The 57,671-nt window shown below is 39.4% G+C and carries 51 protein-coding genes, 4 tRNA genes and 1 pseudogene (1 of these 56 running past the window's edge); 29 read left to right on the top strand and 27 right to left on the bottom strand.

Annotated features, from left to right (window positions below):
• Both J8L71_RS17635 and J8L71_RS17630 read left to right on the top strand, forming a co-directional pair.
• A protein-coding gene (locus J8L71_RS17635; protein WP_211001676.1) for an MHYT domain-containing protein crosses the window boundary here: on the top strand, positions 1-1,173 show its end. It extends 2,148 nt beyond the left edge of the window; 1,173 of the gene's 3,321 nt are visible here — the last part of the coding sequence; the start codon falls outside the window, past its left edge; it ends in the stop codon at positions 1,171-1,173.
• 17 nt (positions 1,174-1,190) lie between these two features.
• Positions 1,191-2,186: a two-component system response regulator gene (locus tag J8L71_RS17630; RefSeq protein WP_211001675.1), complete on the top strand. Its 996-nt coding sequence runs from the start codon at positions 1,191-1,193 to the stop codon at positions 2,184-2,186.
• Here J8L71_RS17630 and J8L71_RS17625 read toward each other — a convergent pair.
• Both J8L71_RS17625 and J8L71_RS17620 read right to left on the bottom strand, forming a co-directional pair.
• Positions 2,183-2,614 (bottom strand): VOC family protein, encoded by a 432-nt coding sequence (locus J8L71_RS17625; protein ID WP_211001674.1) that lies wholly within the window; start codon positions 2,612-2,614, stop codon positions 2,183-2,185. The two genes, J8L71_RS17630 and J8L71_RS17625, sit on opposite strands and share 4 nt — an antisense overlap.
• A gap of 1 nt (position 2,615) precedes the next feature.
• Positions 2,616-3,272, bottom strand: a complete 657-nt coding sequence (locus J8L71_RS17620; protein ID WP_211001680.1) for an HD domain-containing protein — start codon at positions 3,270-3,272, stop codon at positions 2,616-2,618.
• Positions 3,273-3,411: 139 nt separating this feature from the next.
• Here J8L71_RS17620 and J8L71_RS17615 point away from each other — a divergent pair, with 139 nt between their 5' ends.
• Entirely contained in the window at positions 3,412-4,602 is a 1,191-nt protein-coding gene (locus J8L71_RS17615) for a class I SAM-dependent methyltransferase (RefSeq protein ID WP_211001673.1), read from the top strand.
• Between the two features lie 83 nt (positions 4,603-4,685).
• Here the strand turns inward: J8L71_RS17615 and J8L71_RS17610 are convergent, their stop codons facing one another.
• From J8L71_RS17610 to J8L71_RS17560, 11 genes are all read right to left on the bottom strand, one after another.
• Positions 4,686-4,982, bottom strand: a complete 297-nt coding sequence (locus J8L71_RS17610) for a PilZ domain-containing protein (protein ID WP_211001672.1) — start codon at positions 4,980-4,982, stop codon at positions 4,686-4,688.
• A 9-nt stretch (positions 4,983-4,991) separates the two neighbouring features.
• The gene (locus tag J8L71_RS17605) at positions 4,992-5,372 is read right to left on the bottom strand and encodes a response regulator (protein ID WP_211001671.1); all 381 of its coding nucleotides are present in this window, start codon (positions 5,370-5,372) and stop codon (positions 4,992-4,994) included.
• A gap of 75 nt (positions 5,373-5,447) precedes the next feature.
• Positions 5,448-9,335 carry an ATP-dependent RNA helicase HrpA gene (gene hrpA, locus J8L71_RS17600; protein WP_211001670.1) on the bottom strand — a complete coding sequence of 1,296 codons (3,888 nt, stop codon included), beginning with the start codon at positions 9,333-9,335 and terminating at the stop codon, positions 5,448-5,450.
• Positions 9,336-9,431: 96 nt separating this feature from the next.
• A complete protein-coding gene (locus J8L71_RS17595) occupies positions 9,432-10,466 on the bottom strand; it encodes an isoaspartyl peptidase/L-asparaginase (RefSeq protein WP_211001669.1) in 1,035 nt (344 codons plus the stop codon).
• A 127-nt stretch (positions 10,467-10,593) separates the two neighbouring features.
• Positions 10,594-11,298 carry a SapC family protein gene (locus J8L71_RS17590; protein ID WP_211001668.1) on the bottom strand — a complete coding sequence of 235 codons (705 nt, stop codon included), beginning with the start codon at positions 11,296-11,298 and terminating at the stop codon, positions 10,594-10,596.
• 336 nt (positions 11,299-11,634) lie between these two features.
• A complete protein-coding gene (gene pgl / locus J8L71_RS17585) occupies positions 11,635-12,345 on the bottom strand; it encodes a 6-phosphogluconolactonase (RefSeq protein WP_211001667.1) in 711 nt (236 codons plus the stop codon).
• A 2-nt stretch (positions 12,346-12,347) separates the two neighbouring features.
• Positions 12,348-13,820: a glucose-6-phosphate dehydrogenase gene (gene zwf / locus J8L71_RS17580; protein ID WP_211001666.1), complete on the bottom strand. Its 1,473-nt coding sequence runs from the start codon at positions 13,818-13,820 to the stop codon at positions 12,348-12,350.
• A 264-nt stretch (positions 13,821-14,084) separates the two neighbouring features.
• The gene (gene pgi / locus J8L71_RS17575) at positions 14,085-15,731 is read right to left on the bottom strand and encodes a glucose-6-phosphate isomerase (RefSeq protein ID WP_211001665.1); all 1,647 of its coding nucleotides are present in this window, start codon (positions 15,729-15,731) and stop codon (positions 14,085-14,087) included.
• Positions 15,732-16,085: 354 nt separating this feature from the next.
• Positions 16,086-18,341 carry an aminotransferase class V-fold PLP-dependent enzyme gene (locus J8L71_RS17570; RefSeq protein WP_211001664.1) on the bottom strand — a complete coding sequence of 752 codons (2,256 nt, stop codon included), beginning with the start codon at positions 18,339-18,341 and terminating at the stop codon, positions 16,086-16,088.
• 136 nt (positions 18,342-18,477) lie between these two features.
• Complete coding sequence (locus J8L71_RS17565) at positions 18,478-19,554, bottom strand: AI-2E family transporter (RefSeq protein ID WP_211001663.1); 1,077 nt, start codon at positions 19,552-19,554, stop codon at positions 18,478-18,480.
• A complete protein-coding gene (locus J8L71_RS17560) occupies positions 19,547-19,765 on the bottom strand; it encodes a sulfurtransferase TusA family protein (protein WP_211001662.1) in 219 nt (72 codons plus the stop codon). Before J8L71_RS17560 ends, J8L71_RS17565 begins: the two co-directional genes overlap by 8 nt.
• Before the next feature lie 146 nt (positions 19,766-19,911).
• Here J8L71_RS17560 and J8L71_RS17555 point away from each other — a divergent pair, with 146 nt between their 5' ends.
• The 5 genes from J8L71_RS17555 to J8L71_RS17535 are packed head-to-tail and all read left to right on the top strand — an operon-like array spanning position 19,912 to position 23,431.
• Positions 19,912-20,577 carry a hypothetical protein gene (locus J8L71_RS17555; RefSeq protein WP_211001661.1) on the top strand — a complete coding sequence of 222 codons (666 nt, stop codon included), beginning with the start codon at positions 19,912-19,914 and terminating at the stop codon, positions 20,575-20,577.
• 1 nt (position 20,578) lies between these two features.
• Positions 20,579-22,036, top strand: coding sequence for a M48 family metalloprotease (locus J8L71_RS17550; protein WP_211001660.1), 1,458 nt, complete (start codon positions 20,579-20,581; stop codon positions 22,034-22,036).
• A 53-nt stretch (positions 22,037-22,089) separates the two neighbouring features.
• Complete coding sequence (gene arsC, locus J8L71_RS17545) at positions 22,090-22,437, top strand: arsenate reductase (glutaredoxin) (RefSeq protein WP_211001659.1); 348 nt, start codon at positions 22,090-22,092, stop codon at positions 22,435-22,437.
• Complete coding sequence (gene wrbA, locus J8L71_RS17540; RefSeq protein WP_211001658.1) at positions 22,437-22,991, top strand: NAD(P)H:quinone oxidoreductase; 555 nt, start codon at positions 22,437-22,439, stop codon at positions 22,989-22,991. The genes arsC and wrbA overlap by 1 nt, the downstream gene beginning before the upstream one ends.
• Positions 22,988-23,431, top strand: a complete 444-nt coding sequence (locus tag J8L71_RS17535) for a DUF2069 domain-containing protein (protein ID WP_211001657.1) — start codon at positions 22,988-22,990, stop codon at positions 23,429-23,431. The genes wrbA and J8L71_RS17535 overlap by 4 nt, the downstream gene beginning before the upstream one ends.
• Positions 23,432-23,693: 262 nt before the next feature.
• Here the strand turns inward: J8L71_RS17535 and J8L71_RS17530 are convergent, their stop codons facing one another.
• Positions 23,694-25,031 carry an ankyrin repeat domain-containing protein gene (locus tag J8L71_RS17530; RefSeq protein WP_211001656.1) on the bottom strand — a complete coding sequence of 446 codons (1,338 nt, stop codon included), beginning with the start codon at positions 25,029-25,031 and terminating at the stop codon, positions 23,694-23,696.
• 230 nt (positions 25,032-25,261) lie between these two features.
• Positions 25,262-25,855, bottom strand: coding sequence for an ABC transporter substrate-binding protein (locus J8L71_RS17525; protein ID WP_211001655.1), 594 nt, complete (start codon positions 25,853-25,855; stop codon positions 25,262-25,264).
• A gap of 241 nt (positions 25,856-26,096) precedes the next feature.
• On the opposite strand from J8L71_RS17525, the gene J8L71_RS17520 reads away from it, so the two are divergent.
• Positions 26,097-26,633: an acyloxyacyl hydrolase gene (locus J8L71_RS17520; RefSeq protein WP_211001654.1), complete on the top strand. Its 537-nt coding sequence runs from the start codon at positions 26,097-26,099 to the stop codon at positions 26,631-26,633.
• 129 nt (positions 26,634-26,762) lie between these two features.
• Here J8L71_RS17520 and J8L71_RS17515 read toward each other — a convergent pair whose 3' ends face one another.
• Both J8L71_RS17515 and bamC read right to left on the bottom strand, forming a co-directional pair.
• The gene (locus tag J8L71_RS17515) at positions 26,763-28,133 is read right to left on the bottom strand and encodes a YjiH family protein (RefSeq protein ID WP_211001653.1); all 1,371 of its coding nucleotides are present in this window, start codon (positions 28,131-28,133) and stop codon (positions 26,763-26,765) included.
• Between the two features lie 67 nt (positions 28,134-28,200).
• A complete protein-coding gene (gene bamC / locus J8L71_RS17510; RefSeq protein WP_211001652.1) occupies positions 28,201-29,262 on the bottom strand; it encodes an outer membrane protein assembly factor BamC in 1,062 nt (353 codons plus the stop codon).
• 359 nt (positions 29,263-29,621) lie between these two features.
• On the opposite strand from bamC, the gene J8L71_RS17505 reads away from it, so the two are divergent.
• Together J8L71_RS17505 and bcp (J8L71_RS17500) are read left to right on the top strand one after the other, a co-directional pair.
• Complete coding sequence (locus tag J8L71_RS17505; RefSeq protein ID WP_058548128.1) at positions 29,622-30,158, top strand: ACT domain-containing protein; 537 nt, start codon at positions 29,622-29,624, stop codon at positions 30,156-30,158.
• A 10-nt stretch (positions 30,159-30,168) separates the two neighbouring features.
• On the top strand, positions 30,169-30,648 hold the full coding sequence (gene bcp, locus J8L71_RS17500) for a thioredoxin-dependent thiol peroxidase (RefSeq protein ID WP_211001651.1): 480 nt from the start codon (positions 30,169-30,171) through the stop codon (positions 30,646-30,648).
• Between the two features lie 223 nt (positions 30,649-30,871).
• Here bcp (J8L71_RS17500) and J8L71_RS17495 read toward each other — a convergent pair whose 3' ends face one another.
• Positions 30,872-31,393, bottom strand: a complete 522-nt coding sequence (locus J8L71_RS17495; protein WP_211001650.1) for a GNAT family N-acetyltransferase — start codon at positions 31,391-31,393, stop codon at positions 30,872-30,874.
• 621 nt (positions 31,394-32,014) lie between these two features.
• On the opposite strand from J8L71_RS17495, the gene J8L71_RS17490 reads away from it, so the two are divergent.
• The 4 genes and pseudogenes from J8L71_RS17490 (at position 32,015) to J8L71_RS17475 (ending at position 36,103) form a co-directional block, all read left to right on the top strand.
• On the top strand, positions 32,015-33,913 hold the full coding sequence (locus J8L71_RS17490) for a hypothetical protein (protein WP_211001649.1): 1,899 nt from the start codon (positions 32,015-32,017) through the stop codon (positions 33,911-33,913).
• Positions 33,914-34,017: 104 nt separating this feature from the next.
• Positions 34,018-34,502: pseudogene (gene bcp / locus J8L71_RS17485) on the top strand (thioredoxin-dependent thiol peroxidase).
• 193 nt (positions 34,503-34,695) lie between these two features.
• On the top strand, positions 34,696-35,067 hold the full coding sequence (locus J8L71_RS17480; RefSeq protein ID WP_211001648.1) for a hypothetical protein: 372 nt from the start codon (positions 34,696-34,698) through the stop codon (positions 35,065-35,067).
• A 163-nt stretch (positions 35,068-35,230) separates the two neighbouring features.
• Positions 35,231-36,103 carry a hypothetical protein gene (locus tag J8L71_RS17475; RefSeq protein WP_211001647.1) on the top strand — a complete coding sequence of 291 codons (873 nt, stop codon included), beginning with the start codon at positions 35,231-35,233 and terminating at the stop codon, positions 36,101-36,103.
• Between the two features lie 252 nt (positions 36,104-36,355).
• On the opposite strand, the gene queE is transcribed toward J8L71_RS17475, so the two are convergent.
• On the bottom strand, positions 36,356-37,021 hold the full coding sequence (queE, locus tag J8L71_RS17470; RefSeq protein WP_211001678.1) for a 7-carboxy-7-deazaguanine synthase QueE: 666 nt from the start codon (positions 37,019-37,021) through the stop codon (positions 36,356-36,358).
• Positions 37,022-37,165: 144 nt separating this feature from the next.
• Here queE and queC point away from each other — a divergent pair, with 144 nt between their 5' ends.
• The gene (gene queC / locus J8L71_RS17465; RefSeq protein ID WP_058548123.1) at positions 37,166-37,822 is read left to right on the top strand and encodes a 7-cyano-7-deazaguanine synthase QueC; all 657 of its coding nucleotides are present in this window, start codon (positions 37,166-37,168) and stop codon (positions 37,820-37,822) included.
• Between the two features lie 77 nt (positions 37,823-37,899).
• On the opposite strand, the gene J8L71_RS17460 is transcribed toward queC, so the two are convergent.
• Positions 37,900-38,349, bottom strand: a complete 450-nt coding sequence (locus tag J8L71_RS17460; RefSeq protein WP_211001646.1) for an isoprenylcysteine carboxylmethyltransferase family protein — start codon at positions 38,347-38,349, stop codon at positions 37,900-37,902.
• A 344-nt stretch (positions 38,350-38,693) separates the two neighbouring features.
• Between J8L71_RS17460 and J8L71_RS17455 the strand changes: the two genes are divergently transcribed.
• Positions 38,694-38,936 carry a hypothetical protein gene (locus J8L71_RS17455; RefSeq protein ID WP_211001645.1) on the top strand — a complete coding sequence of 81 codons (243 nt, stop codon included), beginning with the start codon at positions 38,694-38,696 and terminating at the stop codon, positions 38,934-38,936.
• Here J8L71_RS17455 and J8L71_RS17450 read toward each other — a convergent pair.
• From J8L71_RS17450 to J8L71_RS17430, 5 genes are all read right to left on the bottom strand, one after another.
• The gene (locus J8L71_RS17450) at positions 38,933-39,949 is read right to left on the bottom strand and encodes a hypothetical protein (protein ID WP_211001644.1); all 1,017 of its coding nucleotides are present in this window, start codon (positions 39,947-39,949) and stop codon (positions 38,933-38,935) included. The genes J8L71_RS17455 and J8L71_RS17450 overlap by 4 nt on opposite strands.
• A 101-nt stretch (positions 39,950-40,050) precedes the next feature.
• Complete coding sequence (locus J8L71_RS17445) at positions 40,051-40,731, bottom strand: tRNA (adenine(22)-N(1))-methyltransferase TrmK (protein ID WP_211001643.1); 681 nt, start codon at positions 40,729-40,731, stop codon at positions 40,051-40,053.
• Complete coding sequence (locus J8L71_RS17440; protein ID WP_211001642.1) at positions 40,732-41,670, bottom strand: class I SAM-dependent methyltransferase; 939 nt, start codon at positions 41,668-41,670, stop codon at positions 40,732-40,734.
• Between the two features lie 2 nt (positions 41,671-41,672).
• Positions 41,673-43,667, bottom strand: coding sequence for an excinuclease ABC subunit UvrB (gene uvrB, locus J8L71_RS17435; protein ID WP_211001641.1), 1,995 nt, complete (start codon positions 43,665-43,667; stop codon positions 41,673-41,675).
• Complete coding sequence (locus tag J8L71_RS17430; protein WP_211001640.1) at positions 43,664-45,043, bottom strand: MATE family efflux transporter; 1,380 nt, start codon at positions 45,041-45,043, stop codon at positions 43,664-43,666. Before J8L71_RS17430 ends, uvrB begins: the two co-directional genes overlap by 4 nt.
• A 1,065-nt stretch (positions 45,044-46,108) precedes the next feature.
• Between J8L71_RS17430 and J8L71_RS17425 the strand changes: the two genes are divergently transcribed.
• The 12 genes from J8L71_RS17425 (at position 46,109) to nth (ending at position 55,713) form a co-directional block, all read left to right on the top strand.
• Positions 46,109-46,185: transfer RNA gene (locus J8L71_RS17425), tRNA-Asn, on the top strand.
• A gap of 21 nt (positions 46,186-46,206) precedes the next feature.
• Positions 46,207-46,283, top strand: a tRNA-Asn gene (locus J8L71_RS17420).
• A gap of 21 nt (positions 46,284-46,304) precedes the next feature.
• Positions 46,305-46,381 (top strand) — tRNA-Asn (locus tag J8L71_RS17415).
• A 27-nt stretch (positions 46,382-46,408) separates the two neighbouring features.
• Positions 46,409-46,485: transfer RNA gene (locus tag J8L71_RS17410), tRNA-Asn, on the top strand.
• Between the two features lie 149 nt (positions 46,486-46,634).
• On the top strand, positions 46,635-48,578 hold the full coding sequence (locus J8L71_RS17405; protein ID WP_211001639.1) for a GGDEF domain-containing protein: 1,944 nt from the start codon (positions 46,635-46,637) through the stop codon (positions 48,576-48,578).
• 206 nt (positions 48,579-48,784) lie between these two features.
• Positions 48,785-49,366, top strand: a complete 582-nt coding sequence (gene rsxA, locus J8L71_RS17400; RefSeq protein WP_008134172.1) for an electron transport complex subunit RsxA — start codon at positions 48,785-48,787, stop codon at positions 49,364-49,366.
• A gap of 1 nt (position 49,367) precedes the next feature.
• Positions 49,368-49,922, top strand: a complete 555-nt coding sequence (rsxB, locus tag J8L71_RS17395; RefSeq protein WP_211001638.1) for an electron transport complex subunit RsxB — start codon at positions 49,368-49,370, stop codon at positions 49,920-49,922.
• Positions 49,923-49,930: 8 nt separating this feature from the next.
• Entirely contained in the window at positions 49,931-52,645 is a 2,715-nt protein-coding gene (rsxC, locus tag J8L71_RS17390; protein WP_211001637.1) for an electron transport complex subunit RsxC, read from the top strand.
• Positions 52,642-53,700 (top strand): electron transport complex subunit RsxD, encoded by a 1,059-nt coding sequence (gene rsxD, locus J8L71_RS17385; protein ID WP_211001636.1) that lies wholly within the window; start codon positions 52,642-52,644, stop codon positions 53,698-53,700. The genes rsxC and rsxD overlap by 4 nt, the downstream gene beginning before the upstream one ends.
• A complete protein-coding gene (gene rsxG / locus J8L71_RS17380; protein ID WP_211001635.1) occupies positions 53,697-54,338 on the top strand; it encodes an electron transport complex subunit RsxG in 642 nt (213 codons plus the stop codon). Before rsxD ends, rsxG begins: the two co-directional genes overlap by 4 nt.
• A complete protein-coding gene (locus J8L71_RS17375) occupies positions 54,335-55,033 on the top strand; it encodes an electron transport complex subunit E (protein WP_058548109.1) in 699 nt (232 codons plus the stop codon). The genes rsxG and J8L71_RS17375 overlap by 4 nt, the downstream gene beginning before the upstream one ends.
• Before the next feature lie 47 nt (positions 55,034-55,080).
• On the top strand, positions 55,081-55,713 hold the full coding sequence (nth, locus tag J8L71_RS17370) for an endonuclease III (protein WP_211001634.1): 633 nt from the start codon (positions 55,081-55,083) through the stop codon (positions 55,711-55,713).
• Positions 55,714-55,878: 165 nt separating this feature from the next.
• On the opposite strand, the gene J8L71_RS17365 is transcribed toward nth, so the two are convergent.
• Positions 55,879-56,430 (bottom strand): hypothetical protein, encoded by a 552-nt coding sequence (locus J8L71_RS17365; RefSeq protein WP_247655359.1) that lies wholly within the window; start codon positions 56,428-56,430, stop codon positions 55,879-55,881.
• Positions 56,427-56,936 carry a sigma-70 family RNA polymerase sigma factor gene (locus J8L71_RS17360; RefSeq protein WP_211001633.1) on the bottom strand — a complete coding sequence of 170 codons (510 nt, stop codon included), beginning with the start codon at positions 56,934-56,936 and terminating at the stop codon, positions 56,427-56,429. The genes J8L71_RS17365 and J8L71_RS17360 overlap by 4 nt, the downstream gene beginning before the upstream one ends.
• Positions 56,937-57,671 lie beyond the last annotated feature (735 nt).

Genomic DNA, 57,671 nt, shown 5'->3' with positions numbered 1-57,671 from the left:
ACAACAAGAAGATTTGGTGGTACAGGCCTTGGTACAACAATAAGTAAACAACTAGTCGAGCTTATGGGTGGAAATATCGACCTATTTAGTGAGCTTGGTAAAGGCACTTGTTTTTATTTTTCACTACCGTTAAGCATAGGTGATGAAACTAAAATAGACTTTTTTGATGGCCTTCATACGCAACTACCTGCACTCAGGATACTTGTAGTAGACGATATAGAACAAAATACCGAGTTGCTTTCAATATTACTGTCACGCGATCAACATCTTATTACCAAAGCATCTAATGGCCTTGAAGCAGTTAAAGTATTCGAGCAGCAAGATTTTGATGTCATATTAATGGATATACACATGCCTGAGTGTGACGGCATACAAGCAACACAAAAAATCAGAACAATTGAAAATCAAAGACAGTTAAAATACACCCCAATCATTGCGCTTACAGCCAGTGTGTTACAACAAGATAAATTAACGGCTAAAAAAGCTGGAATGAATGGCTTTGCCAATAAGCCAGTTGACATAAACCAGCTAAATCAAGAAATAGCGCAAGTACTAGGCTTAGGGGTTGCTAAGGAGGTAGCAATCACTCAAATTGACCCTCAAGCGCAGCACATTGATTTTGACAAAGGCTTGATGCTTTGGGGATCAAAATGCAAACAACTGACGGAAATTACTAAATTTATTAACGACAGTAATCAACGTTTTGAAATTTTATTCACTGAAAAGCTGTCTGATATAAAAGATGTACACAGTCTAGTGCACACACTAAAAGGTGTTGCTGGTAATTTAGGCTTAACAACGTTGATGAAATTATTAGCTACATTAGAGCAACAACCACCTCAACAAGAGCTAATAAGTACATTAGATGCAATTAAAAATGAACTCACTACGATTACCAAGCTATTAGCTAGTAACGAATGTGCTGAGCCAGAGTCAGTTAAAAATAGCTCAGACGATAACGTACTCAGTACTGCTGAAGTAGAAGCCTTATGCAAAGCATTGAGTCAAGACGCCCAAAACGCTGAACTAAATGATGATCTGCTGGCCAAACTACAACGTAACGTATCAGCAAACTTGCAAGGTGAAGTTAACGAAATCGTTGATGCATTTGACGAGTTTGATTTTGATAGTGCACAGACAAAGCTTGAACATTTACTTAAAAACCTAACATAAGAATGAGTATTTAATTAATGGATTTTTCCACAGATAGGCCTCGTATATTAATTGTTGATGATGAGCCTGCAAATCTTAAAGTAATGCGTGAAGTGTTAGGTAATCAGTACAGAATGTCGTTTGCTAAATCTGGCAATGCTGCACTTGCTTTACTTGAAAAAGAGCTTCCTAAGTTAATATTACTCGATATTATGATGCCAGATATGAACGGCTTTGAAGTATGCCAAAAAGTTAAAGCCAATCCAAAAACATCGCATATCCCAATTATTTTTGTAACTGCACTTGGTGACGAAAGCGATGAGTTTAAAGGCTTTGAACTGGGTGCTGTAGATTACATAACTAAACCTATTAGCCCTGCAATAGTTAGAGCACGTGTAAAAACACATTTATCGTTAGTTCAAGCTGAGCAACTTAAGCAAGCCCACGTTGATTTAGTACATCGTCTTGGCAGAGCTGCAGAATACAAAGACACTGACACTGGCGAGCATATCGCCCGCATGAGCCAGTACAGCAAAGTACTTGCTTTAGCACTAGGTATGGACGAGTCTGAGGCCGAACTGTTACGCCAAGCAGCCCCTATGCATGATGTAGGTAAAATTGGCATACCCGATGCTATTTTATTAAAGCCTGGGCGTTTAACAAGCGATGAGTTTGAGCACATGAAACAGCATGCTGTAATAGGTGCGCAAATTCTAGCCAATTCGTCATCACCCCTTTTACAACTTGCACATACCCTTGCTATGGAGCATCACGAAAAATGGGATGGAACAGGTTACCCAAATGGGATAAAGGGTGAGGAAATATCAGTTGAAGGGCGTATTGTAGCGATTGCAGATGTATTTGACGCCCTTACATCAAAGCGCCCCTATAAAGAAGCATGGAGCGTAGAAGAAACTGTTGAGCATTTGAAGTCCCAAGCAGGCAGTCACTTCGATCCTAATTTGATCAATTTATTTATTGAAAAGCTCGATGATATTATTGCCATTAAAGAGGCAAACCAAGAGTTAGTTTAATTAGCCTTAGCAGTATGAGAGCCTAACTCAACATTTTTATAAATACGCTTGATATACTTATAGTCATGAGAGGTAATCTCATGACTATTACTACTGTCGTCTTTAAAATACATCGAAAAAGTAACACCGTGGTCAGCTAATACCGTTTTTATCTTTAATTGCTCCAAATGCTGTAACCACATTACAAATTGCTCACCCGTAGCTGCAAACGCAATCCCTTTACTACGCCCGTCACCTTCAAATAATGCTAATCGGGTTGTTTTATTATGATCTTCAAGTGTTAACGGGCCCTTGCCATTTTCATTCCAAAAAGCGAGTTCCTCTACAACTTTAAAGCCAAGCACATTCTGGTACCAATCAAGCGCATCCTTTATACAATCAACATTTAAGTGACAGTGATCTATGCCAGATAATAAAGGGGCGCTCATATTATTGCCCTATCTCAGATTTAAGCTGCTCTAAAAAAGCATGCATGTAATCCGTGCGTCTTTGCGCCTCTGCTTTAGCCGAAGGCGTATTCATACTTGTAGCAATATGTAGCAACTTTATATAAAAGTGATCTAGTGTATAGGTTTTATCATCTGGCTCGCGGTTAAGGCAAAACGGGTCATCAGGGTTATACAATAAACGACTTATTGAGCCCCCTACTTTCATACATCGACTAACGCCAATAGCACCAAGTGCATCCATTCTGTCGGCATCTTGTACTATTTGCGCTTCTATGGTTTTAATTGCAATGTTGGCACTAAAACTATGCGCTGCAATCGCATGGTGAATATCATCAAACAGCGACTCGTCATAATTAATTGATTTTAAAAACTCAATCGCCTTATCGGCAGCCATCGTAGAGGCTTTTGCGCGATCAGGGTGATTCTTAGCAACTGCCACGCAATCGTGCATCCACGCTGCAGGTAGCACAACATGCATATTTGCCTGCTCAGCCTTACATAGTTGTACAGCAACGCGTACAACCCGTTCAATATGTGTAATATCGTGGGCAACATCAGCATGAACTAATGATGTTATAAACGTCCTACATTTTGAATTAAGTATTTCTAAATCGGGGCTTAAAGCTACATCGGGCACGTTACCATTCCAAAAACTAATTAATATCTGATTTATCCGTACTTTACCGTGCTTTATACCCGCCATGCAAAACATTCATTGTATGTTGCGCCCTGCTTGACTAAAATACAGCGCTTATTTATTACTACTGAGAAGCCCTATGTCATCTGCCGTTTACCTACAAGCTGGTCGCGAAAAATCATTAAAAAGAAAGCACCCGTGGTTATTTTCAAAAGCTATCAAAAAAATTAAAGGTAAACCGGGTCTAGGCGACACAGTTACTATTCACGATAGTGAAGGTAAGTTTTTAGCCACTGCTGCTTATAGCCCACATTCTCAAATAAGAGCACGAGTATGGAGCTTTGACGAAAAAGAAGTAATAGACCAACACTTTTTCGAACGCCGTTTACGAAGAGCTCTTGATGCACGTGAACACGTTATTTCTGAAGGCGGCTTAACAGGCTTTAGGTTGTGTGCCGCAGAGTCTGACTATTTACCAGGTGTGACCATAGATAAGTTTGATAACGTATTGGTATGCCAATTACTTAGCGCAGGCGCTGAGCGTCACAAAGGTGAAATAGTCGGCGCGCTTATGGCTATTTTCCCAGGCGCTAGCATTTATGAGCGCTCAGATGTAGATGTACGTACTAAAGAGGGCCTTGAACCAATTAAAGGCGTACTGTGGGGCAACGAGCCTAAAGAGCCTGTCCTTATTGAAGAAAATGGTTTAAAACTTGAAGTTGATATTATCGAAGGCCATAAAACCGGTTTTTATTTAGATCAACGCGACAGCCGCGCTGCTCTTGAGCGTTTTTCAAAAGATAAAACCGTGCTTAACTGTTTTAGCTACACTGGTACATTTTCGTTATACGCGCTTCGTGGTGGCTGTACTCACGTTACAAATGTTGATGTATCTCAGCCAGCGCTTGATACTGCAAAGCGTAACGTAGAGCACAACAATTTAGACTTAAATAAAGTCGACTTTGTGAAACAAGATGTATTTAAGCTATTGCGCCAATACCGCGATGAAGGCAAGCAGTTTGATACTATTGTGATGGATCCGCCAAAATTTGCAGACAACAAAGCGCAGCTAACCGGTGCGTGCCGTGGTTATAAAGATATAAACATGATTGCTATGCAAATATTAAAACCGGGCGGCACGTTATTAACGTTCTCGTGCTCGGGCTTAATGGAGCAGAATTTGTTTCAAAAAGTAGTGGCTGATGCAGCACTTGATGCAGGAAAGGAGCTATTAATCATGGAGCGATTAAATCAAGCAGCCGACCACCCTATTGCTGGTAGCTACCCTGAAGGCTTTTACTTAAAAGGCTTAATTTGTAAGGTTTACTAGTCGTATTTTCGAAAGAGACATTATTGGGTTATCCAAATCCACTAATGTCTCAACTTTAAATGCTTATTGAGTATGTCGATTAACTAATTAAATTGTATAAACTTTAATCCAGCTGTAATCGTGCCGTCCTCTTCTTTACTCGCACGAATAACCTTAGCGGTAGCATTAAGCGAAGCAATACTGGGGTGTGTAGATTCAATATTTACCTGCAGTAAAGTATCAAGCTCAAGTAAATCATCCAAATGTAGTGATAGCCCAGTAGCACTCAAATCTACGCACTCTGCGGTATATTTCAACCCTGCTATTGGCTCAATAGTAGTCAAGCTTGCAGGCGTATTTACCTGCATACGTCTAAAATCTCGCTTATCGTCAGTAAACATAAGTATCCTCTAAACAACCGTGTTAATTTCTTCTAATAAAGCACCCATAGAAAACGGCTTTACAACATACGCGTCGCAACCAGCATTAAAGCCCGCTTGTTTTTCAGATTGGGACTCAAGGCCCGATACCATAACAACAGGAATATTTTTTGTCTCAGGGGTGTGTTTAAGCATTCGACACGTATCATAGCCATCAAGACCTGGCATACATACATCTAGCAAAATTATATCTGGCGGGTTAGCAATAGCTGATGAAAGACAGCTTTGCCCTGAATCTGCATAGCTTACATCAAATTTCGAAGTCAGTGCTGTTTTAAGCATTTCATAATTGAAATACTCGTCATCTACCACTAATAACCGCTTTGTTTTATGTTCAACCAATGAGGACATAACTATGTCGCTTCCTTCTCAAAACAAAAATAAATCCCTCTATTAAGGTACTAAGCTTAATAGAAAATGCAAGTTTTATTCTATCTCTTTTATCGCATTTATAATCCGCTTTGCAGATATTGGGTAAGGCGTACCTAGCGTTTGTGCAAACAACGAGACCCGTAACTCTTGCTGCATCCAAAAGATAGCTGTCACCTCATCAGGTATTGGCAATCCTTTAGGTGTTTTATTTACTAGTTTTTTGTATTCTTGCGCTACTTTTTCTAGTTCTAAAACACATAAGCGATCTCTGTTCGGATCTACCGGAAGTTTTTCTAAGCGCTTTTGAATCGCTTTTAAATACCGAATCAAGTCTGTTATTTTATCTGCGCCATGAACACTTACAAATCCTTTAAAAATAAGCGACTCAAGCTGAGATTTAATATCACCATGTGCAGTAATCATGGTTAAATCGACGCGACCTTTCATTTTTTTATGAAGGCTATGTGCGATGCTCAGTACTTGCTCAACCTGTGTGGCAATTAATACGACAGCATCACCGAGCTCGCCACGTATTTGCTCTTTTACCGCTTCAAATGCGTGCTCGTCACGTATATCACCATGCTTAACAAGCAAGCTATCAACCCCTGCGGCAATACAGTCATCTATTAAATCTGCAATTTTTCCAAATGGATTAAAGTACAAACCAAGTTTGGCTTTATTGGGTAAGTTTTGTTGTAAATACTTAATTGGCGAAGGCACGTTTAATAAAACTAACCGGCGCAGGCCTTTTTGATGGGCCTGCTGCGCTTTTACTTCACTGTCGAATAACTCAACTGCAGCCGCTGATTTTTTATCCACCAGCGCAGGGTATGCTTTAATTTCATATTGGCCTTGTTTTTTAACATACGAGGCGGGTAACTTGCCAAAATCCCATTGTGTTAAGTCTGTTTTCTCAATACCTTTTTCGGCTACTTTTGATAGCGTATCGGTTACTTTACCTTGCAGCTGTGCTTTTAGCTTAGCTAAATCAAGGCCACGCGCAAGCAGCTTATTGTGCTCATCACGCACCTCAAATTGTAGTCGTAAGTGCGCAGCAAGTGCGCTTACGTCCCACGCATCAGCATCTACTCTTACGCCCGTCATTCTGAGTAATCGTGTAGTAAGCGCCTCTATTAGGCTGCCTTGTAGTGGCTCAATTGCCGCGAGTACTGCATCAGCATAATTAGGTGCAGGTACAAAATTACGACGCAGCGATTTAGGAAGCGATTTAATTAGACCGCTAATTAATTCGTGTCTAAACGCGGGTATATGCCAATCAAAACCACTCTCTTGTACCTGGTTTAATAGCGCAACAGGTATTTGTACTGCAACACCATCAACGGCTTGGCCCGGATCAAAATGATAAGTAAGCGGTAAAATAATGTTGTCTTGTTGCCACGTATCTGGGTAGTCAAACTCAGTAATATTACTTGCGCCGTGCTGCATAAGCTCTTCACGGCTCATGTGTAAGTAGTGTTTATTTTGCTGTTTTTGAGTTTTATACCACTTTAAAAATGCCGCACGGTTATTAATTTCTTTCGGTATTTTTTTATCGTAAAACTCATAAAGGGTTTGCTCATCAACTAAAATATCACGGCGTCGAGATTTATGCTCAAGCACTTGTATGTCTTCTATCAGCTCACGATTAAATGCTAAAAACTGCTCATTTAAACCCAGCTCTTGCTCAACAAGTGCAGTGCGTATAAATAGCTCACGGCTCACTTTTGGATCTATATTGGTATAAACACAGCGGCGTTTATTAACAACTAATAAACCATAAAGAGTTTGCTGCTCAAATGCGATAACCGCACCTGGCTTTTTCTCCCAATGTGGCTCTGAATAGCTACGTTTAACTAAGTGCTGAGCGAGTGGCTCTACCCAAGTAATGTCTATTTTTGCATTAATACGTGCGTATAATTTACTGGTTTCTACCAGCTCCGCCGACATCATCCATTTAGGGCTTTTTTTAAATAAACCTGAGCCCGGAAAAATATGGAACTGACTATTACGTGCACCTTTGTAAATTTGTTTTTCGTCTTTAAAACCAATATGACTTAGCATGCCGCTTAATAACGCTTTGTGCACTAACTCGCCATCAGCCGCTTGGCTGGTGGCTTTCATGCCCATTTCATTACATACAGTGCTAATTTGATAAACAATGTCTTGCCACTCACGAAGACGCATATAGGCTAAAAAGTCTTTTTGGCATAACTTTCTAAATTGACTATTGGTCAGCTCGCTTTGCTGTTCTTCTAAGTAATTCCACAGGTTTAAAAATGCAATAAAGTCAGAATCTGGATCGTCAAAGCGGCCATGTTTTTCATTTGCTGCAGCGCGTTTTTCTTGTGGGCGTTCTCGAGGATCTTGAATAGATAACGCCGCGACAATAATTATTACTTCGCGAAGTGCACCGAGTTTATGCGCGGTCAGTACCATTTTTGCTAAACGAGGGTCAACGGGTAAACGGCTGAGCTCTCGACCAGATTGTGTGAGACTCGTTTTATCACGATTTTTTGCAGGTTTTATGGCTTGTAGCTCTTCAAGCAGCGTTAAACCATCGTTGATATTACGGCTATCGGGTGCTTGAACAAACGGAAACTCACTCATATCACCGAGACCAAGTGCTAACATTTGCAAAATAACAGACGCTAGATTAGTACGTAGTATTTCAGGGTCGGTAAACTCTGGGCGCGATAAAAAATCATCCTCAGAGTACAAACGGATACAAATACCTGCCTCAACACGTCCACAACGCCCCATACGCTGATTTGCACTCGCTTGTGAAACTGGTTCAATAGGTAAGCGCTGCACTTTAGTACGGTAGCTATAACGGCTAATTCGCGCAGTACCTGGATCTATTACATAACGAATACCCGGCACGGTTAACGAGGTTTCGGCAACGTTGGTAGCTAAAATAATATGCCGACGTGAATGCGGTGCAAAAATGCGGTTTTGTTCAGCGTTAGACAAACGCGAATAAAGCGGTAAAACATCGGTGTGTTTTAAATTACGCTTACTAAGCGCATCGGCAGTATCACGTATTTCACGCTCACCGTTTAAAAATATGAGTATGTCACCGGGGCCTTCTGCGCAAAGCTCATCAACCGCATCAAAAATACCTTGTAGCTGGTCGCCCTCTGCTTCCATCTCATCTTTTTTAATATCAGAGATTGGATTGTAACGCACATCAACAGGGAAAGTACGACCAGATACTTCAATAATAGGTGCATCATTAAAATGCTTTGAAAAGCGCTCAGGATCGATGGTTGCAGAAGTAATAATAACTTTTAAATCAGGGCGTTTTGGCAGTAAGTTTTTTAAATACCCTAAAATAAAGTCGATGTTTAAACTGCGCTCATGGGCTTCATCAATAATAATGGTGTCGTATTGATTTAAAAACCGGTCTTGTTGTATTTCAGCAAGCAAAATACCGTCGGTCATCAGTTTTACATAGGTGTTGTTAGAAACCTGATCGCTAAAACGAATTTTAAAACCAACTTGTTGGCCAAGTTCGCATTTCATTTCCTCAGCAATTCGATTAGCAACGCTTCGTGCAGCTAAACGCCTTGGTTGGGTATGACCAATAAAGCCATCAACTCCACGGCCAAGCTCCAAACACATTTTGGGTATTTGTGTTGTTTTACCTGAACCGGTTTCACCAGCAATAATAACAACTTGGTTGTTTGCTATGGCGTCTTTAATTACATCCTTTTTCTGACTTACTGGTAATTGCTCTGGGTAAGTCACTTTAGGCAAACCAGCAAGACGCTTTTCGCGGTTTTCTTGGCTACGGGTAATGTCGGCCGCTATTTTTTCAATGGCATTGGCTTGTTTGTTTTCATCGCTTATTTTTTTTGCGCCGTGTAGGCGCTTTTTAAAAATAAATTGATCTTTTTTTAAGCACGTTTTTAGCTCGCCAAACAACTGACCTAGGTTTACCACCCGCACACCTTATAATATTAATAAAAGAGCGTTAATTGTATCAAACTAAATGCGCTGGGTTAATGCTACAAAGCGCATAACTATAGACTTAACAAGCTATTCGTCGTTAAAAATACCCACGTAAGTTGCTTGGGTGTTCGATTTACTGGCGCGATACATACCTGAGGTATTAAATGGCAAACTAATATTGCCTTTCGCATCGACAATGATCACCCCGCCCGTAGCACCTATGGGTGCAAGCACTTGATTAATAACTTCATCACCTGCTTGTGCAATGGTTTTATTTTGGTATTTAACGCGCGCACAGATATCACTCGCTACGTTGTATCGAATAAAGTATTCCCCATGCCCCGTTGCCGATACTGCACACGACTCGTTTTCAGCGAATGTACCTGCACCAATTACGGGGGCATCACCTATACGGCCAAAGCGTTTAGCTGTCATGCCGCCCGTAGATGTACCCGCAGCTAAATTACCATGTTTATCAAGTGCAACAGCGCCAACTGTGCCCATTTTATATTCAGTAGGAAGTGTTTTATGTACCGCTTGGTAATTTTTACTAGTTGCCTTGGCTTTATCTAGTTTTTGTTTAGCTTTTAAAAGTGCCTCATAGCGATGTTCAGTATCAAATATATTATTTTCGATAAGCTCAACGCCCTGCTCTTTAGCAAATTCTTCAGCACCTTGACCGCTAAGCATGACATGTACTGAGTTATCCATTACCAAACGCGCTAACTTAATTGGACTTTCTATGTGCTTAATACCCGCAACAGCGCCCGCTTCACGGTTTCGTCCATCCATTATTGACGCATCTAACTCATGGCTACCATCGTAAGTATAAACAGCACCTCGCCCTGCATTAAAATAAGGTGATTGTTCGAGTATTTGTATCGCAGTGGTTATTGCATCTAAGCTCTCACCGCCCTTTTCAAGTACCGCATAACCGGCTTCAACTGCTTCACTTAATTTAGCTCTGTAGGCTTTTTCTTGCGAGTGCGTAAATTTTGCTTTTTCAATTGTTCCCGCGCCACCATGAATCGCAATAGCAAACGGCGCTTGCTCACTCAAAGCACTATTACTTAGCGTTAAACACGCACTGGCAATAATTGATAATACTAATGTTTTTTTCATGGTGATCTCTTTTTGTATTAAGTGTTAAAACAATCTGAAGGGTTACAACGAAGATTTCAACTAATGTACGTTTAATGGCATAAAAAAAGCGCCCTAAGGCGCTTTTTAAAATTTAACGTATTTATAATTAAGCTTGTTTAGCTTTTAAACGCGCTAAACGTGCTACTTGGTGAGTAGACGTTAAGAAAGAGTAGATAGGTGCTAGGTAACCGCGCTTACGAAGCTCTAAGAAGTCAGCATCGCTTAACTCGTTTAGCTTTTTCTCGTCGATAAGGTAAATACCGTTGATGTCTTTTTTCTCGCCTTTAATATCTACTGTTAGCGTTTGTGCTATTAGTAGTTCTTTATCAGCAAGGAATTTAGTGAACGCTTCAGTTACTTGAGAAAACTCAATAAACGATACTAGCGCTTCTTTACGACGTTTTAGGTAATCAGTTTCTTCACCATTTTCAAATAAGGCATTACCTTCTTCTTCACCAACCAGTGAGCTTGCTTCATCAATAACAATACCGTATTGATCTTGGTCTGGGTGCTTAACTAAACCTAGTGGGTAACGAGTTGTTGCCATTGGTGCAAATGCTGCAGTCCATTTACCGTCTTCTACAAAAAGGTTTTCGCCTGGCTCTAGGCCAAACATAGCTACTGCTTGGTAAGTGCCAGCTTCGTTATTTTTAACGAATGACATTGGGAACTCATTTGCTACGCGTGCAAACTCATGTGCAACTACTGGCACTAAATGTTGAGTTTTCATAAATTCTACGTTGATGCCGTTTTGAATTTTAGTGTTGGCATGTTTTTCGTTGTGTAAAGGCTGTACTTGTTGCTCCGCCATGTTACTGCTCCGTTATTTTAATTTATATGTTTCATTGTTAATGCCTTTAGGCTAATGCTTTTGAAGTAAAAAAGGAAGGGAAACTTTTATGACAACCGCCATGAAAAAATAAAACATAGCTAAATCTGTGCGTTGCTAAAAAACGTACAGCTAACACTTATAAAATACGATTAAAAACAACGCACTTAATGGGTGTTTTTTAAACACAAACAGTAAAGCTGTTAACATTGGTTAACAGTTAAACGGTAGAATTAAGCTTTGCCCTGTATTAAATTTAGGCAAATAAAAAGGCAGCCTAAATAAGCTGCCTTGTCTTGGTAATTTAAAGCACTTAAATTAGGGTGCCCAATACACCTCAATATTAATACTTGGGTGGTTTAGTATAGCACGAAGAGGCATATCGTTTACCTCCCCCCCTGCTTTTGCTTGCTTATAAACTGCGAGTTTTTCTTCACCGCTTATAAGTAGCTTAACCACTTTAGAATTTGCAATTGCATTTAATGTAAGAGTCATACGCTCGGTAATACTACCGGTTACGTCACTTTGTATTGCGTTAATTGCGCATACAGTTTGCTCAGTAGTTAGACCGTGCTCTAAGCCCTCTGCATTTGGAAATAAAGACGCAGTATGACCATCTGGGCCCATACCTAAAATAGTTACATCGTATGGCGCCTTTAAAGCACTGTAAGCGGCTTCACATGCTTGTGTGCCCTCTTTTGCAGTTGCTGCATCGTTTTTCATTGTAATGAAGTTTGCTGCACTGCCGTAGTTTTGAAGTAACGTGCTATTAATAAACGCTTCGTTACTTTTTTCGTGGCTTGGCTCAACCCAGCGCTCATCAACCATGGCAACATCAACATTTTGCCAATCTAAATCAAGCGTTGATAAATGCTTGTACGCTGGTGCTGGCGACGAACCGCCAGAAACCATTAATACAGCACGGCCGTCATTTTTAATGCCATCACGTAATGATTGCTCAAGTGTTGCTGATAACTCAGCTGTTAGCGCGTCTTTATTATCAAAAAACTTTTCAACGAGTGTTGCCATGTTTATACCTTATCGCCGGTGTTAAACCATACATGGTTGTTTTCAGCCAATAATTCATCAGCGTCATCAGGGCCCCAACTACCAGCACGGTAAAGTGCAGGTTTACCTTTGTCCTGCCAGCGATCAATAATTGGATCAATCCACTTCCAAGCTTGACGTACTTCATCACGATGAATAAATAACGAAGGGTTATTTGCAGCCGCATCAAGCATTAAACGCTTGTATGCATCTGAGTGGAAACCATTACTGTAAGCTTGCGAAAGCTCAATGTTCATTGTTACCGGCTCTAGTTGCATTTCAAGATTATCAAGGCGCTTAGACATAAGCGTTAATTGAATCGTCTCTTCAGGTTGCAAGCGAATAACAAGGCGGTTTGGCTCGATATTACCTACGTTACCTTCGTAAATATTATGAGATACTTTTTTGTATTCAACCACAATCTCAGCACAGCGCTTAGCCATGCGTTTACCTGTACGAAGGTAAAAAGGAACACCAGCCCAACGCCAGTTATCAATGTGAGCACGAATAGCTACAAAGGTTTCTGTTTTACTTGAACCTTCATTTAGCTCTTCTAAGTAACCCGGTACAATTTTACCGTTTAAATCACCCGGTACGTATTGGCCGCGTACAATATTGCTATCAACATCGTCATCTAGTAAAGGACGAAGAGCCTCTAACACTTTAAGTTTTTCGTTACGAATACTATTAGCGTTAAGCTTATTTGGCGATTCCATTGCAACTAAACAAAGTAGCTGTAACAAGTGGTTTTGTACCATGTCACGCAGTGCACCGGCTTTATCGTAAAAGCCAGCACGGCTTTCAAGGCCTACAGTTTCAGATAAACTAATTTGAATATTATCAATAGATTTAGCATCCCACATATTTTCAAACAATGAGTTTGAGAAGCGTAATGCCATTAAATTTTGAACCGTTTCTTTACCTAAATAGTGATCTATACGGAAAATTTGCTCTTCATCAAAAAACTCTGCAATTTTACCGTTAATAGCTTCAGCTGAATCGCCGCAGTAACCAATTGGCTTTTCAACAACGACACGAGACGTCGGTGTAATTAAGCCTTTAGTTGATAGTATTTCACAACATGTGCCGTACACAGCCGGTGGTAGTGATAAATAAAATACGCGAGATTTAGTACTATCGTGCTCATTTAAAATACCTTTTAGCACGTCCCAATTATCGTCTGCTTCAGTTACGTTACAGACTACTGGCACTAAAAATGTAGAAAATGCTTTCCAGTCTTTAGCGTTAAACTCGCCTTTGCTTAAAAATTCTTGTAGTGCTTTGTGCGCTGTTTCTACGTATTCAGCACGTTTGGCTTCTTCGCGCACTGTTGGTAGGATACGTGAGCCTTCAGGTAAGTTACCTTCTTGATATGCTCTGTACATTGCAGGTAGCAATTTGCGTAACGCAAGGTCACCACCGCCCCCAAAAATTATAATATCAAAAGGATTAAGCATAGTTACTCTCTACGTTATGATACCCGGTGCATTAAAATAAACGCGGGTATGCCTATTTATTGCTAGATTAGATGGCTTATATAGCATGATTGTATAAAAGCCTGCTGAATTGTTGTGTTGTACGGATGTTTATTGTTTTAGTTTGCGATATTAAATGAGCCTTAGGGGTCCTGTATCTCCTCTCACAAAAATACAGACCCTAAGAACTCCAGCGCTACCCGTTCAAAGGTACTCGGTTTGCTTATCTTGCGATAAGCTAAATTGTTACTGCGTACGATGCTGCTTGTAGTACGCCATTAATCCATTTGTTGAACTGTCGTGAGCATGTTTAACGCTATTATCAGTCAGTTCACTTTCAATCTTAGAGGCTAGGCCTTTACCTAACTCAACACCCCATTGATCAAACGAACAAATTTCTAAAATTATGCCTTGGCAGAAGATTTTATGTTCATACAGGGCTATTAATCTACCCACTGTTTTTGCATCTACGGTGTCTAACAGCATAGATGTAGTTGGGCGATTACCCTTATGAATTTTATGATTTAATAGTTCATCAATTTCTGCTTGCGATTTACCCTTAGCGCTTAAATCTGCTGTCACTTGTTTGGCATCTACACCACTCATCATCGCTTCTGTTTGCGCTAAAAAGTTTGATAGTAGAATATCGTGGTGTTTATCCACATTTACTTGTGGTTTCACTGAGGCAATAAAATCAGCAGGTACAACTACATTCCCTTGGTGCAAGCATTGGTAAAATGCGTGCTGCCCGTTAATGCCTGTCATACCCCAAATAATCGGCACTGTTATATATGGTACTGTTTCGCCTGCAAAGTTAACATGCTTACCATTACTTTCCATTTCGCCTTGTTGCAAATACGCAGGCAACATATGAAGCGCTTGGTCGTAAGGTAAAATAGCTTGTGCTGTATACCCTAAAAAGCTGGTATTCCAAACACTAAGCAATGCCATAATAAGTGGTATATTTTGTTCAAAAGGAGCTGCTTTAAAGTGCTCATCTACTTCAAACGCACCTTCTAAAATAGCTTCAAACGCGTCATAACCTAAATATAAAGCAATGGGTAAGCCTATCGCACTCCACAGTGAAAAGCGACCGCCAACCCAATCCCACATAGTGAATACGTTTTCATCCGCGATACCAAAAGCGGCTGTTTTTTCTAAATTTGTGCTTACCGCAACAAAGTGCTTAGCAATAGTAGTGTCATCTTTTGCTGTTTGTAAAAACCAATCAACGGCTGTTTTAGCATTTGTCATGGTTTCTGAGGTAGTAAATGTTTTTGACGAAATAACAAACAATGTTGTTTCAGGGTCAATTGCCTTTAATACCGATGAAATTTGTACGCCATCTGCGTTTGATACGTAATGCACATTTAACGTGTCATCAGCCAACGCTTTCAGTGCCTCGGTTGCCATTTGCGGCCCCAAGTTTGAGCCACCAACACCGATACTTACCACATCTTTTACTGGTTTACCGGTGTAACCTAACCACTCGCCGCTACGTACTTTTCCAACAAATACTTTAATTTTTGCCAGTTCATTATCTACAGCTTGTGTCACGTTTTCGCCATCAACCACTAACGGTGTATGCGCACGATTACGTAATGCGGTATGAAGCACTGAACGACCTTCAGTGATATTTATCTTTTCGCCGCTAAACATTTTATCGCGCCATGAGGCAATATCACACTCTTTAGCAAGTGACATTAAGTTGGCAAAAACATTGTTATCAATTAGCTGCTTTGAATAGTCGAATAATACGCCTGGTATTTGAGTCGAAAATTGAGAGAAACGTGTGTCATCTTGTGCAAATAACGTCTTAAGATGTGTTTGTTTCATCTTTGCAGCATCTTGCTCTAATGCTTGCCAACTTGCTAATTGCGTTCGGTTAGACATGTAAGTACCCTCTAATTCTTTCAATCAATTGATTTAAAAATGCTTTTTATAAAAGCAAAACTCTCAACACTGTTTTTTATACTAAATTTAAATGTCGATAGCATAACTAAAAATGCAAAAAAAGTGCTGTTTTTATAATTTTAGATGCAGATGATAACGCAATTTTTAGCTTTTGACACCGGTATCATAAAAATTTTATAAATTAATTATCCCTTAATTTTAAAGGCACTGATATAGCTTAAACCCAAAAAACGAAATATTAATGACTTTTAACGAGTGTTTGTATATTTATCTAATAAGTATGCATAAATAAAAAAGTCGGCCTTAAAGCCGACTTATTATTAACCGCTGCTGTTAATTACTCAGTGCCAAGCCACCATTTAAGTTATAAACGGTTTTATACCCTAGCTGCATTAAATTATTAGCCGCTATTTTTGAGCGGTTTCCGCTTCGACACAATAAAATATAACTATTGTTTTTACTAAGCTGCCCTTCAAATACCGCATTAGCCATTCTGCTAAGTGGTATATTTAATGTGTTTACGTTGGGAGTATTAAATAACTGAGCTACATTTGTAGCGCCATGCTCATATGGTTCTCGTGTATCAATTAAATAAGTGTTATCAGTGCCAAGCATTACTTTTGCATCGTCAAAACTTAGCTGTTGTGTGTCAATTTTTGGCAGCGCATTTACATAACCACACAACTGAGTGTTACTAACTTGTTTTTGTACATCGTATTGCTGCTTTTGCACTGCAAACTTATCGATTGTAATCTCGCCATTGTTTAAAGCTTTTAATAAAGGCGTTTGCTTTTGCTGAACAGCCCAGTTCATAGCAAAACACTGCTGATAGTCATGCCCAGAGCAAATAATACTGCGGTCTGTAAGCTGCATGCTTAATGTTAAAATAGACTGCGCCATTACTTTAGCATCGCCCCCTTTGAGCGATGTGTTACCAAGCCCCGCAGGTAGTATTAAATCGCCACAAAAACAGTATTGCGTTTCACCCGCGCTATTTTTTAATAAATAACTGACGCTATCTTCGCTGTGTCCTGGTGTCGCTACTTTTTCAAGCACGTCATATGCTAAATTGATTTTAGCCAGATCAATAGGCCAACCAAGTGCATCAACCTCACTATTCACAAGCCTAGATGCTAATACACTGGTTAATAGCTGTGTTGCAGACTCTCGCTCTTGATGATTATGAGTGTTAAGTACAGCTGCTACCTTTAAGTTTTGCGTATTCGCTATTTTTTCAAACCGAGGGATAAGCTCTATAATGGGGTCAATAATAACTGCATGTTTATCATCGCTCACATACAACCAACTACACGCGCCATGATGCCTAAATTGAGTTAACCCCAGTGCGCACACTTCTTGTTGTGGTGTAGTGCTGTCAGATACGATTAAACAGTTTGCTTGAAGTATTTGTTTTAAAGCACGAATACGCTCACAAGCATAAGTTATATCTTGCTGCGTGGCAGCTGGGCCAAACGAGAGCCTAATTGCATTTTCGCTTTGCCATTTACTTGCGCCCATTGCATCAAGTACAAAGCTTTGCGCAGCACCTGTACTACACGCAGACCCGCCACTAACACGAATGCCAGCCGCGTCAAACAAATCAATTACTTCTTTTGACGTTAAATCGTTTACAGCAAAGTTTAATGTTGTTGGTACTGAATGCTCAAAACGATGGTTAAACGTAATATCGCCAAATGTATTTTTTAATGCTTCGTGTAACTCACTGCGATAGCTATTTAATGTCTCTAATGACTTAAAGGTATCATCTGTTTTATCAAGTAATAAGCTAAAAAGCTTATTTAAACCTGCAATACCTGGCAGGTTTTCTGTGCCTGAGCGCATACCGCTTTCTTGTCCGCCACCGGCTATAAATGGCGTATAAGCACTGCCTTTTTTAATATAAAGTAAACCAATCCCTTTGGGTGCATAAAGTTTATGCCCTGAAAACGGCGCGTAATCTATCGTTGTATCGCTAAGCGCAAGCGCTTGCTTACCAAGTGCTTGAACGCAATCAACCATCCACGATACATTTTTGTTACGGATGCGAATTACTTGCTCTATTGCCGCTAAATCTTGATACACGCCAGTTTCGTTATTAACCGCCATTGTGCAGATCATCAATGCGTTATCAATGTGCTTTGCAATAAAATCTAAATCTAAAATACCGTTACTATCAACGGGAATAGCAAGCACTTGGGCGTTTATTTCAAGTACGTTATTCCAATGTTTCAATGTATTTGGCACAGCTTTGTGCTCTGTAGCACCATAAAGTAATACTGGGTTTTTAATCGTGTGTTTTTTAGCATTAATAAGCGTAGAAACTACCGCCGTTTGAATGCCCTCTGTAGCACCAGAGGTAAACAAAATGTCGCCGTTTTTAGCACCAATAACGGTGCGCGCTTTATCGCGTGTTTGTTCTAATAAGTGTTTAGCTTGAATACCACTAATATGTGGGCTAGAAGGATTACCAAAACATATTTGCATAGTATGGGACACCACATCGGCAATGCATGGCAACACTGGTGTTGTTGCATTTGCATCAAGGTAAACTTGTTTTAGTGGTTCATCGGGCAATAAAAACTCAGACATTAAAAAACGCACCTTTATTACTAAAAAATATATCTTATTACCAATAGTACATAAATTTAGTGGTAATGAGTAATAACTCTTTAGCAACTTAGGTGCGTTTACTATTCTTTTTTATACTAAAAATTTGTTTGTAGCGTTACTCTGCCAACTCTTTAGTTATTTCTTCATGTGTTGATGACCACGCATTTATTAATGCTTTTACAAGCGATGCTAATGGAATGGCAAAAAACACCCCCCAAAAACCCCACAGGCCACCAAAAAATAACACTGCCACAATTATAAACACGGGGTTTAAGTCAACCGCTTCCGAAAACAACAGCGGCACTAATACATTGCCATCAAGTGCCTGGATGATTCCGTAAATTATTAAAATGGTCCAAAACTGCGTTTCAAGGCCAAATTGAAATAACGCCACAGCGGCAACCGGAATAGTAACAAGTGCTGCGCCTATAAAAGGAATTAATACCGAAAAGCCAACCAGTACGCCTAAAAGCGCCGCATAACGAAGCTCTAAAACAGTAAAAGCGATGAACGAAACGCCGCCAACAATTAAAATTTCAAACACTTTACCGCGAATGTAATTCATTATTTGCTGGTTCATTTCATTCCATACCTGCAAAATTAAGCGCCGTTGCTGCGGTATAAGTTTAGCAGCGCTACCTGTTAGCTCTAACTTATCTTTAAGCATAAAAAACACAAGTAGCGGCACAAGTACTAAGTAGATAAGCCATGCCACCACATCTTTTAACGACGTAAGCGAAAACGATAAAACCACTTGGCCAAACTCAATAATTTTGTCTTCAACAGTTGCGACTATCGCTTGCACCTGTTCAATATTAATTAAACTTGGGTATTGCTCAGGCAGTGCAATTAAATACGACTTACCTTGCTCTAGCATGTGCGGGGTTTCTTGCACTAAATTACTGGTTTGCTTCCAAAGTACAGGGCCAATAACCAAAATAAGGGTAAGCATAATGCTTATAAAAATTAGCATTACAATGACCGTAGCACCAAAACGTTTTACACCAAAGCGCTCTAAATGCACTACCGGCCAATCAAGTAAATAAGCAATTACCAGTGCCACTAAAACCGGCACGATTAACGAACCAAAAAAATAAAGTAAGGCTACCGAGGCTAATAATAAAAATAATAAAGTAACCGAATGAGGATCCGAGAACTTCCTTTCGTACCATTCTTTTACGTATTCAAACATGTAATGGCTCCACTAATAACAACCCTTGTTGTCTATCATAGTTGTAACGATAAGCATTTTTTTGCAAAAAGCGCTCTATGTCATGTGCACTTTCGTCTTTGTTTACACTAAAACGAATACGCTGTTTTGATGACTGTGCATTTTTTAAGGCAAGTTTAAACTGCACAAACTGCTGCGGACATTTAAACGGTTTTAAATCACGCTCTAACATAACGGCTTTACTCGCATAGTAAATGAATAATAAGTCGCATATTGTCGGTCAATATACTTATAAAGCATGAACAGCTGTAACTTTTTCTTAAAACAAATCATGCAATAGTTTATCCTTGTGAAATAGTTAGCAGTAAGGATAAGTTAATGTCTGGAACGCATAATAAAGCGCATCTACCAAGTAATCCAACACTCAAAGAGATTAATTGGTTTAAAAAACAGATTAACTGGGGCGAGCTGCCTCCTTTTTATCATTTAGTGGCGTCTTCGGTTAGTGAATCAGAAGGTGTGTTAGAACACGGATTTGATAACGCAGTAAAAAGCTTACTCGATAAACGCAACTGGAACTTAGACTTACTAGATGGCTACGAAGATAACTTTGGTGAAATACATACAAAACATAAACCACGCATAGCACTGCACCAAGTATTTACCGACAGAGGTTTTGAGCTGTGGGCTCAACCTTATGCAAAAGATGTTATTGTTGATCAATACATCAAAGACAACCGTTTTATGGAATTTAGAGTGTGGGATCCACATTCGATGAAAAACTTAATAAGAATAAACCAGCTTCATAAGTTTATTGGCTTTTATTTTGAAAGTGGAGATAAAGCCGATAAAGCACTTATTTTACATGCGCACAAAGTAGTACATAAAATTATTACTTTTTTACAGCGCGAATTGAACGTTGTAAAGCTTGACGGAGTCACAATAAAAGAACTCTACCAATTGTGCGAAAAAGACAGCCGCGCAAGCAGTGACGAAATAGATATTGCCAAAATAGCCATTGGCGAACCATTAAACAAGGAATAAAATGCAGCTAAAATCAGCATTTATCACTTTATGTAGCGCCGCACTAACATTTAGCTTATTAGTGAGTGAACCATTAAAGGCGCAGACTAACTTTACACTTCCTGATTTAGGAACCTCCGCATTACAAGTCTTGCCACTTGAAAAAGAGCAAGCCATTGGCGAAGTCATGATGATGCAGATACGCGGTTCATCACCTGTTATAAACGATCCTGTGCTTGACGAATACCTAACAACTATCGGCAGAAAACTAGTAGCAAATGCTAATGATGTACGTTTTCCGTTTTCGTTTTTTTGGATTAATAACTCAGAAATAAATGCCTTTGCGTTTTATGGCGGACATGTAGGTGTGCACACAGGACTGATAGCGCAAGCCGATAACGAAAGCCAATTTGCATCAGTACTTGGCCACGAGATTGCTCACGTAACACAGCGCCATTTAGCTCGTCGAATTCAGCAACAACAAGACAATAGCGCGATGACAATAGCCGGAATGATCGCCGGTATCTTAGCAACCGTTGTAGCGCCAGATGCGGGTATTGCTATTATTTCAGCAAGCCAAACACAATCTGCATTTAGCCAGTTAACACATAGCCGCTCTGCCGAGCAAGAAGCCGACCGTATTGGTATGCAAACACTTAACAACGCAGGCTTTGACGCACGCGCTTCGAGTGAGTTTTTAACAAAGCTCGCTGCACAAATTCGTTACAAATATAAGCCACCCGCGTTTTTACTTACTCATCCACTGCCTGAAAGCCGTGTATCTGATGTGCGTTTACGCGCCGAGCAATATCCTCAACGTCATATAAACCCAAGCCTTGAGTTTAATTTAGCTAAAAGTCGCGTACTTGCTCGCTACGATAACAAACCAGAACAAGCCGAAGATTTATTTAGAAAACTATTACGCGAAAATAACTACAGTAACATTGCCCTTAAGTATGGTTTAGCTATTAGCCTACTCGATCAAGATAAGTTAGACGAAGCAGCGCCAATTCTTGATAAGTTATTAAAAAACGACCCTAAAAACTTATTTTATATCGACACCCACACAGATTTACTTATAGCGCAAAAAAAGGCTGATGAAGCCGTTAAATTTTTAGCCGATTTAAACCAATACCGCCCTAATAATCAGGTTATTACGCTAAACTACGCCAATGCAGCACTTGAAGCTGAGCAATACAAGCTGGCAGAAAATATACTTAAAAGTTTTTTACTAGAAAAACCAGATCATAACTTAGGTAAACAATTACTTGCTGATGCGTATAAAAAACAAGACAAGCTTGCTGCCTATCATGAGGCAAATGCTGATGTACTATCGCAATACGGCGCATATATAAAGGCCGCAGACGAAGTACAAAAAGCACTTAATTTTGTAGAGCCAACAGAACTTGTTAAGCAACAACGCTTAAAAGCACTACTTACCCAATACCGACGTTTACAAAAAGAGCTTGCAAGACTTTAAGTCTGCAAGCGCTTGCCCTAAAATAGAGGCAATTCACACTTTGGATACATTTTATGTCTGTTACTATTTATCATAATCCTCGTTGTTCTAAATCACGCGAAACACTTGCCCTATTACAAAATAACAATGTAGAGCCAAATATTGTTGAGTATTTAAAAACACCTCTTACACATGAGCAAATTACAACCCTTGTAAGCCAGCTTGGTTTTGATTCCGTTCGTAAGCTTATGCGCACTAAAGAAGACGCTTATAAGGCGCTTAACTTAAAAGAAGAAAACAGCGAGCAAGCTTTAACCGATGCCATGGTACAAAATCCAAAGCTAATTGAGCGCCCTATTGTAGTTAATAACAATAAAGCAGCTATTGGTCGCCCACCAGAAAATGTATTAAGCGTTTTATAATGAGCGAAACCATTGTGGTGCTTTACCACTCAAGCCATGGCTCTGTAGAGGCTATGGCTCACGAAATAGCTGAGTCTATTGAGCAACAAGGCGCAACGGCCTTACTACGTACTTTTGTTGCTAAAAATCCGCACGACATTGTTATTTCAAAAGATGAACTAATAAATTGCGACGGCCTTGCTTTTGGTACGCCCACACGATTTGGCATGATGGCCTCTCAGGCTAAAAGCTTTTGGGAAACCACCAGTGATCTATGGCTAAAAGGGCAACTAATAGACAAGCCAGCTTGTGTGTTTTCGTCATCAAGCAGTATGCATGGCGGCAATGAAGCCACACTACTTAACTTGTCTTTACCACTTTTACACCACGGTATGATGCTACTTGGCATACCCTACGATGTACCTGAATTATTAGCTACTCAAACAGGTGGAACCCCTTATGGTGCAACGCATGTAGCCGGAAGCGCCAATAGCACACAGTTAAGTAAAGACGAAATTAAAATATGCCAAAGCGTTGGCAAACGCCTTACTCACATTGCGAGAAAACTAAAATGAACACCGCTGACACTCCAGCTAAAAAGCCAATAACTATAAAATTTCAGCGCGCCGCACTATTTGGTTATGTAGGCTTATTGATTTTACTTCCAGTGTGGATGTATTGCATTCCTCCTTTAAATGGCAATACGAGTTTAGCGTCAATATTTGCGCCTATCATCCCGTTGTTACTGCCACTAAGAGGCATAATTAAAGACAACACCTACACCTATGCGTGGGCAAACTTTATTGTAATGCTTTACTTTATTCACGGGTTAACCATGCTTTGGGCGGCGCCTGATGAGCTTATATGGGTGTTATTAGAGCTTATATTCGCATCGTCTATGTTTATTGGCTGTACATACTATGCAAGGCATCGCGGGCAAGAGCAGGGTTTAAAAATTCGTAAACTTAAAGAAGAGCTTGCTGAAGAAAAAGCCGCAAACGAGCACGGTAAATAACGCTTAAATATTATACCAACTCCATTAAGTGTGTGTTCTAAATTTTACGCCGAAAAAACAATTCAGTTATAGGCGTAAACTGATGTAAATGGTTGTTCCCTTTACGAAAATTACAACAAAGAAATGAGTTGTTTTAGCAAGTAAAATAGATCAGCTATTTATTGGAGTTGGTATTAATACCCTATAAGGTATCACGCTACATAAATTAAAAAACGCGCTTAAATTACTTTAAGCGCGTTTTTTATTAACTATTTAACAGTGACTAAACCAGCTCACTTAACGCAGCAAGTGCCACTATACTCGCAAGCCCAATTTGAGCCACCAAGCTTAATAACGAAAAGCCTCTTAATACAAACAGCCCCCAAGGGTGTTTGATGTGCGGGTATAACGCGCAGCGCTTTAAACTGGCCGCAAAGAAAAAACAAATCACAGCTACCATGGTTAAACCAAGTGTTAATTCACTTTTAATCGTAGCGGCTTCATCAAAAAAGAAAAACAACTGTAATGGGAATAATAACGTAACCACAGCGTGCAACACGTGAACTTTTTTGATTCGGTCAAATTGCCCTTCTGGCGATAGCTCTTTAATACCAAAATCGCGCTCTAAACATTTAACTAGATTATTAGCCTTAATACTTACCGCGAGTCTGTAACAGCTTAAACCTTCATTATTACGTGCTCTGAAATCGTATCCGGCTTTAATTAATAGCACCATCAACGACTCATTTTTAGCAATCACAGCATAATGTAATGCGGTATTACCTAAGTTATCGACTGCTTTTTTATCTTGCTTTGCAAGCAGGGTTTCTACTACGTTTACAAAGCCTTTTTCAGCAGCCCACATAAAAGCTGTTTTATTGTTTTCATCAGCCAGTACACCTGTTGCACCTTGCTCAATAAAGCGCATAGCCATAGTTTGTTTAGCTGTTTTTTTACGTAAATGAGTAAGTAAGGCCTTTTCAAGTAGCACAACCGAATCAACGTCCGGCGACACTTGAGTCAGTAAAGTGAAGTAATCTTTACCAGATGCCACCTTTTCACTAGCAAGCTCAGACAGTTTATCTAGATCAGCAATTGATTCTGGAATAAAGGCGCTTAAGCGCTCTCTAAAATCAACTTCTTTCCAAAGCGCTAAAGCATCCTCTGCAGAGAGTTTACTTTTATGATTTAACACATGCTCAATAAGCGTGAAATAGCGTTTACTAAATAATAAATCCACTAAAGAAAGTGGTGTATTAATGGCGCTTTGCGCAGCAACACTTGCGTACTTTTCAAGACGCTGAAATAACATAAGCGCTAAGCTTTCTGGGGTGTATTCATTATCGTAATAATGGGTTTTTACCGCACCAATATAAGCTTGAGCGTCTTCATCATATTCGCAAATATGTTGAAAATAACATTCTTCAAATGGTTCCAGCGGGGTTAACCATGCCAGGTAATAAATAGGTGGCAACACGGTAGTGCAAACACCATCGTCTTCATTTGTAGAACGACAAGCAGGCCAAGCTTCCAAAGCATCTAAAATAAAGGCACCGTTTTGTTCTACAAGTCCTTTAATAAGTAATGGGTATTCCTTTGGCCAAATCAGTACATTTTCCATTAAAACAACACAACTCCAGTGTGGCTTGGGGGTGGTAAGTTATATCAGTTTTTAGCTGACACCACGCTTAATCAAAGTCTCGATATTCTAGCACACCTTTATTTAGCTGCGAGCCTAAAGTTGCTCAATAACATCAATCCTTTACTTACAAATATAAAAACGGCCAAGTACATAAGTAATTGGTCGTTTTTAAGGTTGGAGTTGGACTTAATCAGAGCTAGACAAACAAATTATTTGCTTTGTAATTCGCTAATAACTTGCTCCAAACCTACTTCAGAAATACGTTGGATGATCTCTTTTTGTTTAGCGCTTAATAACGAAATGCCTTCAGCAACAATGTCGTATACTTTCCATTCGTTATTCTTACCTAAGCGAAGTTTAAAACTTAAATCAATAGTGGGTGCATTTGGCTCAATAATTTGTGTATTTACCGTTGCATATTCAGAGTCACTTTTAACATTGTTACGCTCAAATACCACCTTTTGCCCTGTGTATTTCATTAATGCACCGGCATACGTACCTGTTAAATAATGATCCACGGCATCAATAAAACGCACTGCTTGTTCGCGCTCTATACCTTTAATGTGCTTGCCAAGTAATTTAAACGACACAAATTTAACATCAATATGCGGCATTAAGCGCTCTTCAACAATTTTAGACATTGCGGCTTTGCTCGCGTTACCTTGCGCATTTACTTTACCAATGTCTGCAAATAACGAATTTGCAACCGACTCAAGAAGTCGATCTGGTGCTTCTTGTGGGTTGGCATAAGCCAAACTGCTAATAAACGCTGTCGCTATAAGTAAAAGCTTAATTAATTTCATGAGTGTTATGTCTGTGTGATTAAGATGGCTGTAATTTACGTGATCTACCTCAGTAAAAAAAGCATTAAATAGGCAACTTATTAATGCCCAATTAGCACCAATAAAATAAAAACATATAATTCAGTGTGTTAACACAAAGCGGTTAACAGCTCATATACAACCGGCATTTTGTCCTCATTGAAATAGTAAACAGGTCGCCCTTATTATTTATTTTATATTCTAAAACAAACAGTTGGCACCTATGAAAACGTCACTTAAAACACTTTATATTTCTTTTATATTAGTAGTATCGCTATTTGCAAAGAGTGCATCTGCTCAATCAGCACATGGCTATGCGGTTGATTTTCTCAAAGGAGAAGGTAACGTAAATGGCGTTAAACTAGCCTACCAATACCATGCCCCTAGTATGCAAAACCTGGTAGGTGACGCACGGTTTTATTTTGAAACGAGCATAAACATGTGGCAATACCGCCACGGCGATAAGTCACAGTCTAATGTTGTGCTAGCTATGTCACCAGTGCTGCAGTTTCCGGCGTTTAGCTTTAACAACACCCCATTTTATGTTGAAGCAGGTATTGGTGTATCACTTATTGATGAAACTGAATTTGCGGGTAAAAATATTAGCACCCATTACCAGTTTGAAGACCGTTTAGGGCTTGTCGCCGATTTTGGTAAAACTAATGTCGCACTGAGAGTTATTCATTACTCAAATGCCGGTTTTAAAGAGCCAAATCCAGGCCTTAACTTTTTAACGCTTTCGGTAGCTAGGCGCTTTTAATCCTTTAGCTAATGCAATACCTGTGTTTTTATAATACGGGGCGTATATACATACTATAAAAATTACAGTCATAAAAAAGCCCTGTAAATCAGGGCTCTTTTAATATTGTACTTGCTTGTTGCCTTGGCACTAGCCCACTAGCCAATGAGCCATTAAAGCAATAACAGGCAGCGTAATAAGCGTTCGCAAAATAAATATAACGAACAGCTCAAAAATATTTACTGGTATTTTACTACCTAAAATAAGCGCACCTACCTCAGACATATAAATAAGCTGAGTTACACTCATAGCAGCAATAATAAAGCGCGTTACGTCACTTTCAATGGTGCCAGCCGCCAATATTGACGGTATAAACATATCAGCAAAGCCAACCATAATAGTTTGCGATGCAGCAGCGGCTTCGGGTACTTGTAGAAGCTCTAAAAATGGCACAAACGGCATACCCAAATACTGAAATATAGGCGTATGCTCAGCAATAATTAACGCAAATGTACCAACAGCCATGACGACTGGCAATACACCAAATACCATATCAAGTGCATTATGTACGCCCTCTTTCACAGTGCCTTTAACGCCTGTTGAGTTATCTGCTTTGGCAAGCGCTACATCAAGAGAGTGACCAAATAAGGTTTTATTATTAGGGATAGTTTCTGCATCTCTATTTGGCTCGCTGCCATCTATAAGTACATCTTTTTTAAAGCAAAGAGGCGGTAAACGCGGCACAATAATAGCGGCCACAATACCTGCTAAACATACCGTGGCATAAAACGGCGCAAATAAGTACTCAAGCTTTACTTGCCCTAGTACCACTAAACTAAACGTAATTGATACCGCTGAAAACGTAGTACCTATAATTGCGGCTTCACGTTGCGTGTAGTGTTTTTGATCGTACTGTCTAGCCGTCATCAAAATGCCCACACTGCCATCACCTAACCACGATGCAGTGCAATCAACAGCACTTCGCCCTGGTACGCCAAATACGGGTCGCATCACTTTAGTCATCAAAGTACCAGCAAGCTCTAATAAGCCAAAGTTAATTAATAATGGTAATAATAACCCCGCTAAAATAAACACCGAAAACAACACAGGGAGTAAATCGTTTAATACAAGCGCACCTGTATTAGCAGAAATAATCATTTCGCTACCCACGCTTAAGTGAGTCATTAAAACAAATGCCATACCAAATAAACGCACTGCCAGCCACATCCAGCTCACATCAAACAAGTGTTTTAATAAGGGCGAGTTACAAATTGCGGCAGGCTTAAACGCTTTAGTAATTACAGAAATAACCCCTGTAATACAAATAATTAGAGTAATAATAGCTTGAGCAGAACCAAACATTATGGTTTGCACAGCTTTAGCCATCACGGCAATAGGAATGGTCATTCCCTGAGAGGTAGAAATCGGTGTCATAAATAAAAACACACCAATTAACGACGGTACTAAAAAAGTAAACCAAGTGCGCCACGTGTAATGTGAACGATGAGGTAACTGAGACATATTTTTTAACCTATAAAAACTACAAAAAGAGCTGAGCGCTCTTTTTGTAGTAAAAATTTATTATTATTTAAATTTTAATACCGCGCTGAATAAGTGCAGCTTCTAGCGCCTGTTGTAAACCATTCATAGTACCTGGCTCAAGCGTTTCCCCCTTGTCATCCATCCACGTTAAGCTAGTACCGCCCTCTTTAGTTTTACTTACTAAAATTTGGTACTGACCTTCATCTATAGGTAATTGAGCAACTTCGTCGCCCCAAATAGAATCCCATACACTGCTTTCTGGCGCATTATAATCGGCGGTGATTAAACCCGTTTCTTGGTTAATTTCAACAATTGTGAACGATAAACGCTCTAAAAACCCTGAAAATCTGTCAAACACTGCATCGTACGATTGCTCAGTAACAAGTGCTGCATTACCTTTGTTATCAAAGCCCATTTCTAGAGAAATAATACCTTGGCGTTGACGCATATCAACTTCAAGTTGGCGGTAGCGGTAGTCAAACTCACTCACTACTTGGTTAAGTGCACGTACTTCTAACTGCTGTTTTAATAAATCAGTTAACGTGTTATCACCTTTAAAGTCTATAAGCTCTACACGTAAAGAGGCAGTACGTTGGTGCGATTTTTCTTCAATAGTAAATCTGAATTTTTCTAAATCATCATTTACTTCATCGCCCCACCACCAAAAGCTCTCTTCGGTTTTTATAATTGAGTACCAATCGGTTTCAATTATTCCTAATAGTTTGTCTTCTTTTGTAGCCGCTGCATTATTCTCAGCAAGTACTGATTTAATTGTATCCCAAAGAAATTCGTCTAAATCAACAATGCCGTCGTTTTTATCAAAGTAAATACGCGCCTGTTTATCACCTTCTTCAACCCAGCTACCTTTAGCGATAGTAAGCACTTGTGCTGGTGGGCGATAATTTGTTGCTTCTGGATTGTTGTCGTATTGACCTACATCCATTTTATAAACTGGGTCTTGAGCTGGTTGAGATAACGACTCAGGTGCTTTTACTGGCTCATGAGTACGGTAATTACGCTCATTATGTGCTTCATTAATAAATACACTACACCCTGATAAACTTACCAATACACTTACTGCAAGCGCTTTTGGGATCCAATACTGCACAGATATTTCTCCTTAGCATACCCTTTAATTGTTTTAACAAGTATATGAGTGGGTGATGCTGATTTGGTTCAGTGTAAAATCAATATTAACTTTACATTTATTATTTGGCTGCCTAATTGCAATAAAGTTCAGCACTTTGAATTAGAAAAAATCTAAGCGCAATTAAGCAAATTTTAGCTATGGTACTTTCCCATGCCAGTAAAAACAAGAAACACCGCACTTTAAAAGCGCTTAATTAGCCCGCATTGTAGTTTAGAGCACTTTTTGTGTTAAACTTCGCCGCCGTGCAACGTATTGTATGTGCATCGGGCTATATCAACTCGGTTGTTATATTTCAAAAAACGTAGGTATTAAACTTCATGACTGCATTTTCAAATCATCAAATTGTTTTAACTGCTATTGGCGAAGATAGGCCGGGAATTGTAAGTGAACTTACGCAACTTGTAAGTGATTGTCATTGCAACATAGTAGATAGCCGAATAGCCATTTTAGGCAGCGAGTTTACCTTTACCATGCTGCTAAGCGGCGACATGTCGGCCATTAGCCGCATAGAGCACACCTTACCAACTAAAGGCATGGAGCTGGGCCTACTGACCATGATGAAGCGCAGCACGACTCGTCACACCGAAAGTGAATTTTGCGCCGGTTACACGCTCGAATATACAGGGATAGACACCCCTGGTACATTGAGTAAAGTAACGCGCTACTTTGCCGACAACAACATTAGCATTTGCTCTTTAAAGTCAGATACATACGATGAAGAAGTCGATACTAAAATGCGCTGTGAAATTGAATTTAATATTCCGGTTGATGTAGACATTGACCAATTTAAAATTAGTTTTGAAAACCTTTCTCACACACTTAACGTAGATTATATTTTTAAACGTATTCGCTAAGGAGCAAAGCATGAACAAAATTAGCCCACTACAAGCCGGTGATACCGCACCCGCTTTTAGCCTACAAAACCAAAACGACGAAACAGTCACATTAAGCGAGCTGCTAAAAGAGCAACAAGTACTTGTGTACTTTTACCCTAAAGCCTCTACACCGGGTTGTACGGTTCAAGCCGAAAACTTACGTGACCAACAAGCAGAGCTTGCTAAATTTAACACCCGCGTTGTAGGTATTAGCCCAGATCCAATTAAGCGCCTTAAAAACTTTGAAACTAAAAAAGAGCTTAACTTTGATTTACTAGCCGATGAAGATCACGCCATTGCAGAAGCTTTTGGCGTATGGGGCTACAAAAAGTTCATGGGTAAAGAGTACGATGGTATTCACCGCCTAACGTTTTTAGTAGCCCAAGACGGTAAAATAAAACACCTATTTGATAAGTTTAAAACCAAAGATCACCATCAAGTAGTGTTGGATTATTTAGCTGCTGAATAAGTTAGCTGCAGAATAAGCTAGTGGCTGAGTAAGTTAGCTATCAGCTATCAGAAAAATACAGAAAAGCGTTGCTCAAGGGCAACGCTTTTTTATGCCTATACATTTGCGCTTTATTTCTAGCTATAAGCTCCCAACTAACAATTGTTATAATTGCGGGAAAAATTGATAAAAAAGTAATTAAATAGATAAAGTTATTACTGGGGAGTCTGGTATTCAGGGTTATTTATAAAGCCACTTGGTATATATTAAGTTGTTGTCGTGTATTATCATCAACCGCTACAAAGTTTGGAATAGTATCAACTAAACTTGCACCTGATTTTAAAGCAATTTTAATGCTAGCTACATTTTGTTCTAAGCATCTAAACTCAATGACTTTAGCGCTTGTATTTTTGAGTATGCTTGGCACTCTTGCGATTACTTGACCGATAATACCATTGCCTTGTACATCACTAGTTAACCAGTAACCAAGTTCCGCTATATTCAAATCAGGACAAATAAACTTAACTGCAAAAACACCACTCAGATTATCTTTATAATAAATTTTAAACCACCGCGAACCATTAAGCCCGCTGTTTACTCTGTCGAGTATGTACTTTTTAGCTGATTCAATATTGTTTACCCCTTCTACCCAAGGCAAAAATTCACCTAAACTTGCCCGACTTAAATTAACAGTCTTTAACATGCCCGCAGCATCGCCTTCCACTAAAGGAGCCAGTTTAATGTGTTCTGCAATTTGGATATGCAAGTGTTCTTCCTTGTGAGTATTAATTTTATAGTTATAAGTTTAAAACTAAAGATCACCATTAAATAACCTTAAACTTATTTAACGGCTGAATAACATTTGAAATATTAAAAATATACAGAAAAGTATTATTCTAAGGCAACGTTTTTTATGGTGATTATTAAATGCTATGGTTAAATCGAAGTATGATCAAGGGGTAAATGAGCGAATAATAATTTGATGTATGAAGTCAAGATTTGGCCCTTTAGCTTTTAATATTTGACCCTTTGGCTTTTTATACCCTCGGGAGCTGAGCCGTATACCGTTATTTGAACCAACAAATTAATTCTAATATCTCCTATACAGAACTACATGGTAAACAATTTAAATAAGTTCAGTTAAACAAATGTTTATATTGAATATTTTAATATGTGCGGCAGTGTTCCATATTTGAAGTGCAAGTGGTAGTGTTATGAAAATGTTAACTTCAAATGTAGCCAGGCTGTTCTCAGAGTTTAATATTGACCATTTTGCTCATTAAACCAACGAAGTAACCTTGCAAAAAACTATCTCACAGTCAGCGCCGCTGCGTTATTACGATGTTTAAATTTTAAAATATTTTCACCCTTGTTAAGGAAACAAAACGTGACTTCGAGCCCTTTAACTAAATTACCATTATTACTGTTTTTATTTATTCTTTGTTGTCATGCGGGGAGTTCTGTAGCAGAAACTGTTGGCCCTGATACTCAAGGTTATCTCAGTGAACCTAGATTCACCTTGAGTGCGCAAGCCTGCATTGAATCCTTGTCAGAACAAGCGCTGAGTATTGATGACGGGTTTGAGGTTAATACACTGGTTTCAAGTGAGCTTAGTTGCTCACAGTCAAGTGATGGCAAAAATCTTATATATAATATTAGCTGGCGCGGTAACGATTTTAATCATGATGGAGACAAAGATACCTTAACCTTCGATGTCAGAGTTGAAGCTTTTTCGGGCTCTACATTCATTTATAGTGAATCAACAGGTGAATCATCAGTCACTGCATTAGGAAGTTCATCAACCGTTAGTTATTGGGCTGATGCAGATAAAAGTGTTTGGGATATTGATGGTGACAGTGGTGATGGGATTAGTGAAGGGCAGAGTTTGCGCTATAGCGTAGAAAACATTGACGTATCACTTAGCGATTACCGAGTGTTATTTAACGGCTTTTCAAAGATTAATGTGATGGAAACTAACGCCGGTTATGGTCATAACCATATTAGAGGATTTGGAACCGAGCTAGATTCTGGCACTTTTGATGGTTCCCAAACATTTACACTTGACGCTGTAGATAGTTTTACTATTACTGGTGCGGGTGATAGATATGCAGGGCGCGTATGGGGAATAAGTGACATTCAGTTCTCTTTCTCTATTGAAAATCCCAATGTGCCATCAATGAATAGTACACAATGGTTGGCTGGATCTTGGGGAATAACGTATCCAGTGTTTGGTGGTGAGAGACTTGATAGTGAAGTGGCTAATAATTATAACTACAGAGCTGGCGCGCAAGAAATTGTGGATGAATTACCGACAGTCGGGCATATCATTTCAAATTTATCGTATTTTGCCCATTCTCATTATTTTACGTTAAGACAAAATAGTAATGTGGATATTGCAAATGAAATTCATGAAACCTTAGTACCTACTCTCCAAAATGAACAGATTATTCTCGACGTATTACAGACATTTAAAAATGCAGATAAAAAAGTAATTCTATATATATCAACAAACTATGTTGGTAATGCAAGTGATGAAGTTAAAGCAGCATGGCAGTCATATTATACAACTGAGTTCGCTGGCAATGAATATTTGGCTTATGAAAATCTTATACAAGGATTTGTTGAACGTTTTAAAGATCTAGCAGATGGTTACTGGTTAGATACAACCTCAAATATTAACGACGATGGAAAACTACAAGATTTCATTAATATGATTAAAAGGACTGATCCCAGCTCTATTGTAACGGCCAACCAAGGAAAAAACTATTTTAAACAAAATGGTAGTCCGATTTTGGTGGATTCTGACGGACTCGATGACAATAATGATACAGAATATAAAGTTATTTTGCATGAGCCCTTAAATACATATCAAGACTTTACCCACGGACATGTTACTCCTATTGCTACAGGCGCGCCGGTTAATTCATGGGCATACGAAGAATACACATTACCAGATATGATTAACAAACCTTGGACAAGTTATAGTGGTAAAAAAGTTCTCAAACACGCTTGGTTTCCAGTCAGAGAAAGATGGCACGTACCTACACTACCTTTAGTATTTGATGTTGAACAAGCTTATCGTTTTGTAAAAAGTATTACCGATACTGATGCCTCAATTACCTTTGCTACGACAACAGCATATGCAGTTAAGCCGAATCCTGGATACTTGATGGAAGATGAAATGGCTATAATGAAAGTGATTAATGCCCGGTTATTGATGGAACCAGCGCCAGAGTTTGAAGAATATATAAGGCCAGAAGGAGCCTCATTAGTTATTGTTGAATAACATAACAACTTGGACATCCATTCTTACTTATAAACAAATTTAATCTCACGAGGAACTATCGGGGTCAGGTATTATTTTTTGCCAACTAATTACATAAAGACAAAATGCAAAACCTGGCCCTATTCACCACACAAGCTGGCGATACTGCACTTGCTTTAGCCTACAAATCCAAAACGACGAAACAGTAACATTAAGTGAGCTGTTAAAAGAGCAACAAGTGCTTGTGTACTTTTACCCTAAAGCGTCAACACCGGGTTGTACTGTACAAGCCGAAAACCTACGCGATGAGCAAGCACAGCTTGCTAAATTTAACACCCGGGTTGTAGGTATTAGCCCAGATCCAATTAAGCGCCTTAAAAACTTTGAAACTAAAAAAGAGCTTAACTTTGATTTACTAGCCGATGAAGATCACGCCATTGCAGAAGCATTTGGCGTATGGGGCTACAAAAAGTTTATGGGTAAAGAATACGATGGTATTCACCGCCTTACATTTTTAGTAGGCCAAGACGGTAAAATTAAACACCTATTTGATAAGTTTAAAACCAAAGATCATCATCAAGTGGTGTTGGATTATTTAGCTGCTGAATAAGCTTGTGGTTGGGTAAATTAGCTACCAGCTATTAGACAAATACAGAAAAGCGTTGCTCAAGAGCAACGCTTTTTTATGCTAGTTATTAAATATTTTGGTTAAGTGAAAGCATGATTGAGGGATAAGTAGGTAGGCAATGATTTTGATGTATGGAGTCAAGATTTGACCCCTTTAGTTTCTTGAGATCAGCCGTTTGTCATTAGGGCAGCACGTCGACTTAAGGTTTAGTACATTTAAAAATGCAGATAAATTAATAATTGATGGTACAGTTGAAAACATTTCTGCAGATAGACTTGAAAATGAGAGAGCTGAGCGGCAATACTATTTAGTCAGAATATCAGTAAAACCAGAAAGCCAACATTTATTAACGAAAAATGGTCTTAAGCTACTTCCAGGTATGCCTGCCGAGGTTCATATTAAAACAGGAACGCAAACCTTAATGGCTTATTTACTACAGCCTATGAAAAAATGTTCGCTAGATCAATGGTTGAGCAATAGCTCATGCCTTTCTCTAAAGCGGTTAAATCTTGCCGCTAATTTAGGAAATTTTATTTCTCTACTCTAATTAAAGCTACTATGTTAAACATGTGAATTTATAACTCAACCATTTGAATAATGTGAATTTCTCCTGTTTGGCCCACTTTTTGCTAAATTTAATTAAGCTATTAGTAAGCTACTCATCGCACCTCTAATAGGCTTTAAGTGGACATACATTAAAGGATAAGACTATGCAAATCACTTCCCCTAATAACAGTGCTTTCAACCAATATATTCCTCAAAAAAGTGAAGGAACTACCCTAAATAAGAATGAATCTAACGACCCAAATTTAAAAAACTCAACAAACATTATTTATAAAATTACAGAGCAAAATATTCATAAATCATCTAGCAGTGAAGAATTAATCTCTAAAACTGACTTTCGAGCTTTAAGTAACTCCATAGAAAACCTTGAAAAGTTCTACAAAGAAAAAGGGAGTAACGCGGATGTCGCTGCGATAGTAGAAGTAGATGGCCAAGTTATGGGTTACTTAAATCACGATGGCTCATTTTCTGGAAGGAGCGGGGTAGAAACTATCCTCTCAGAGTCTAAAGGCGATCCACAATCCTTAAAGCGTTTAGTTGAGGAAAAGTATCCTAGTAATGGTAGTGTTGAAGTATTTTCACTAGGAAAAGGGCCTACGAATGCAGAAGTTTTTGAGCTATACAATAATAAATCTTATAAATCTTTTGTATCTAACGAAATTAATACTCTTAAGGATGCTCAAGCATCAGAACAGCAGAGTATAGATAATTTCATCCGTCGTAAGTTGTTCTTTGAAGAAGCCCCTCAAACTTCCGTTTTTAAAATTGGGGATGATGTTGTGGGAAGTATGGATGAGTCAGGTTTCTTGGACATAGGTCAAAGATTATTGAAAGTGGCTGATGAGCGAAATATTAGTAGAGATCAATTAAAGCCCTTATACTCCCTAAACTTTGAACATACCTCCGCTGATTATAAAGGAATGCTTACAAATATTTTTGGTTCTGACGTTAAGGTAGAAAACTTTGAAGCATTAGGGGCACCTACACGCTCAGAGGTAAGAACAATGACAAACCCTTAGCTTTCTTTTAAAAGCCAGAGGGGTCAAATCTTGACTTCATACATCATAATTAGTTAGCTGTTTATATTCACCGAAACTCAAATATATTACTGCGTCGGATGGCGCTTCGCTTATCCGACCTACGTTTTCAAAAAATACGGGATTATTGGGGGTGTGGGTTTTGGAAGTTCGTTGGGTTTCGTTTCACTCAACCCAACCTTCGAATTAACGCCGAGCAGCTTATCGCTATTCACTTACAGCTGCTCTTGCGCTTTAACTAATTCCTAAATATTTATGTACTTGTATTGATAAGCGCCAGTTTTTGGCAATACAGGTGTCGATTGCGAGTTTAGTTGCTGATACTTTTTGGCTAATTGGCTGTAAGTAAACAAGCTTTGGATTAACACCTGTTTTAGCAAATAACGCTTCTAGCTCTTCTACGTGCTTTTGCATAGCAACGGGGTGTTTTATCTCGTCTGCACGTTTCATTGCGCTGGTAAGTACTTCATAACCGCCGCGCATATTGATTTTTGGTGATACCGTGACCCAGGTTTGCTCTGGGGCGAGTATTTCAAACGTGCCGCTGGTTTCTATTTGTGTGCTAAAACCGTGTTCGTGTAATAAGTTACATACTGGATTTAAGTCGAACATACATGGCTCGCCGCCAGTAATAACTACGTGTTTTGCGGTATAACCACGTGATTGAAACAACGCTAAAATTTGCTCTGCACTGGCGTTAGCCCAATGATCTGAGTCGGCTTTTTTCTCTACGGTTTCATCCAGCGATACTTTATATACATTATCAACATCCCACGTTTGTTTGGTATCACACCACGAGCAACCTACAGGGCAGCCTTGCAAACGTAAAAATATTGAGGGTGTGCCAGTAAAACTTGCTTCACCTTGAATGGTTTCAAACACTTCATTAATTTTGTACAAAAGAGATCTCACTTACTACCTAGTAGCCAAATTGCTACTATTAAAGACGAAAAAGCGCTGTGCAAAAATTGTTATTTAAGCTGCGGCCGTGTAGTATATCGCGCCCTGATATAAACCTCTATTAAAACTAAGAGCAAAACAGATATGACGCAAAAAGTAGTTGTTATTTATTCCGGCGGTATGGACTCATTTACCGTATTAAATAAAGCCCTGCAACAAGGCCATGATGTATATGCCCTCTCATTTGACTATGGTCAGCGTCATGTAAAAGAGCTTAAAGTGGCTGCACAAGTATGTGAAAAGCTTAACGTTCCGCATAAAATTGTGGATATTTCGGCAATTAACCAACTTATCGGTGGCTCATCACTTACGGACGATATTGAAGTCCCTGAAGGCCATTACGAAGAAGAGAGTATGAAGAGCACGATTGTGCCAAATCGTAATATGATTTTGCTCTCGCTTGCAGTTGGTTACGCGGTATCACTTAAAGCAAGTCAGGTTTATTATGGTGCTCACTCTGGCGATCATGCTATTTACCCCGATTGCCGTCCTGAATTTGTGCAAAAAATGGATGATGTATGTCGTATTGCAAATTACGACGCAGTGGAAATTTTTAGCCCGTACTTAAATAATACCAAAATTGATATTTTAACTGACGGTATAAAAATGGGCTTAGACTACAGCCAAACATGGACATGTTACAACGGCCGTGAAAAAGCCTGTGGTAAATGTGGCGCTTGCCAAGAACGTTTAGAAGCTTTTAAACTGAATAACGTTACCGACCCACTTGAATACGAATAACGCTAATTTATTAACACTTTAGCGCTAAACGAAAAAAGGCTATCATCTCGATAGCCTTTTTTGTTATTGCTTAAAAGTTAAAGCCAACGTTTAACCTTGTTTTTATATTCAGTAAATTCTTCACCAAATAATTTAGTAAGCGCTCGCTCCTCGGGAATTATTTGAAAAAGCGTTAAATACACAACAAAGCCAATAATACATAAAAGCGCCCACAGCGAACTCAGCCATATACCCCACCCTGCTAAAATAAACGCAAAGCCAACATACATAGGGTTGCGTGAAATTTTATAAATACCACTGGTCACGAGTTTTGATGCTTGTTCAGGCTTATTGGGATTTACCGTAGTGCGCGCAAGTTTAATACTCACCACCCCTGCAATACAAAAAACACAGCCAATGATTACCAGACTTGCTGCTAAATAGGTAATAAACGCAGTAAAATCAATAACACTATAGTGCGCAATTAACGCCATAATGCCTGCAAAAAATAGCACAACAATAACCGGAGGGATTTTATTATTTAACATAGCAACTCACTGTATTATTTATAAAAATGTAATTAACCTTAACGCTGGTTAAGAGGTTTTCAGTGAAAACAAGGCGAATCGACGCGTCAATAACTAGCCTGCTGCAAGTAAACTCAATGCAATTAACGCTCAAAATAGCTGCTAGAAATAGATTTATTATTCACCGTTCGAGTTAATTACTTTAATGGTGACTCTGTGACCATTTAACAACACCTTAAGTGTATAAATGATGAACATGTAGTGATACGCTCAGACAAATAAAGTTACAATTGTCAGGTTTAACCACTCTAAAATGCGGTTATACTTTGACACAAATAAAGCGATGAATATAAAAGGAAGTGGTTATGTCAGGCACTACAATGATAGTACTTATTGTGCTTATTTCGGTTGGCTCTGGGGTTATTTACGATATGTATAAAAAACATTTAGAATTTAAGCATAAAATGCAAAATAACAATCAAGACGCAAACAAACAGCTTGCCGAAGTAAGCGCACAAGTGGTTGCTTTAAAAGAGCGTGTGCAAACGCTTGAGGCCATAGTGACAGACTCAAGCTACACCACTAAAGAAGAAATTAACCGCCTTTAAAAACTATATAAATGGGCGTTTTCTGGCTGCTCTATACCATGAGCAGCTAAAAAGCCGTCTATAGCTTGCCCGCAGCCCTGTGGCGCACGAGAGCTATCTATTTCAAAGTTTAACTGATTAGCATGTTGCTTACCCATCGAACACAGTGCAACGGTCTTCGGCGAGCGCATAGCAATACTAAGCTCCCCTATTTGCTCAACATTTACATGTTTGCTAAATCGTGCGAATCCTTTGTACTTAAATTGCTCGTTTACGTATTCATTGCTTGTCGCAACAAGGGCTGCAATAAACCCATGTAAAAAGCTATTAGTTGACGAGTCAGGCGTTAAAAACGAAATAGTCTTGTTATTAAATTCGCTTAATTGGCAGTCGTTACATAACAGTTCAACGGTGTATAAGTGTTGCCCTGTTATTTGCTGATGGCTTTGTAATGTAACGTTTGCACCTGCAAACACAATACGCTTTAGTAACTCATTAATTGATGTGTTTGAACAGCTTCCTTTAACCAGCTCTGGATTTTGCGCCATAACAGGTAAGTCATGATGATTATTAAATGGTGTACTCGTTGCATGGTGTTGCGTTAACTGAAAAAGCTCTCTTACTTCGTGCTCACGCGCTATTTTAAGCGCTAAAAAAGCAGTTTGTATTAGCTCAGAAGTAGGTAAATTTTCCTCAACAAGCCAGCGCCTACCAAATAATAGTTTTTTAGATTTACTATCGCCTGGGTAGCTACTTGTTTTGTAATTGTCAGGGCTTAGCACTGCTACTTGCAAATAAATTTGTTCGTCTTTTTGTGCAGCAAGCACTCTAAAGTGAGCCGAAAAATCAATGCTTTCGAGTACTTCGTTAACGCTTTTAAGCGTATGCTTGTAGCGTAAAAAATGCTGGGGGACTACCCAATTACTATTAGCTAATTGCACTAAAGGAGCATATGAAATAGGTTGCTCGTAACTGTGTTGCCATTTTTGCTCATCACTGAGTAAGTGATTCATGTGACTCTTTTTATCTGACATAAATAAACCAAATAAACTCGCGCATTGCGATATAAACTATGAACATATTACGTCGTCAATGTCGTAATTAGATCACATGTACGCCCCACTTTAAGGCTTTTTTAACTATCACTGAGCCTTTGATAGTCTGTTATAACTTTTTGATAATAAACTGCATCTTTATTAAGCATTTTATTATAATGATTTATTAGTTGCTGCTTGTAGGCTTGGTGATGTGCATGATTAAGTTGCCACATACTTTGCCCTGTATTGCTAATTTCGTTATGGCTATTAACGCTCACTTCAATAACCTCGTAAAAGCGCTTATTATCGTTAACTATTTGCTCACTTATAAGGCCTAATTCAAGTGCTTTTAAACCCACTCGCAACTTATAAGTGTGATGCACAGGGCATAAAATAAAGCGCACATGCTCAAGATTACCTAACGCATTATTAGCAATAATTTGCTGCATTAAACGTAATAACAACTCACCGCCAACACCTGCTATTACAACTACTTGGCTTTTATTTTTGGGAATTTCAATTTTGCCTACATCCTGACATAAGACCTGCCACTGCGGTTTTTTATCACAGGTTTTTTGTAATTTATTAATAGATGATAATTGCGCACTTAAATCGTCCATTACAGTGGCGACTATATCAACAAATATGACTTGTTTTGCCGCTGCACGTTTTAATAACGCCATCCCTAAATAACCATGATCGCAGCAACAATCCCAAATAATATCGTGATGCTGCGAAATTAGTGTATCAATGGCTGTTAGGCGTTTGCTAAGCTTCATTTAATCAGCTGATTGTGACGATTTGTATATCAGTGCTTTTAAGCTTTTGTTGCTATCAACTTCAATAAAGCGTGCTGTGGGGGCAAGGCGTTCTACAAACTCTAATGCGCCTTGAGTGTGCTCATTTATTAATGCTTTAAAGTCTTCTTCGCTAAGCTCTGGGCTGTTAGCGCACAATAAAAGTTGAGTTGTATCGCTAAGTAGCTCAGGTAATCTACGCAATACTTTTTGATAATCTTTGGTAAGAATAAAGCTGCCTTTTTGAAAGCTTGGCGGATCAACAATAATTAAATCAAACGGGGCTGCTTTTTTTAATTTACCAAAAGATTTTAAAATATCATGAGGTAAAAAACTAACGCCGCGCTCAAAACCATTTAACTGATGGTTTTGCTTACCTACTTTAAGTACGCCTTTGCTCATATCCATGTTCATCACGTGATCAGCGCCGCCTTGCATAGCCGCAAGCGAAAACCCGCATGTATACGAAAACAAATTAAGTACTTTTGCATGCTTACTATTGGCAGCAACAAATTCACGGCCGCTGCGCATGTCAGGAAATATCCCGGTATTTTGACGGCTTTGTAAATCAACTAAAAACTTAATGCCATTTTCACTTACAACATGCTGATTAGGCAATTGCCCAAAAATCACCGTATTTTGGCTTTGCACGCCAGCACGCTGTTGATATACAAGCGATGTAATAAGTTCAGGTTGATGCTGCTGTGCCCACTGCCAGAGTGTATTGGTAAGCTGGTTTAATGTTTGCTCATCAACTTCGTCGTACGATACTAAAAATAAACTAGGCGGGTAAAAGTCTAAATTAATATGGCTTAGCGCTTCTACGCTGTGCCCTCGCCCGTGAAAAATACGACACAGTTCGTTGTTTACAATAGGCGCATCTTCAAGTGCGGTGATTAGGGGAGTAAAGTTTGCTGTCATTTTTAATTAATCAACTGTTGTTGTAGTTCGTGTATTTCATCGCGAACTGAGCCCGCTTTTTCAAATTCTAAATCGCTTGCGTACGCATGCATTTTGGTTTCAAGCTGCTTAATTTGTACGGCAATTTCTTTCGCGCTAAGTACCTTTTTAGACTCTTTACGAATTAGTTTAAGGTTGTCTTTAGGCTCTGCTTCTTCACCAACATCCATAATGTCGGTGATTTTTTTAATAAGTGCTTGTGGCTCAATTCCGTGCTCAATGTTGTAAGCGTGTTGTATTTCGCGTCTACGCTCGGTTTCTTCTATCGCTTTGGCCATTGATTTAGTCACTTTATCGCCATATAAAATAGCACGGCCATCTAAGTGACGTGCAGCACGGCCAATAGTTTGGATAAGTGAGCGTGCTGAGCGTAAAAAGCCTTCTTTATCTGCATCAAGTATGGCAACTAAGGCCACTTCTGGCATATCTAGGCCTTCTCGTAATAAGTTAATACCTACTAACACATCAAACACACCCGCTCGTAAGTCGCGTATGATTTCTACGCGCTCAACGGTGTCTATGTCAGAGTGAAGGTAACGTACTTTTACATTATGCTCGCTTAAATAGTCGGTTAAATCCTCAGACATACGTTTGGTTAATGTTGTTACCAGTACGCGCTCGCCTTTTTCTACACTTGTGTATATTTCTGAGAGTAAATCATCAACCTGATCGCCTACAGGGCGTACTTCTATTAATGGGTCTAGCAATCCAGTTGGACGAATAACTTGCTCTGCTACTTCGCCTGCGCTGCGCTCAAGCTCAAAGTCGCCAGGCGTTGCCGATACATAAATAGTTTGCGGCGCTATGGCTTCAAACTCTTCAAATCTTAGTGGGCGGTTATCCATAGCCGATGGCATTCTAAAGCCATATTCAACGAGGTTTTCTTTACGGCTTCTATCGCCTTTATACATGGCGCCAATTTGCGATACGGTAACGTGTGATTCATCAATAATCATTAATGCATCATCAGGTAGGTAATCAAGTAGTGTTGGCGGCGGATCGCCCGGTGTGCGCCCTGATAAGTAGCGGCTGTAGTTTTCTATACCTGAGCAATAACCAAGCTCGGTCATCATTTCTATATCGTATTGGGTGCGCTGCGCTACGCGCTGCTCCTCTACTAATTTATTTACACTAAGTAACTGTGCACGGCGCTCTTTTAGCTCTTCTTTTATTTTTTCTATGGCGCCAAGAATTTTATCCCGCGGGGTGACGTAGTGTGTTTTAGGGTAAATAGTGGCGCGTACTATGTGTTTTTCAATTGCACCAGTAAGGGGGTCAAAAATACTTAGGCGTTCTACTTCGTCATCAAACATTTCTACGCGTACTGCAAATGTATCTGATTCAGCGGGGAATATATCAACGACTTCACCGCGCACGCGATACGTACCACGGCTAAAATCTATATCATTACGAGTATACTGAATCTCTGCAAGGCGGCGGAGCATATCGCGTTGGTCTACTTTTTCGCCCACCTTTAAAAGAAGCATCATTTTCATGTATGACTGCGGATCGCCCAAGCCATAAATAGCCGAAACCGAGGCAACAATAATAGTATCGCGTCGTTCAAGCAGTGCTTTAGTAGCACTTAAACGCATTTGCTCTATGTGCTCATTGATTGATGCATCTTTTTCTATAAACGTATCGCTTGAGACAACATACGCCTCTGGCTGGTAATAATCGTAATACGATACAAAGTACTCAACCGCATTATTAGGAAAAAACTCTTTCATTTCTCCATAAAGCTGCGCAGCCAGTGTTTTGTTATGCGCCATTATTATTGTTGGGCGATTTAAGTCGCTAATAATATTGGCCATAGTAAACGTTTTACCAGTACCTGTAGCGCCTAATAGTGTTTGATGCGCAAGCCCTGCTTCTAAACCTTCTTCAAGTTGTTTGATAGCCGTAGGTTGATCACCTGCGGGCTTAAACTGTGATACTAGTTGAAAATGATCGCTCAATTGTTGCACTCCTGTAACGATTTGCCGCTCAGCGTTTCTAGTTCTTTCATAAACCATTTATACGCGACCATTGCTGTAAATAAATTACCTAATGCAGCACCAATAAATAACCCAATTAAACCGGCTATTTCATTGCCCATATAAGCAAATGGTACATAAAATATAAATAAACGAATGACACTTAGTACCAACGCATTCATTGGTTTGTGTAATGCATTAAACGATGAATTAGATAATATGATCACCCCTTGTAAGCCATAACTTAGCGGGATTGTATAAATAAATAGTTTAATTACATCTATAACGGCTTGTTCTTTACCAAATAACTGACTTATAACGCCTGAAAATACAATTAATAATACGTAAATTGCAAACTGCCATAGCATCACAAATTTTAATGTGCCTGTGTAGGCTTCTTTAACGCGGCACAATTTGCCTGCTCCAAAGTTTTGACTTACAAAAGGCGGTAATGTCATAGATAGCGCAAGCACCAATATACTCGCGATAGATTCTATTCTGCTCCCTACTCCAAATGCAGCGACGGCTTCTGGTCCGTGATGCGCAACCATAGCGGTCATCACTGCCATTGCAACGGGTGTTAGCATATTGGCGCCCGCTGCCGGTAAGCCTATTTTCAAAATTTTACGAATAGCACCAATAACCGTTTGGTTGCCTGCTTTTAAGCTAAGCAAGCGTTTATTAATGGCTAAAATGTATAAAATAATAACCACAGCCACCGACCATGCAACCACACTTGCAATGGCCGCACCTTCAATACCCAGTGCCGGAATAGGCCCAAAACCAAATATAAGGATGGGGTCAAGTACCGCATTTATAAGCCCTGCTCCACCCATTACAATACTCGGTGTTTTTGTATCGCCACTGGCACGTAACACTGAGTTACCAATCATTGGGGTAATTAAAAATACACTACCTATAAACCAAATATTCATGTACTCATGAATAAGCGGCAGTACCTGCGAGCCAGCACCAAGTAAGGTAAATATTGGGTCAATTAAAGTAAAACCAATAAACGAGAGCACAATAACCAGCACCACACCTACCATTAAAGACACACTGGCATCAAAACGTGCTTCATCTATTTTATTACTACCCAGGGCTTTTGCTATTACAGCCGACGTACCAATGCCTAAGCCTATCGCTAAACTTATTACTGTAAAGGTAACAGGAAAGGTAAAACTTACGGCAGCCAATGGCTCTGTGCCTAATAAACTTATAAAAAAAGTATCTACAATATTAAACATCATTAACGTGATCATGCCGAATATCATCGGGATGGTCATTGTTTTTAATGTAGGCAATATAGGATCGTTTAGTAAATCTGGGCGAGTCGGAGTTTTTGAAATAGCACGCATGGAATAAATAAGCCTCTTTTTACTGAGCTGAACATTTTAAAGCATCAAGGCACTTCAAGCCACGGATTTATCAATACAATTATCTTAATGTAAAAACTAAACATTCTAAAAAATAGTAAAGGCGCATTTTTGCATCTTCTTGTAAAAATAGAGCCTTAAGGCACTAAAAAACAATTAACACACATTTTTGCAACTTTTATTACAAACCCTACGCAGTACCTGGTGGTTTTTTACACAAACCATCAGGTTACTATATTATTACTAAATATCTCATCGCGTAAGTTGCAACATTAACTTACTAAAACATAAGTATTTGTTTTTTAATTAATAAAAAATAATGATTTAAAAGCTTGAAATCGTTGTAGTGCCCTAAAACATTGGTGCCGCTGATGTTCTTAAAGTTTCATAAACAGAGTTATCCACAGAAACCGTGGATAACTCATTCAACCCCGCATTTATAAAGGCTTAGAGGGGGCTACGGTTTTTAATTACCTCACGTAGTCTGTAGTTACCCTATTTTGTAGCATTTTTATAGTCTCAGCTAAAAACAACCTTTTACTATTTTTTAATCTTGGTAGATTTATACTCGACTAAGTCAGAATACGGTCATAATTAAGCCAAGTTATTGATTGTGCTATTTTTGAACGGGTACATTAATTGCTCTATTAAAAATAATCTAACCACTCTATCACTTAGTAGTAAAAATATTTTAAAGCGCATGGTTATAGGTATATTTGTAAAAAATAAAACTACGGATGCAAATAACAGAAAAAAATACCTCATTACAAAAATGGCTTTTTTATGTTTTTGGGCACCTTTTTAATAACGAGCCACTTTAATAACGTGTTTAATTTAACCAATCTAATAAATTAAAAACCTAAAGCTTCGATAAAATGCGTGATGATCTTATTAATTTTTTTTAAAAATCACTTTAATAGAGCTATAAAACACGCAGATCGAACATAAAAACAACGAAAAAACCTCTTTTTTAAATTTATGACTTTTATATGTTGACACTTTGCAGCTCCATCATTAATATTTCGCCCCGTTGAAAGGCAAGACGCTTCCCCCTTAGCTCAGTTGGTTAGAGCGACGGACTGTTAATCCGCAGGTCCCCCGTTCGAGTCGGGGAGGGGGAGCCAAGTTTTTCAACCATAAACGATTCCCCCTTAGCTCAGTTGGTTAGAGCGACGGACTGTTAATCCGCAGGTCCCCCGTTCGAGTCGGGGAGGGGGAGCCAAGTTTATGTATATGATGTAGTTCCCCCTTAGCTCAGTTGGTTAGAGCGACGGACTGTTAATCCGCAGGTCCCCCGTTCGAGTCGGGGAGGGGGAGCCAAATCATCATAATATCACTATTTTTAGTTCCCCCTTAGCTCAGTTGGTTAGAGCGACGGACTGTTAATCCGCAGGTCCCCCGTTCGAGTCGGGGAGGGGGAGCCAATTCTAATAATTTCATAGACATCTAAGCTTAATTCCTCTACTCTTCTGGTTATAACTAAAGCATTAATTGAGTTTTTGATGCGCTGTAACTTAGTTTATTAATCAAGGACTTGATTCCTTCCCTTTTGAATTGTTAAAAGACTGAAAACATGGCTGGATTTAAAAAACTTATTTTTATACAAATAATCTCATGGCTATTGTGTGTTGCAGCAGGAAGCTACCTCATATCTGTAAGTTTTGACAATGCAGTAAGTGATGCTCAAAAGGCTGCACAAATTACTGTAACTAAGTATATTAATGGCCTTACTCTAGACAATACCTCTGCCCAAAATCTAAAACAATCAATCGCAGATGGTAATACCTTTTCAAGCTTTACATTAAGAGACTACCAAGGTGCTGAGATATTTAGCATAAACTCCCCTACTCACTTACCTATGTTTGCTGGGTTTGTTCAATCTAGCTTTAACTCTGTTCGCCCCCAGTTTGCGGTAAACGATGCAGCCGATATAAAAGTTGAGTTTACACTTAATATTCAACACTTAGCTGAGCAACTACAAATTTCCTTATTTATTGTGATTGCCATTTCTGCAATTTTAGTAATTATTCCAATTATTTTAATGCAATCGATTTTTTATCAGTTAAATAAAAGTATTAGTACCACTGTTTCAGACATTATTGATATATACATAAATCAAGATCAGGTAGACGAAAATCTAGATACTGCACTTGATAGCTCAAGACTTAAAAAATTAGGCAAAGACTTAGTCCCTAGCTTTAATCGCTTATCGCACTTTTTAAAAACCAAAAGCGAAGACATGCAAAGCGCCGCAATGACTATTAAACATGAAGCATACAAAGATATAATTACCGCCCTAGGTAATAGAAATATGTTTGTTGAGTACTACGAGAAAAACATAGAAAACAGCGAGCAAAGTACCTTTGGTTCTCTAGCCATGATCCGCTGTAGTGAATTACAAGCAATAAACCAAAGTCGTGGCTACCAAAAAGGTGATGAATACGTAAAAGGTGTTGCTGATATAATTAAACACATAAGTGGTACCTACACTGGCAGCCAAATATTTAGATTAAACAGCTCTGACTTTGCTGTTGTACTACCCCACACGCCTTTAAAAGAAGCTGAGCGCTTTGGTGAAAACTTACAGTCGCGCTTTACACAGTACCAACAAAACCAAGAACTAAGTTCAGTAGCAAATACGGGGATTGTAGGATACGAAAAAGGTAAACCGTTAGGGGAATTGCTGTCTGTTGTTGATAACGCGATGAGTATGGCGCAATCAAAACAAGTTAACGCATGGCATGTACAACGAGAAAGCGATTTAGTAAATAACGTAAGTGCAGGATTTGGTAATCAAAACTGGCGCAAGGTTATTAACGAAGTCATTGAATCTAAGCGCGTGCATTTAGTAATGCAAAACATAATGCCACTTGGTAAAAGTATTAAAGCGTATGCCGAAGTGCAAGTACGCTTTAAAACCGAAGATAACCAAGTGCTACCAACGGCCTCTTTTTTAGCTATGGCTGAAAAGCTTGATATGGCCATAGATATTGACCGCCTTATTATTGACTCATCACTTGAGAAAGTAAAAAGCCGCAACTTATCTGAAAAGTTTTTCGGTTTAAACGTTACGGCCACAAGTGCGCATAACGACCAATTTGTTATATGGCTAGAGCGCCGCTTATTAAAAGATACACACATAGCCTCTAAATTAGTGTTCGAAGTAAGTGAATTTGGCCTGCAGCAAAACATAAAAGCCAGTAAGCGCTTTATTGATATGGTGCATCGTGTGGGTGCACGTGTAACAGTTGAACGTTTTGGTGTTGGTTTAACATCGTTTAAATTTTTCCGCGATTTAAAACCTGACTTTATTAAAATGGATGCCAGTTATACTCGCGGCTTAGAAGATGATAAAAATAATCAATACTTCATGCGCTTAATGGTCGATTTAGCTCACCGCATAGGAGTGAGTGTTTTTGCTGAAGGCGTTGAAAGCCAAGAAGAAAAACACATAATAGAAACCTTATGCTTAGACGGTGCTCAGGGTTATTACATAGAAAAACCTAAAGATATCTAATCCCGTCTTTAAAACAAAAAAGAGCACATGTTGCTCTTTTTTTTATTTTTAATATTTTATTCTAACCTCAAAATCACATAAATTTTACAGCTTTGTGATCGAAGCGTTATTTTCCGGTGTTTATTTAACTGATAACAACTCGCATATGTTGTTTATCGGGGCAGAAAAAAGGATAATACGCGGGACTTTAATAGCGCGAGGCACACATGACAGAATATGTCTTGTTATTGATTGGAACCGTTCTAGTTAATAACTTTGTATTAGTACAATTTTTAGGCTTATGTCCGTTTATGGGCGTATCAGGTAAGCTTGATACAGCGATAGGTATGTCTTTGGCAACTACGTTTGTGCTTACACTTGCCTCAGTAACAAGCTATTTGGTTAATCAATATATTTTAATCCCGCTAGATATCGAATTTTTACGTACCATGAGCTTTATTTTGGTAATTGCGGTCGTTGTGCAATTTACCGAAATGGTGGTGCGCAAAACCAGCCCTACACTGTACCGATTACTGGGTATATTTTTACCGCTTATCACTACAAACTGTGCAGTGCTAGGTGTTGCTTTATTAAATATCAAAGAAGATCACTCATTTTTACAATCAGCAGTATATGGTTTTGGCGCTGCGGTTGGCTTTTCATTAGTACTCGTATTATTTGCAGCGCTGCGCGAACGCCTTGCTGCTGCTGATGTTCCTACACCTTTTAAAGGTGCCTCTATTGCTATGATAACCGCAGGCTTAATGTCGATGGCGTTTATGGGTTTTACTGGATTAGTGAAGTTTTAATATGACCTTGTTTTATGCCTTAATAGCGCTTGGCTCGCTAGCGCTGATTTTTGGACTCATTTTAGGTTTTGCTGCCGTTCGTTTTCGTGTTGAAGGCAACCCTATTGTTGAGCAAATAGATACTATTTTACCGCAAACTCAATGTGGTCAATGTGGCTACCCAGGCTGTAAGCCCTACGCAGAAGCCATTGCTAATGGCGATGAAATAAATAAATGCCCTCCTGGTGGCGAAGCAACGGTAAAAAAATTGGCTGATTTAATGGGCGTTGAAGCTAAACCGCTTGCCGGCGGAGAACAAGCCGACCCAATTAAAACAGTAGCCTACATTAGAGAAGATGAATGTATTGGTTGTACTAAATGTATTCAAGCATGCCCTGTAGATGCCATTGTAGGTGCTACTCGCCAAATGCACACTGTACTTATTGATGAATGTACTGGTTGTGATTTATGTGTAGAGCCCTGCCCTGTAGATTGTATTGATATGCTGCCGGTTGCCGAAACAAAACAAAACTGGAAATGGCAGTTAGATGCTATTCCTGTTACGCAAATAGATTAGAGGTTTGAGTGGAAAAGTTACTTGAACAAATTAAAAAAGGCACCGTTTGGGCATTTCCTGGCGGCGTGCATCCACCACAGCAAAAAACACTTTCAAATAGTGCCCAAATTGCTCGCTTGCCCCTGCCAGACAAACTGGTAGTTCCGCTTAAGCAACATATTGGCGCTAACGGTAAATTAATCGTTGAGAAAGGCCAACACGTATTAAAAGGTCAACCGCTTACAGCACCTGCGGCTAATTGGTCGGTGCCCGTACATGCTCCAACTTCTGGAACCATTACCGACATTGCACCTATGCCATCTGCACACCCTTCAGCGCTTCCTGAGCTGAGCATTATTATTGAGCCTGATGGCAACGATGAGTGGTGCAATCTTAATCCAGCGATTAACCCTGCTAAGCTTAGCCACGATGAATTAGTAGATATAATTCATCAAGCAGGCATTAGCGGCATGGGTGGTGCGGGTTTTCCTACTTATGTAAAAGCCGATATTAAGCAACCTATCGAGTTTTTAATAGTAAATGCTGTTGAGTGCGAGCCGTATATAACCGCCGATGACGTATTAATGCGTGAGCATGCCAAGCAAGTTGTGCAAGGCATAGAGCTAATGCAGCAAATATTAAACCCAACGCTTTGTATTGTAGGTATTGAAGACAACAAACCCGAAGCCATTGCCGCTATGACACAAGCAGCAGAGCATAATGCTAATATTGTTATTCAAACAGTGCCTACGGTTTACCCCTCAGGTGGTGAAAAACAATTAATAAAACTACTCACCAATCGAGAAGTGCCAAGCAGTGGTATTCCGGCCGACATTGGTATTTTAGTGCATAACACGGGTACTTTATTTGCGGTGCAGCAAGCTGTATACGAAGGTAAACCACTTATTGAACGAGTAATTACCGTAACAGGCAATACTATTCATAAGCCCGGGAATGTGTGGGCATTACTAGGCACTGAAATAAAGCATTTACTTGATTGCCAGGGGTTTTCCCCAGTGCCACAACAACGCGTTGTAATGGGCGGCCCTATGATGGGCTTTACCTTGCCCACTGTACGTATTGGTGTAGTTAAAACCACTAACTGTATTTTAGCCCCTGATCATAAAGAGCTGGCAGAACCAGGCCCCGAAAAAGCCTGTATACGTTGTAGTGCCTGCGCAGATGCCTGCCCTGCTTCGCTATTACCGCAGCAATTGCAATGGTTTGCCAAGTCAAAAGAGTACGATAAGCTACAAGAACATAACTTATTTGATTGTATAGAATGTGGTGCGTGTGCCTACGTGTGCCCAAGTGAAATCCCTCTTGTACAATACTATCGCGTGGCCAAGGTTGAAATTAAAGAACAGCAAGCCGAAAAAATTAAAGCAGATAGAGCAAAAGAGCGTTTTGATGCCCGTAAGGAGCGCTTAGAGCGTGAGCAAGAAGAGCGTCAAAACCGCCATAAACGTAAACCGGCCGCTAAATCTGACGATGAAAAACAAAAAGTAGCAGATGCACTAGCTCGTGTTAAAAACAAATCAGATAACGGTGGCGAAAAATCAGCGGTTGCTGCCGCTATTGCTCGCGCTAAAGCTAAAAAACAACAAGGCGAAGAGTTAGAGCCTGATAATACTGAAGTAGCAAAAGAGCGCGCACTTCGAAAAGAGCAAGCGCGCAAATATAAAGAGCAAAAGTCACAAACAGATGACTCAGGTGATACTGCACCAGTTGATGATAAAAAATCAGCTGTAGCTGCTGCAATTGCCCGCGCCAAAGCTAAAAAAGCAGCGCAAGCACAAGGTGATCAAACTAATACAGATGATGCCAATACAGCAGCGCCTGTTGATGATAAAAAAGCGGCCGTGGCCGCCGCAATTGCTCGTGCCAAAGCTAAAAAAGCAGCGCAAGCACAAAATGAGCAAGTTAATACTGATGATGCCGATACAGCAGCGCCTGCTGATGATAAAAAAGCGGCCGTAGCCGCGATTGCCCGTGCCAAAGCTAAAAAAGCAGCGCAAGCACAGGATGAGCAAGTTAATACTGATGATGCCGATACAGCAGCGCCTGTTGATGATAAAAAAGCGGCCGTAGCCGCCGCAATTGCCCGCGCTAAAGCTAAAAAAGCAGCTAAAGCACAAGATGAGCAAACTAATACAGATGATGCCGATACAACAGCGCCTGTTGATGATAAAAAAGCAGCTGTAGCCGCCGCAATTGCCCGCGCCAAAGCTAAAAAAGCAGCTAAAGCTGCCGAGCAGACTGATCAACCGAATGAGCCAAGTATCAACGAAAAATCAACCGATAATGTTAAATCTGAAGAGTCACAAACAGACTCTCCAGCAGATAACAAAAAAGCGGCTGTAGCTGCTGCGATTGCACGTGCTAAAGCTAAAAAAGCGGCAAAAGAGGCTCAGCAGACTGAGCAATCGATTGAGCCAAATATTGACGAGTCGCAGGCCGATAATGTTAAACCTGAAGAATCACAAACTGACTCTGTAACAGATAACAAAAAAGCGGCTGTAGCTGATGCGATTACCCGTGCAAAAGCTAAAAAAGCAGCAAAAGAGGCCCAGCAAACACAAAGCAATGAAGATACTGAGCAAGTGACAGCAGCTGAGCCTGAAACGCCAAGTGAAACTAGCCCAGAACAAACCGCCGCCCAAAAGAAAAAAGCCGCAGTGGCCGCAGCTATTGCTCGCGCCAAAGCCAAAAAGTTACAAAAAGAAGGAAATGATCAGTCATGAAATTAACCATGGCCAGTTCGCCGCATAATCACAGCCATAAATCGCTAACACGATTAATGCTAACCGTTATTGCTGCGTGTATTCCTGGGCTCATTGCTCAAGTTTTCTTTTTTGGTACTGGTGTACTTATTCAATTAGTGCTTGCACTTGTTGCTGTAAGCGCATTTGAAGCTGCCATAATGTTAATGCGTAAACGCCCTGTTTGGCCTGCATTGAGTGATGGTAGTGCTTGGCTTACTGGTGTGCTATTAGCACTGAGTATTCCACCGCTAGCGCCTTGGTGGGTAATTATTATTGGGTGTTTATTTGCCATTGTAATTGTTAAACAGCTTTATGGCGGGCTTGGTTTTAATTTATTTAACCCTGCAATGGCCGCATATGTTTTGCTTTTAGTATCGTTTCCGGTGCAAATGACAGCTTGGCTACCTGTCAGTGACTTAATAAATACGCCTATTGGATTTGTTGATCAATTAAGGCTCATATTTACCGATTTTACGGCCTCAGGTTTTAGCCTAGATCAAATGCGTACTGGGGTTGATGGCCTAACAATGGCCACACCTCTTGATACTGTTAAAACAGATATAGCACACGGTTTAACCGTTACCGAGAGTATGCAAAAGCCACTATTTAATGAATGGGCAGGTCTTGGTTGGATGTGGGTTAATTTAGGGTTTTTAGCGGGTGGTTTATACCTTTTAAAAACCAAAATAATTAACTGGCATATTCCTGTTAGTTTTATTGTAAGTTTAGCGATATGTAGTGCAATAGGTTACATTGCGGCGCCTGGTACCGAGCCTGGTACACTATTCCACTTATTAAGTGGCGCTACCATGATTGGGGCATTTTTTATTGCCACTGACCCTGTCTCTGCTGCTACTACAAATAAAGGTCGCTTAATTTATGGCGCTCTCATTGGCTTATTAGTGTATTTAATTCGTACTTTTGGTGGCTTTCCTGATGCAATCGCATTTAGCGTATTATTAATTAATATTGCTGTGCCGCTTATTGATTACTACACGCAACCACGTACCTATGGCCACGGAGCAGTAAAATGATTATTTCATCAATGGCTAAAAATGGCGCTATTTTAACCGCGTTTGCACTAGTAACAACGGGTTTAGTTGCCTCGATAAACGCACTCACCGCAGATAAAATTGCAGAGCAAGAGCAGCTACAACTTACAGCGCAACTACAAGAAGTACTCGACCCAAAATCGTACGACAACGAACTATCTACAGATTGCGTTATATTTACTGATGAAACGCTTGGTCCATACGCTAATCAAGTTATTTACCGTGCTCGTAAAAATGACAAACCCGTTGCCGTCGTTATTCGCCACGTTACGCCAAATGGTTACAGTGGTGATATTAACTTACTTACAGCCGTTTTAAGTGATGGCTCTATAGCTGGTGTACGTACAACTAAACACGAAGAAACCCCCGGCCTTGGTGATAAAGTAGAAGTAAAAAAATCACTGTGGATCACAACCTTTAATGATTTAACCGTTGATGGCGAAGATGATGCACGCTGGGCAGTTAAAAAAGATGGCGGCCAGTTTGATCAATTCACAGGCGCTACAATCACACCGCGTGCAGTTGTAGGCTCTGTTAAAAACGCAGTCTTGTTCGCACAACGCAATTTTGACGATATTTTTGCAGCGCCAAATGCCGAATGTGTAGAGGTAAAAAAATGAGCGAATTAAAAACACTATACAAAGAAGGGGTCTGGGTAAATAACCCAGCCCTTGTTCAGCTTTTAGGGTTATGCCCGTTACTTGCCGTTACCTCAACAGTAACCAATGCACTTGGCTTAGGCCTGGCTACCTTATTAGTACTTGTAGGCTCAAATATTACTGTATCGGTTGTACGTAACTGGGTACCTAAAGATATTCGCATCCCTGTATTTGTAATGATTATTGCAGGCTTTGTAACCATAGTTCAGTTACTTATGAACGCTTACACCTTTGGTTTGTATCAATCGCTTGGAATATTTATTCCGCTTATAGTGACAAACTGCGCCATTATAGGCCGCGCCGAAGCATACGCATCTAAAAACCCAGTTCATTTATCAGCGTTCGACGGCCTAATGATGGGCTTAGGTTTTATGGCCGTACTGGTAGTGTTAGGTACAATGCGCGAACTAATAGGCCAAGGCACATTATTTGACGGTGCCGATTTACTATTAGGTCCATGGGCACAAAGCCTGCGCATAGAAGTGTTTAGTTTTGATAACCAGTTTTTACTCGCCATTTTACCGCCAGGTGCCTTTTTAGGGCTTGGCCTACTTATTGCGGCAAAAAATGTAATTGACGCACAAATAAAATCAAAACAAGTAACGCCGCCTGAGGCTGAAAAAGGCCCACGCGCACGTGTTACTAGCTTAACTTAAGGGGAAAACGCATTAACTTATTTAAAAGCTAATGCGTTTTAAGTTACATGAATAAAGAAAAACGTCACCAAATACTTTCGCGCCTACGCGATGATAACCCACACCCAGAAACCGAGCTTGAATACTCAAGCCCGTTTGAGTTACTTGTAGCGGTCACACTCTCTGCGCAAGCAACCGATGTAGGTGTTAATAAAGCCACGCGTAAATTATTTCCGGTTGCTAATACGCCACAAGCCATTTTAGATCTTGGCCACGATACACTGCGCGATTATATTAAAACCATTGGGTTATTTAATTCAAAAGCCGCAAACGTGTATAAAATGTGCCAAATACTGGTTGATCAACATAACGGCATTGTTCCTGAAAACCGTGAAGCCCTCGAAGCCCTACCCGGTGTTGGCCGAAAAACCGCAAATGTCGTACTCAACACAGCCTTTGGTTGGCCGGTAATTGCAGTGGATACTCACATATTCCGTGTTTCAAATCGTACTAAACTCGCCATGGGTAAAGATGTAGTAGCCGTTGAGCAAAAACTTGAAAAGGTTGTCCCTAAAGAGTTTAAAGTAGACGTACACCATTGGTTAATTCTACACGGGCGCTACACCTGCGTAGCACGTAAACCAAAGTGTGGCAGCTGTATTATTGAAGACTTGTGTGAGTTTAAAGAAAAAACGGATTAACTTCGAATAACGATATTTTGGTTTTTGAAAGTAAGACAGCTCATTATTTAGCTGTCTGTTGATTCTATACTATTTATAAATTGCGCTATATTCACTAAACGCTCACCGACAATAAATGCAATGGTGCGCTTAACCCAAGGCGCTTTAATATTTGTGTAGTTTAGTTTAGTTTAGTTTAGCTGATACGCAGCCTGCGGCAATTAAAAGTAGTAGTGATGACACGCTGTAAAACCAAACCATGTGTTGCTCTAGGTGTGCAAATAAGTCAATTTCAAATAACACATCAAACCCAATAAACACATAAGCCATATAAAAAGGGGCTGACATTAATAACAACTTAGTTAGTTGTAATTTATGTGAGCAAAGGCGGTAAACGTCTTTTTGTAGTTGGCTAATTGGCTTTGCATAATCAATGTTAGAAATATGCACTATTTGGCCAATATTACCCGCAAGGCCAACAATGGCAAATACAGCCAAGATTAAAGCAGATATTACAGGCGCTGAAACACTAACGTTTTTTGCAATATACTGGCCCAATAACAAAATAATAAAAAAGAATATAACGCTTTCAATAATACGTGCCCATTTCATATTGCTGAGTTCTTTCATTTGTTTATTCACTTTTGTTTCGCTCAGCATTGATTGGTTTATTGTAATAGCAGATTCGTTAAAACTATTTTGCTGCTGCCATGTGTTTTTAAAATTATCTAAATTCATACTAAGCCCCTGTTTTTCACATTGTTTTTTAGTGTTTCTTTAATTCGGCCTATTCGCGTAGCGACATTGGTTTTACTTATGCATAAACACTTTGCTATGCTTTCGTGAGGCTCTTCTTCCAAATACAGCAACATTATGGCTTTATTTAACTTATCGATCTTTCCTATAAATTCATATAATTGCTTAACGTCTTCGCTTTTATCGTCTTGTGCTGAAAAATCCGCTATATGCACAATGCAATGCTCATTTGCATTGGCTTTATCTTCTCGTTTACTGTCTTTGCGGTAATAGGAAATTGCCACATTAAGTGCGATTCGGTACATCCAAGTAGAAAATTTATAGTCTTTGTTATAGTTGTCATAAGCGAGCCACATGGTGGTGAGTATTTCCTGCGCTAGGTCTTGCCGATCATCTTGATTGTGACAGTATGAATTGACAATTTTATAAACAATGCCCTTATGCTGCTCCATTGTCTTAGCAAATAGCGTCTTTTTATTAGTCGTCATTTATTCAAAAACCCATCATTTAAGTGACTCACAGCAACTTATTATTTTTAATATCTATAGCATCAAAAACTATATACGGCTTTTTACATTGTGGTTTACTTCCATCGTATGTACACATTCGAGTATCGTTATTGTGGCTTCACAATAATACGCACAGTCTCGTCTTATTTAGTTATTCGCAGTAAAGCTAGAATAATCACAACTATTTTGAAAAATAATAGCTGAAGAAAGTGAACAAAGTAGAAAAGAGATTTAATTGGCTGAGTATTACGAATAACCAGCCGCGAAAACAGTGCTAGCCAGTAATAAAATACATGAGTAAAGAAGATTGTCCTCGTTTTAAATATTTACTTAATACGCCTTAGATATATTTGAATCCCACACTTTATACAATGCCAACGTAAATAGGTTTTAGCCTGAGACTAATTGCGCAATTTTAAGTATCACTAAATTTACGCTCTATCGCTTTAAATATATCGCTAAGATGTGACTTATTACTTAGTAACCAAACCCTAATTAACTCAAAATATGATTAGAGGATGATGGGCTCTATGGACTAAATTTGTTCTATGTTGGGGTTATTCTTCGTAACGTAAGACTTGCTAACTAAGTATTGATAAAATAAAGAGCTAAGTCTCCTGCTCTCGCCCTTCGCCTAACGTCGTCTAGGTTTAGCGTTTATGCTACATCAGCGCCTACTTATAAAGAACAACCACATTACATTAGCTCGCTTAG

The sequence above is a fragment of the Pseudoalteromonas sp. MMG007 genome (genome assembly GCF_018100985.1).
Lineage (GTDB): Bacteria > Pseudomonadota > Gammaproteobacteria > Enterobacterales > Alteromonadaceae > Pseudoalteromonas.
The sequence above is the reverse complement of the archived record's forward strand: the minus strand, read 5'-3'. Positions and strand labels throughout refer to the sequence as shown.

Bases quoted from the DNA above. Each gene is read 5' to 3' on its own strand.
- J8L71_RS17625 (WP_211001674.1), bottom strand. From the start codon at position 2,614: ATGAGCGCCCCTTTATTATCTGGCATAGATCACTGTCACTTAAATGTT.
- rsxD (WP_211001636.1), top strand. From the start codon at position 52,642: ATGAAATTAACCATGGCCAGTTCGCCGCATAATCACAGCCATAAATCG.
- J8L71_RS17515 (WP_211001653.1), bottom strand. From the start codon at position 28,133: ATGTCTCAGTTACCTCATCGTTCACATTACACGTGGCGCACTTGGTTT.
- J8L71_RS17405 (WP_211001639.1), top strand. From the start codon at position 46,635: ATGGCTGGATTTAAAAAACTTATTTTTATACAAATAATCTCATGGCTA.
- J8L71_RS17570 (WP_211001664.1), bottom strand. From the start codon at position 18,341: ATGTCTGAGTTTTTATTGCCCGATGAACCACTAAAACAAGTTTACCTT.
- J8L71_RS17595 (WP_211001669.1), bottom strand. From the start codon at position 10,466: ATGAAAAAAACATTAGTATTATCAATTATTGCCAGTGCGTGTTTAACG.
- J8L71_RS17475 (WP_211001647.1), top strand. From the start codon at position 35,231: ATGCAAATCACTTCCCCTAATAACAGTGCTTTCAACCAATATATTCCT.
- rsxA (WP_008134172.1), top strand. From the start codon at position 48,785: ATGACAGAATATGTCTTGTTATTGATTGGAACCGTTCTAGTTAATAAC.
- J8L71_RS17520 (WP_211001654.1), top strand. From the start codon at position 26,097: ATGAAAACGTCACTTAAAACACTTTATATTTCTTTTATATTAGTAGTA.
- arsC (WP_211001659.1), top strand. From the start codon at position 22,090: ATGTCTGTTACTATTTATCATAATCCTCGTTGTTCTAAATCACGCGAA.
- J8L71_RS17550 (WP_211001660.1), top strand. From the start codon at position 20,579: ATGCAGCTAAAATCAGCATTTATCACTTTATGTAGCGCCGCACTAACA.
- pgi (WP_211001665.1), bottom strand. From the start codon at position 15,731: ATGTCTAACCGAACGCAATTAGCAAGTTGGCAAGCATTAGAGCAAGAT.
- J8L71_RS17375 (WP_058548109.1), top strand. From the start codon at position 54,335: ATGAGCGAATTAAAAACACTATACAAAGAAGGGGTCTGGGTAAATAAC.
- J8L71_RS17555 (WP_211001661.1), top strand. From the start codon at position 19,912: ATGTCTGGAACGCATAATAAAGCGCATCTACCAAGTAATCCAACACTC.
- J8L71_RS17505 (WP_058548128.1), top strand. From the start codon at position 29,622: ATGACTGCATTTTCAAATCATCAAATTGTTTTAACTGCTATTGGCGAA.
- pgl (WP_211001667.1), bottom strand. From the start codon at position 12,345: ATGGCAACACTCGTTGAAAAGTTTTTTGATAATAAAGACGCGCTAACA.
- nth (WP_211001634.1), top strand. From the start codon at position 55,081: ATGAATAAAGAAAAACGTCACCAAATACTTTCGCGCCTACGCGATGAT.
- rsxG (WP_211001635.1), top strand. From the start codon at position 53,697: ATGATTATTTCATCAATGGCTAAAAATGGCGCTATTTTAACCGCGTTT.
- J8L71_RS17560 (WP_211001662.1), bottom strand. From the start codon at position 19,765: ATGTTAGAGCGTGATTTAAAACCGTTTAAATGTCCGCAGCAGTTTGTG.
- J8L71_RS17440 (WP_211001642.1), bottom strand. From the start codon at position 41,670: ATGACAGCAAACTTTACTCCCCTAATCACCGCACTTGAAGATGCGCCT.
- J8L71_RS17630 (WP_211001675.1), top strand. From the start codon at position 1,191: ATGGATTTTTCCACAGATAGGCCTCGTATATTAATTGTTGATGATGAG.
- J8L71_RS17360 (WP_211001633.1), bottom strand. From the start codon at position 56,936: ATGACGACTAATAAAAAGACGCTATTTGCTAAGACAATGGAGCAGCAT.
- J8L71_RS17455 (WP_211001645.1), top strand. From the start codon at position 38,694: ATGTCAGGCACTACAATGATAGTACTTATTGTGCTTATTTCGGTTGGC.
- J8L71_RS17605 (WP_211001671.1), bottom strand. From the start codon at position 5,372: ATGTCCTCATTGGTTGAACATAAAACAAAGCGGTTATTAGTGGTAGAT.
- J8L71_RS17615 (WP_211001673.1), top strand. From the start codon at position 3,412: ATGTCATCTGCCGTTTACCTACAAGCTGGTCGCGAAAAATCATTAAAA.
- rsxB (WP_211001638.1), top strand. From the start codon at position 49,368: ATGACCTTGTTTTATGCCTTAATAGCGCTTGGCTCGCTAGCGCTGATT.
- wrbA (WP_211001658.1), top strand. From the start codon at position 22,437: ATGAGCGAAACCATTGTGGTGCTTTACCACTCAAGCCATGGCTCTGTA.
- bcp (WP_211001651.1), top strand. From the start codon at position 30,169: ATGAACAAAATTAGCCCACTACAAGCCGGTGATACCGCACCCGCTTTT.
- J8L71_RS17535 (WP_211001657.1), top strand. From the start codon at position 22,988: ATGAACACCGCTGACACTCCAGCTAAAAAGCCAATAACTATAAAATTT.
- J8L71_RS17530 (WP_211001656.1), bottom strand. From the start codon at position 25,031: ATGGAAAATGTACTGATTTGGCCAAAGGAATACCCATTACTTATTAAA.
- J8L71_RS17525 (WP_211001655.1), bottom strand. From the start codon at position 25,855: ATGAAATTAATTAAGCTTTTACTTATAGCGACAGCGTTTATTAGCAGT.
- queC (WP_058548123.1), top strand. From the start codon at position 37,166: ATGACGCAAAAAGTAGTTGTTATTTATTCCGGCGGTATGGACTCATTT.
- J8L71_RS17565 (WP_211001663.1), bottom strand. From the start codon at position 19,554: ATGTTTGAATACGTAAAAGAATGGTACGAAAGGAAGTTCTCGGATCCT.
- zwf (WP_211001666.1), bottom strand. From the start codon at position 13,820: ATGCTTAATCCTTTTGATATTATAATTTTTGGGGGCGGTGGTGACCTT.
- J8L71_RS17365 (WP_247655359.1), bottom strand. From the start codon at position 56,430: ATGAATTTAGATAATTTTAAAAACACATGGCAGCAGCAAAATAGTTTT.
- J8L71_RS17445 (WP_211001643.1), bottom strand. From the start codon at position 40,731: ATGAAGCTTAGCAAACGCCTAACAGCCATTGATACACTAATTTCGCAG.
- J8L71_RS17590 (WP_211001668.1), bottom strand. From the start codon at position 11,298: ATGGCGGAGCAACAAGTACAGCCTTTACACAACGAAAAACATGCCAAC.
- J8L71_RS17430 (WP_211001640.1), bottom strand. From the start codon at position 45,043: ATGCGTGCTATTTCAAAAACTCCGACTCGCCCAGATTTACTAAACGAT.
- J8L71_RS17450 (WP_211001644.1), bottom strand. From the start codon at position 39,949: ATGTCAGATAAAAAGAGTCACATGAATCACTTACTCAGTGATGAGCAA.
- J8L71_RS17460 (WP_211001646.1), bottom strand. From the start codon at position 38,349: ATGTTAAATAATAAAATCCCTCCGGTTATTGTTGTGCTATTTTTTGCA.
- J8L71_RS17610 (WP_211001672.1), bottom strand. From the start codon at position 4,982: ATGTTTACTGACGATAAGCGAGATTTTAGACGTATGCAGGTAAATACG.